The following is a 57,005-nucleotide window of genomic DNA, read 5'->3' as shown; positions in this document are numbered from 1 at the left end:
ACCGCTGATCCGCGCAATCGACAACCTTGTTGATGGCGTCTACGACGGGCTGACACTCGGCGCCGAGGCGACTTTCGCAGCGGACGGGCTTGACGGGCAGCTGCGTTACGACCCGATGTCGATGCGTCCGTTCTTCTCGTACTCCGAGGGTCGCTACGCCGAACACTGGCTTAAAGTGCTCGGGCAGCTGAAAGAGATGCCGATGTTTGCCCACGTCAACTGGTTCCAGCGCGAACCCGAAACCGGTCGTTACCTGTGGCCGGGCTTCCGCGAGAACCTGCGCGCGCTGAACTGGCTCACACAGTACCGCGACGGCAAAGTCAAGGGACGCAAAACCCCGATCGGCGTGCTCCCGCTTGTTGAAGAGCTCGACTTTACCGGTCTCGAAATCGACGCGGCGGATCTCGACAAACTGCTGCGGGTTGACGTTGAACGCTGGCTGCAGGAAACCGATCACCGCGCTGAGCACCTGCGCGAGCTGCCCGATATGCCGCGCGAAATCTGGGACGCACACGAGGCGCTTGTCGAGGCGTTGCGGGCCGAGGCGGCAACTGACGCAGGGGGCGCAGACAGCTAGCGCCTGCGCCACCGCGCGGCCGCGGCGACACAAAACTGCCACACAACAAACGAGGGGGAAACCGAAACGTGTTCGGTTTCCCCCTCGCCTTTGGGTTACGCGCCCGCGAAAACTAATCGCGGCTGGTTTTTTCGATCAGCTCAGCGAAGCGGTCAATGTATTTCTGCAGGAACTCAACGGTTGACTCGCGGGTGATCTTATCCCCGTCACCGAAAAGCTCAGGCGACTGCGACAGGAACACCTCGGGCTGGCCAAGCGTTGGCATGTCGAAGTAGGAAAGCGCAAGGCGCAGGTTCTTCTGCGACGAGTACCCGCCCATGCGTCCAACAGAGTGGCTCACAATTCCCGCCGGGAGTCCCTTCCACGCAACGTCGGCGTTGGGTTTCGACCCAATATCCACCGCGTTTTTCAGGCACGCCGGGATGGTGCGGTTGTTCTCCGGGGTCACAAACAGCACCCCGTCAGAGGCCTTAATCGTCTCGCGGAACTCCGTGTACTCCGCCGGCACCGGCTTGTCGGTGACCTCTGGGTCGTCGTAGTCGAAATCGTACAGCGGCAGGTCGCGGATCTCCACGATCTTCGCCTCGTACCCCTCAGGGAACATCGGAATCAGGTTGTGCGCAATCTTACGGGCAAAGGAGCCACGACGCAGGCTCCCAACAATCACACTCACGCGCTTCGTCATACGTTTCATTCTCTTTTCTCTATTTCAACTGTGGATCATGCACCGCGATCCGCGCCCTCATACGCCACAGACTCGCGCGGCGCGAGCTGCCGGTCGCTGCCCCAAGCCGAGCAGAACCGGCACTCGCTCACGAGGTCAAGCCTATGTTAACAATTCCGCCATTGCGAACCTCATGAGTAACCGAAGCTCCGAGCACCAAGCGCGGCCTGGTGCTCCCGGAACTTGCGGGGATCCAAGCCACTGGCTTTCAACTGTTCCATACGATCGCGCGAGCCGACGTCGCTGTCATCTTCGGGCCGCAAGTGTTCATCGCCGCCAGCGGCGCGTTCACCGTCATGGCCCTCTACCTGCTCATCGCATGCCTAGCCCTCAAACGAAAATCCGCTGAACTCACCGTCGGCGCGCTGTCAGCCTCCCAGGTGAACGCCGCTAACCTCGGCATCCCCATCGCGATCTTCGTGCTCGGCGACGCAACCTATTCAGTCCCCGTCCTGTTGTTCCAGCTCGCGATCCTTCAACCGCTGTCCCTCATATTCCTCGACGTTCAAACCCAACGGGTCAGCGCCGGAATCCTCGGTGTGCTCAAAGGCATCGCAACCAACCCGCTGATCCTCGCTTCACTCGCCGGTGTCATCGTAGCCACCACCGGAGTGAGCATCCCACAAACCGTGATGAACCCCATCGAAATCATCGGCGGAGCCGCCGTCCCGGCGATGCTCATGGCGTTCGGCATCTCACTCGTAGGCTCCAAGCCGCTACAGAAAGACTCGAGCCGCCGCACCGATGTGTTGCTCGCACTCACGTTCAAACTCATCGTGCACCCGCTCATCGCGTGGCTGCTGGCCGCCTTCGTTTTCCAGCTCGATTCCGCTGGCATCTTCATGGCCGTGATCCTCGGCGTGCTCCCCACCGCGCAGAACGTGTTCGTGACCGCAACCCACTACAACCAAGGCATGATCGCCGCGAAAGACACCGTGCTGCTCTCAACCCTGCTCGGGGTGCCGCTCATGTTCATTTGCGCGATGATCTTCGCATGACGGTGAGGTAGGGCTGACGCAGTCGGCGTACGATGCGGTAGCTGCCAAGCAGCGCCTGTAACGGTTGTCTACCGGCCCGTGAAGCGGACGCGGATGCGGCGCACACGGCGCCGCAACTCGCCCTGCGGCGCGTGCCTATTCCAGTACCACAAGCCCCACAGGCCAGCCACGAGCGAAATCAGACCCGCGATGCAGAGTGACATCCGCGCGCCCAGAACTTCGGCAAGCCACCCCATCAAAGGTGAACCGAGCGGCGTTCCGCCCATAACCAAAACCATGTACAACGCCATCACGCGGCCGCGATACCTCGGGTCCACCGTCATCTGTAGCGTCACGTTGCACGAATTCAAGAACGTCACCGCTGCCCAGCCGGTCGGGATCAGCATGATCGCATACAGCCACAGCCACGGGACCGCACACGCGGCGATCACCGTGATACCGAAACCGATCGTTCCACCCACCACGAACTTCAGCCGCGAACCCTGCCGCCTGGCCGCCATCAACGCACCCGCCAACGTGCCGCACGCCTGGATTGTGCCGAGCAGACCGAACACCTCGGCATCCGCATCGAACACCGTTGTAGCCATGACCGCGTTGAACACCGGGAAATTCAACCCGAACGTACCCACCACGAACGCAAGCACCATGATCATGATGAGCGTAGGCCTACGCGCAACATACTTGATGCCCTCAACAACCTGGCCACGCTTACGCGGAACCCGCGGCTGACTGTTAGCCGGAATGTTCCGGGAAATCACGAACAGCGAAACCAGTACGCCCGCGAAACTCGCTGCGTTGATCAAGAAAACCCAGCCCGTACCGACCGCGGCAATCAACAGGCCAGAAACACCCGGTCCGATCAGCCGCGCCGAGTTGAAGCTCGTCGAATTCAAGGACACCGCGTTCGGTACCAACTTGGACGGCACCAAATCATTCACCAAAGCCTGGCGTGCTGGCGCATCGAACGCCGCCCCGATACCTAACAAGGTCGCCAAGATGTACACATGCCACAGCTCAACCGTGCCCGTGAGCACCAAAACACCCAAGATCACCGCGAGCACACCCATGAACGCCTGCGCGATCTGCACGATCCGTAACCGCGGGTACCGGTCAGCGATCACGCCCGCATAGGCAGACAAAAACAGGATCGGCAGAAACTGAAGCCCCATCACGAGGCCCACCGCGGTCCCTGAATTATCGGTCAGCTCAGTCAGAACCAGCCAGTCCTGCGCGATGCGCTGCATCCACGTCCCGATGTTCGAAACCAAGCCGCCGAAAAACCACCACCGGTAATTCTTGATCTGCAGCGAGGCGAACATGCGGGACATGAATAGGCGGCCTCCTCAACGGCGCAGAAACCGGTGGGGTAATACAAAACGGGACCCCGGCGTAGATTGAACTGTAGATTCAACCCTACGCCTAGGGTCCCGCCTTGTTAAGAGTTGCCGCGCTGACGTGGCGCCGCTGGCACGGCGGCATGCCAGCCAAGCTGACGCTATGCCGACGTTAGTTTAGGCCGCGGCCGCACTAGTTCAGGCCGCGCAGGTCGAGTTCGAGGTGGTCCTCCCCCGCCTCATCCAGCTGCACTGGGATACCCCAGTCCTGCTGGTATAGATGGCAGGCGGCGTGGTCCGGGATCTCCTGGCCTTCCTCACCATCGCAGGCTGCAGCACGCGCGGTGATATGCAGAACGCCGTGCACAATCTCCGGGTTGAGGACGAGCTCACGCGTGAGCCCTTGGCTCGTGCCAGCGCCTTCTAGGATGAGTTCTTCAGGGGACGCAGAAACCTGTAGCTGGGTTGGGTCACCCCAACGGTAGTCGAGCTTCTGGCCCGCAGGAGCGGTGAAGCGTGCGGTCAGCTTGTGGGTGCCGGGCTTCACCAGGGTCTTTGGGCGCTGGGTCTGGGATGCGCCACGGTCAACCGTGGTCGCTTCCTTCGGCAGCGGGACCCTCACGAGCTGATGCCGGTTCGTTTCGACCACCAACAGGACCGGATCTCCACCAACGCTGTGGTCCACGAGCACTTCCGCCGGTTCCTGTAGGCCCTCGGCGAGGGTGCCGACCGTATGCGTTTCGGGGTCATAGCGGCGCACCGCACCGTTATAGGTATCAGCGATCGCAACCGAGCCATCCGGCAGAACCGAAACACCCAACGGGTGCTGCAGACGCGCCTCATCGGCCGGACCGTCGCGGAAGCCGAAATCGAACAGCCCCAGGCCGGTCGCAGTCTCAACCTTGGCGACCGTGCCGTCCTCACCCAGGCGCAGCACACGCACCGCGGAGGTCTCCGAATCCGCGATCCACACGTCCCCGTTCGCATCCACATCCACACCGGAAGGCTGCGCGAACATCGCGACATCCGCAGTACCGTCATCCAAGCCTTCGATGCCGGAGCCAGCCTCCAGCGTGACCTCGGCCTTGACGGGGTCGAAACCGAAGATCTGGTGGGTTCCCGCCATAGCGACGATGAACCGGCCAGCCTTCTCTGCCCACGCAAGGTCCCACGGGGATGAGAGCGAAAGCTCGGTAGCGTTCTCCCCCAGCTCACGCGACCAACCGGCGTCCTGCAGGCGGGCGCGTTCGGCATCGAGCAGGCGCTGCACACCGTTACCGGCAACAGTCGTGACCTCGCCCGTGGCCGTGTTAACGCCACGCAGGCGGTGGTTCACGGTGTCAGCAACCAGGACGTCGTAGCCCACCTTCTCCGCGATGTGGCCGGGAACGACCGCGGCACCCTGCGGCTCGTTGAAGCGAGCGGTGTCCGCGGAGCCGTCCGCGAAGCCGCGCTCCCCAGTGCCGATCTGACCGACCTTGGTCACGAGGTCCGTGTCCATGATCGTGAGCCGGTGGTGGCCCGAATCCACGACGAGGAACTGGCCGTTCGGCAGCTCGATCGCCGAACCTGGGAAGCGGAGGTCCCCTTCGCGTGCCGGCGGGGCGACGTACGGGCCGTCACCGCGGTGCAAGGTGCCCTTCGCATCGTGCTCTTCGATGAGCTCTTCAACCAAAGATTCAAGACCGGCCGCGTGACCCTCACCCGAGAGATGCGCAACGATGTAGCCCTCCGGGTCCAGGACCACGAGCGTGGGCCAGGCACGTGCCGTATAGGCCTGCCACGTCAGCAGCTCGGGGTCATCCAGGACCGGGTGTTCGATCTCGTAGCGTTCAACCGCGGCCTCGAGCGCTTCCTTCTTCGCCTCGTGCTCAAACTTGGGGCTGTGCACACCGATCGTGACCAGCACGTCGCTGTATTTCTCCTCGAGTGGGCGTAGCTCGTCGAGCACGTGCAGGCAGTTGATGCAGCAGAACGTCCAGAAATCCAGGATCACGATCTTGCCGCGAAGGCTCGCAAGGTCAAGGTCCTTACCGCCGGTGTTCATCCAGCCGCGGCCACGAAGCTCACTCGCGCGCAAACGGACGCCGGTACGAAGTGCATCAGACTCAGCAGACACCTTAACTCCTGGTTTCAGACGGGGCTTGACATGGGGTTTTCACTCGCCACGCCGAGGGCGGGGCGGATTGTGTCCATTCTAGAAGTTCGCCTCATGCCAACGCTTTTGGCGCGTAACATCACGCTTTATGCCCGCGGCGTATCGTCGCGGCCCTCCGCTTCGTCCTTGCCCTCCGGTGCCTCGGCCTCGTCCTCCGGTAAGCCTTCTGCCGGCAGGCCCGCGCGGATGCGGGCTGCGCGGCGGGCTTCTTCGAGGCCGTCGGCCTGGGCGCCCTGCAGCTGCTGCAGCATCTGGTTGTAGTCGCGCAGTTCGCGGTTTCCGGTACGTTCGGCAACGCGTTCGTCGCGGCGGGCTATCCGTTCATCGGAGCGGGACCATGCAACGGCCACGCCCACGGCGAGCATGAGCGTCGGTACTTCGCCGATGCCCCACATGACACCGGCGCCTATTCGTTGATCTTCGATCGCGCTCGGGCCCCAATCGCGGCCCTGGTTGCCGAACCAGTCCGGCTGGATCAAAACGTCGGTGCCCATGATGCTGGTCGCGTAGAACGCGTGGAAGATCATGGTGATCAGCAGGATCACGAGCCGCACAAAGTATGGGGCGCGGTTCGGCAGCGGGTCCAGCCCGATCATGTTGACGGCCAAGACGTAGCCGGTCAGCAGGAAGTGGAAGTTCATGAACTCGTGGCCTAAGTGGTATTTCATGGAGAACCACATGAGGTCAGTCGAGTAGAAGATCACGATCGAGGCCGTGAAGTTCACGGCCGCGACAATCGGGTGCGTGACGCCTTTAGCCCACTTGGAGTGCAGGAACACCAGGGTCCATTCGCGGGGGCCGCGGGTGCCGTCACGCCGGGCGGGGATCGCTTTGAGGGCCAGCGCGATCGGGGACCCGACCACCAGGAAGAACGGCGCGACCATGGTGAGCGCCATGTGAGCGACCATGTGCATCGAGAACAGGTTCTGCCCGTACACCGCGATGGGCCCGGATGTGATGTAGAACAGGAAGATCAAGCCCACATAGAAGCTGAGGGTGCGCCACCAGTCCCAGTGCCCGCCTTTAGCATGGACGCGGTAGGCCCAGCGGCCGTAGGCGATCGCGAGGAAGATAATGATCGCGACCCACAGCCAGTCGAAGCGCCACACACTCGCCCACGATGAGATGGTCAGCTCGGGTGGTAGCTCGTAGCCGGAGAGGCGGCGGGCCGGGGACATGACTTCCGGCGGCGCGGTGGATACCGGCGGTTGGGTGCGGGCGAGCACCACAGCGATCGCCGATACGGCGGACATGATCGCTACTTCAACACCGATGATGCGCCACGCGGCTTTGCGTGCGGTGAGGTCGCCGTTTTTCAGGCGCGGAATGATGTTGGAGCGGTGGATGATCCCGAGGAAGCCCAGGATCACCGAGAGGAAGGCTTTGAAGATGAGGAACAGACCGTATTGGGTTCCGAAGAGCTGCTGAAGGGTGTGGACGCGGATCGCACCTGCCGCTACGCCGGAGAGCACGACCAGGAAGAACGATGCGCCAGCTAGGTGCGAGAATCGTTGCAGGACTTCCGCTGCGGCGGGGTTGGTATCAGGGCCGGTGATGTTCTTTTGCGCTCCGCCAAGCAGCCCGGAAACAACGGCGAGTGCTACGAGCCCGCCGCCCCACGCGACGACGCCGAGTAGGTGCAGGCCCATCGAGTTCACGGCTCCCCAGTGGTCGTCACCGCCGGCGGCATGGCCGAGTAGCGCCAGCGGCACGAGGGCAACCCCTGCGAAGCCTGCGGCCCAGCCGAGCGCGTTGGCGCTGCGGGCGGCGATCATGGTGGTGCTCGTGATGATCGCGAGGGAAACGACCACGGCCCAGCTTCGGCCGAAATCGAAGTTCAGCATGTAGTCGAAGATGCCGTCAGTGAAGGATTTGTCTGCGGTGACGGGGAGCGCGGCGGCATCCGAATAACTGAGAACGAGCGTGGACATCGCAGCGAACGCCCACACGATCGCTGCGACGGAACCGACGGTAACGAGCCGGTTGAACGCTTTGGTGAATTCCCCACCATCAGTGGAACCTGCGGCCCGAGTGGTGCGCTGTGGCCGGGTGGTACGCGGGATGATCGCGCACACGAAGATGAGCGTGCCGAGCGTGATCGAGAAGCTGATGTCGTGAACCCAGCGCGCGATCGGCAGGCCGTAGCGGGTCACCACGCCCGGGTCACCGAGTAGAACGGAGAGCGCTGTACCGGAGTACGAGAGCGCGAGGAAGAGGGTTATGAGCCCGATGGGCGCGGAAATCCAGGTGAGCGCGTATGCGACTCGAGGGTTGTCTGCCGCGAGCCTCGCGTTCTTCGCGGAAGGGTCCTCGCTTCCGCGGGCGGGCTCGGCGGAGGCACGCTTGGACGTTGCAACCTGCGAGTGCGACATGGGCGCCTTTCCTGAGGGCATTTCTTCAGAGGAGGTTCACGTGAGCGGAGCTCATCAGATCCAGTTTAGGCGGTGCCGCTGTGGGAAGCGGTGCCCCGCTTGTGTTTAAAAAGTAAACCCACTCCAACCTGCGTGGTTGGGGCGGGTTTACTGCTCAGCTTGCGCTGTAAGACTTACTTATTGGAAACAGCAGCCTTCAGCTTGGAGCCAGCGGAGAGCTTAACGGAGTGACCAGCAGGGATCTGGATGGTCTCGCCGGTCTGTGGGTTGCGACCCTGGCGTGCGGCACGGTTGGTGCGCTCGAAGGACATCCAGCCTGGGATGGAGACCTTGTTGCCCTGGGAGATCTGCTCGGTCACGGTCTGGAAGAGGGCATCCAGTACGTCGTTAACCGTGGTCTGGGTCTGGCCGGTGTTGTTCGCGATAGCGCTCACAAGCTCACTGCGGTTCATTACTTGTCCTCCTGGACTCGGATACTCCCCAACCAGTGAGGGCTGAGGATTGCCCCAGGTTTCGGGGCCTGGATATGAAACTAACAGGTTTTCCCAGAATTTCGCGTGTTTCGGGGCGGATTTTCCGCGTTGAGTGAGAATTTACCCAGATTTTTGGCTGATTAGAGCTTCTTAGAGCGGTTTCTGGCGGCGAAAACACGAACGGAGCGGCCTAAACCTGCTTAAACGCGGACGTCCCGGCGCCTCGCTGATGTTCTTTTCAGCTGGAGCCGGGACGTCCGTGACAGCGTGCGATGCTTGTGTGTGCCGCTGTTGACGCTATGTGTTCCTCACAGTGGTGAGGAAGCGTGAGCGATTACCAGGACGACTTGGTGATGCCTGGCAGCTCGCCCTTGTGAGCCATTTCGCGGAAACGCACACGCGAGATACCGAACTTCTGGAAGGTACCGCGTGGGCGGCCGTCGATGGAGTCACGGTTGCGAACGCGAACTGGAGAAGCGTCACGTGGGAGCTTCTGCAGGCCGACGCGTGCTGCCTCGCGGGCTTCGTCGGTTGCGTTCGGGTCGATCAGGGTCTTCTTGAGCTCGGCGCGGCGCTCGGCGTAGCGAGCCACGATCACCTTGCGCTGCTCGTTCTTGGCGATCTTCGACTTCTTAGCCATGCTTACCGCTCCTCACGGAAATCGACGTGCTTGCGAACCACTGGATCGTACTTCTTGAGCACGATGCGGTCCGGGTTGTTGCGGCGGTTCTTGCGGGTCACGTAGGTGTAGCCGGTGCCTGCCGTGGACTTGAGCTTGATGATTGGGCGAACATCCTGTGCTTTTGCCATCAGAACTTCTCTCCCTTCGCCTTAAGCTCAGCGACTACGGCTTCGATGCCGCGCGCGTCGATCGTCTTGATGCCCTTGGTGGACAGATTCAGGGTGATCGTCCGGCCGAGGGATGGTACGTAGTACCGCTTCTTCTGAATGTTCAGGTCCCACCGACGCTTGGTGCGGCGGTGCGAGTGCGAGATGCTGTGTCCGAATCCGGGCACTGCACCGGTCACCTGGCAACGCTGTGCCATGTTCACTCCTCCAGTGTTGGTCAGTTGTGCTGCGGTCCCTTGCCGCCTGGCTGTGGTGTTGGCTCGCCTGGAGTCAGGTGAGCGCAGCCGATGACGATGCGAGGTCCCGCTACCCAGTTGGGGACACCGTGCTTACAACGCTGGAGGGCCTAAAGCAGCTGGGTGAGATCCAGCCAGTGGTTGACCATCAGACAGGTTTCAAACAACGGTGGTCCGGGTGAGTCGTGGGCATTTGCCTACCCACTGTTCACCTTCTCTTCCGTGTCACGGGCTGTTGGGCACGCAAAGATTAACGCGTGGCAACAGAACGCCTATCTATCTTAGGCAATCCCCTATCTTTGGGGCAAATCATGGTAGGCGAGTTTGGCCACACTCGCACCGGGCCCTCCACCCAGCCGGCCGGCGCCCGGCGCGCGCCATATGGCAAATTGTGTGCCGCATCGTTTTCTTGGCTAGTCTTGTACTGAATCGACAGGGGAGCGCTAACCGAGCGCTGAGAGTGCCGATGTGGCAGACCCTCGAACCTGATCCGGTTAGTACCGGTGTAGGGAGTTCGAATCTTCTCTCGTGGGCACACGTGGGCCACCCCCTTTTCATGAACTGGAAGGTTGTTGTGGCAGATATGCGTAGAAACCCTCTTATGGCGGCTACCGCGGTGCTCTCTGTTGCGGGCTTGGCGTTGAGCGGTTGTTCGATCGCGGCTCAGCAGGAGGATGCGGAGTCGAAAGAGAAGACGGTCACGATCATCACGCATGATTCTTTTGAGTTGACCAAGGAACAGGTCAAGAAGTTCGAGACCGAGACCGGCTATAAGCTCAAGACGACCTCCCCAGGTGACGCGTCTTCTGTGGTCAATCAGCTGATCCTGGCTGAAGGTAAGGCGTCCGCGGACGGTTTCTATGGCGTGGATAACCTCCAGGCCGGCGCGCTGACGGAGAAGGGCGTGGTCGAGGACTATGTGCCCGAGAAACTGCCGGAGGCTGCGAAGAAGCTGACCAACAGTGACGCGTTGACCCCGATCGATCAAGGCCAGGTGTGCATCAACGCTGACGCGGGCTGGTTCAAGAAGAACAAGGTTGATTTACCGAAGAGCATCAACGACCTCACCAAGCCTGAATACGCCAAGCTGCTGGTAGCCCAAGACCCGGCGCAGTCCTCCCCTGGTTTCGCGTTCATGGTCACCACGATGCACAAGACTGAGGATTGGAAGAAGGCGTGGGAGGACATGCTGGCTGGCGGCACCAAGGTCGTCTCTTCATGGTCTAACGCGTACAACACGGACTTTTCCGGTTCTGAAGGCAAAGGTAAGTACCCTCTGGTGGTCTCCTACTCCTCCTCCCCCGCTTTTGAGGGCGGTAAGACCGTGAACATCGATGACACCTGCATCGACCAGGTCGAATACGCCGGAGTCCTGAAGAACGCTAAGAACCCTGATGGTGCCAAGGCCTTCGTGGACTTCATGCTCAGCGAGGATATGCAGAACGCTATCCCTGAGCAGATGTACATGTACCCGGTGAACCCCGATGTGAAACTTCCGAAAGACTGGGCCGCTCACGCGCCGCTGTCGAAGACGTCGGTCACCCCGGACCCGAGCGAGATCGCCCAGAAACGCGAGGAGTGGATCAAACAGTTCCGCGAGCTCAGCAAGAACGCTAAATAGGTGCGTTCCTGAGACGAACACTGGGTAGAAGAACGCCGGGTAGAAGAAGCAGGTCGGGTACCTGATGCACGAGCAGAGCCGCTCTCACGGCAAGCTGAGGCGCCGGCGCCGTATCGTGACCATTTTGTGGTCCGTTGCGGCGCTGGCGTTGCCTGCCGTGTTCTTGGCTTTCTTCTTCGTGTGGCCGGTCGCGGCGATGATCGGCCGCGGCGTGACCCCGCCCGAAGGCAGTGAGGGTACGTGGTGGGGGCCGCTCATTGCCGTGTTGTTCGATGGGTGGACGTGGCGGCTCATCGCTCAGACACTCGGGCTTGCGTTGGGTGGCACGCTCGGTTCGATCGTGTTGGGGCTTTTCGGCGCCCACATCCTCTCGACCCGTTCTTTCCGTGGGCGCGGGATGATCCGCGCGGTCGCGACCATTCCGTTCGTTTTGCCGACCGTGGTGGTGGGTGTCGCGTTCCGCGCCTTGCTCGCCGAGACCGGTCCGTTAGGTTTCTTGGGCCTGGATCAGACCACGGCCGCGGTCATCCTCGCGATGATCTTCTTCAACTTCTCGGTTGTTGTGCGTCAGGTCGGGGCTGTGTGGGCCGACCTCGACCCGCGCCAAGCCGAGGCCGCCCGGACTCTTGGGGCGAGCCCCTTACGGGCCTTCCTAACGGTGACCCTCCCGGCGCTCAAGCCCTCGATCTGGTCTGCAGCATCTCTCATTTTCTTGTACTGCTCTACCGCGTACGGGTTGATGATGACACTCGGGAAACCAGGTTTCGGAACCTTGGAAACCGAGATCTATATCCAGACCGAGACGTTCCTGGACCTGCCCCAGGCGGCAGCGCTCTCGATCTTGCAGCTGGCGATTGTGCTCGCTTCGCTCGCGGTATCGCAACGCGCGCGTTCTAAAACTGAGACGGCTCTGCGGCTATCGCAACCCCGCTTACGGCCGCTGGCCCGGGCTGACTGGTTCTCCGCAATGATCGCTTTCGGCACCGTCACTGCACTTATTGTGGCCCCACTGCTGGCGTTGCTGTTGCGTTCGTTCTCGACCCCGCACGGCTGGAGCCTCAACAACTACCGGCTTCTAGCTACCAGCTCGGGCACCGGTTTCGGCGGCGGCTCGACCCCGTTAGAGACGCTCCGCAATTCGCTTTTGACCGCATCGGACGCCATGTGGATCACCCTCATCGCGGGCCTCCCGTTGGCGTGGTGGCTCTCCCGCCACGCACGCACCGCCGCGTTCGGGCGGGCGCAGAAGATTGTGGATGCCGCCGTGATGTTGCCGGTCGGGGTCTCAGGGGTCACGATCGGTTTCGGTTTCATCGTGTCCTTACAGATCGCGTTCCCGGAGCTTGCGCGTTCAGGCTCACTCGTGCCGTTCGCCCAAGCCGTGGTCGCGTTGCCCGTGGTGGTGCGCATGATCATCCCGATCCTGCGCTCGGTCGACCCGAAACTCAGGGAGGCCGCCGCGACCCTGGGAGCGAGCCCACTGCGGGTCGCGCTGACCGTGGACGGCCCGATGGTCGCCCGCGGCATCGGATTCGCCGCGGGGCTGTCCTTTGCGATCGCGCTCGGTGAGTTCGGCGCCACGAGCTTCCTGGCGTCTGCGGACTTCCAGACCCTGCCGGTCACGATCGTGCGGCTTATGAACCGACCCGGCGCCGATAACTACGGAATGGGTATGGCGGCCTCCGTGATCCTCGCTCTGGTTGCGGCAACCGCGATGGCGGTGTGCGAATGGCTCGCCGAACGCTCAACCCGTTCCGCGAAACTCTCCTCAACATCCGCCCGTCGCACCACAGTTCCCCAGGCTGCTGCTCCCCGCAGCGCAGATACAGACAGCGAAGTTTCCCGCAGCGCCGCCAGTACCGTTCCCGCCAGTGATTCTGCAGCTAAGGAAGACTAAATATGCCTACTGCTTCATATGCCCTTGAGGTGCGCGATGTGGACGTCACCTATCCCGACGGCACCGTTGCTGTCCGCGGGGTCAGCGTGGGCGTGGAACCGGGTTCGGTTTTGAGCCTGTTGGGCGCTTCTGGCTCCGGTAAGTCCACGCTCTTGCGCGGAATCGCGGGCCTTGAAGACGTCACGGCTGGCGAGGTCCTGCTCGACGGCGTCGATGTTGCCGGTGTTCCGGTCCACCGGCGCGGCATCGGGATGGTGTTCCAGGACGGGCAACTGTTCCCGCACCGCAATGTGGGCCGAAACATCAGTTATGGCCTCGAAATGGCAGGGGTCGCGAAAGATCAACGCAAGACGAGGGTCGAGGCGATGCTTTCGCTCGTGGACTTGGACGGTTACGCCGAGCGCCCCATCCGCTCGCTTTCAGGTGGTCAGGCCCAACGTGTCGCGCTCGCGCGCACGCTCGCACCGGAACCGAAGGTCGTGTTGCTTGACGAGCCTTTTTCGGCTCTGGACCGCGGCCTACGCGCAACACTCGCGCCGCATGTGCGGGAAATCCTCGCCCGCACCAACACGACCGCCGTACACGTGACCCACGACCACACCGAAGCTCGTGCGCTGGCAACTCATGTGGCGATTCTCGATCACGGCAAGCTCATCGCCCACGGAACCTGGGAAGAGATCGACCAAGCGGCGGCAACCGATCCGCGCATCGAACGCCTGCTGGGCTAGCACGCGCCGAGCCGTTCCAGCTCGACCCGCTACCCTGCTAGCCTGAGCCTCGGCCATGCTAGCGCGGGGCGTCAGCATTCGACGACGTTGACGGCGAGGCCGCCGCGGGCTGTCTCCTTGTATTTATCGAGCATGTCTTGGCCGGTGTCCCACATCGTCTTGATGACCTCATCGAGGCTGACTTTCTGTGTGCCGTCCCCCATCATCGCCATGCGGGCGGCGTTGACGGCTTTCGTTGCGGCGAGCGCGTTGCGTTCGATGCACGGGATCTGGACGAGGCCGCCTATGGGATCGCATGTGAGGCCGAGGTTGTGTTCCATCGCAATCTCGGCGGCTACTTCTACTTGCCACGGTTCGCCGCCGAGGACTTCGGCGAGTCCCGCTGCGGCCATCGATGAGGCGGAGCCGACTTCGCCTTGGCAGCCGACTTCGGCCCCTGAGATGGAGGCTTGTTTCTTATACAGGTTGCCGATCGCGGCCGCGGTGAGCAGGTAGCGGCGGACCTGTTCCGCGATGACCTCGGGGGCTTGGTCCCGGCATGCGCGGGCGTAGTGGGTCACGTAGAAGCCGACCGCTGGAATGATGCCGGCCGCGCCGTTGGTTGGGGCGGTCACGATGCGGCCGCCCGATGCGTTCTCTTCGTTCACGGCGAGCGCTGCGAGGTTGACCCACTCTTGCCAGTATTCGAAGGAGCGGTCTGTGTCGCGGGCGTAGAGTTCCTTGTGCCAGCGTGGTGCGCGGCGTGAAACGTTGAGCCCGCCGGGGAGGACGCCGGTGCGTTCGATCGCGGAGTTCTTGCAGTCCTCCATGACCTGCCATAGATGGTCGATGCCGTCCAGGACTTCTTGGCGGTCGCGGATCGCTTCCTCGTTAGCTAGCGCGACCTGCCATATGGCGAGGTCGTTGTCCTTGCACTGTTGCAGAAGCTCGGCACCCGTATCGAAGGGGTACGGGACGTCGATGTCCACGTGTGCCGCCGCGTCTTCATCGCCAGCTCGTTCGATGAATCCGCCGCCGATCGAGAAATAGGTCTCTTCGGCGATGACTCCCCCAGCGGATTCGAGGGCCGCGATCTTCAGTCCGTTCGTGTGCCGCGGCAAGATGGTGAGCGGGCGCTGCGTCATGTCCTCAACACCGAACGCGAGCTCAACGGTCTCCACGCCATCGAGCGCGGAGCCCACCGCGAGCTTCTCCCCGCGATCCCACGCGGCATAACGAGCCTCGGCCTGCTCGGGCAAAACCGTCTCCGGCGCATAGCCCTCAAGGCCCAACAAGAGTGCCGTGAACGTCCCATGCCCTTGTCCCGTGGCAGCCAGCGAGCCATACACATCAACACGTAAGCCAGCCAGCCGGCCATACGCTGACGGGTTAGCGGCAAGACGCTGCACAAAGTCCCGGCCGGCACGCAACGGGCCGACCGTGTGGGAGCTCGAAGGCCCCAAACCCACGGAGAAAAGATCAAAAATACTCAGGTACATGCGCACTCCTGAAAACTTTCGCCGGCACGCCCTCCCTCAAGGTGGGCGTGCCGGCGAAGGTCTCAATGTCACTGCGGCGAGGCGCCCTGCCTGGCCCCACCACTACGGTGAAACGCGTCAAGCGACGCTCTAGACGAGGTTGCCGCCATTCGCGGAAGCGTAATCCTCAGCGGAGAGCAGCTCACCTTCCGAGCTCACCTCGACAGTGAAAAGCCAACCGGCACCGTATGGGTCCGAATTCAACAGTGCAGGATCATCGATCACGGCCTGGTTGATCTCAACGATCGTGCCGCTGACCGGCGCGTACAGGTCAGAAACCGACTTGGTGGACTCGACCTCGCCGCACGTCTCACCAGCGGTGACCTCGCTACCGGCCTCTGGCAGGTCTACGTAGACAACATCACCCAGTGCGTCAGCCGCAACCTGGGAAATGCCAACCTTCACCGGGTTGGAGTCATCCACCCACTCGTGCTCAGCGGAATAACGGAGGTTCTTCTTCACATCGGACATGGTCTCTCCTTGATGATCAGGCCAGGAATCCGGCCGTACATGTGAATCTACAACTGTGAAGCTAGATGCGTGAATCTAGTTGTGTGTGACTTTAGTTGGAACGACGATAGAACGGGAGAGGCACCACCGTAAACCCGAGCATCTTGCCCCGGATATCCACGGCCAACTCGGTGCCTTCCTCAGCGTGGGCCACATCGACCATCGCCAATGCGACCGGATAACCCAGCGTCGGGGACGGCTGGCCGCTGGTCACCTGCCCCACCTCAGCGCCATCGAGCATCACGGTGTATCCGCCGCGGGCGGCGCGACGCTCAAGGCCCTTCAATCCCACCAAGCGGCGTCCATTCGTGGCACCCAGCCCGGATTCTTTGGCGGCCTCGAACGCGTCCCGGCCCACAAAACGCTCATTCTTCTTCAACGAAACCACCGGCCCCAAACCGGCCTCGAGCGGCGAGGTCTCAGCCGATAGTTCGTTGCCATACAGCGGCATGCCGGCCTCCAGACGCAGCGAATCACGCGCAGCCAGGCCGCACGGAAGCAAACCATCTGCAGCGCCAGCGTGAATCACCGCATCCCACACGGCCTTCGCATCGGCGTTAGCGATATAGATCTCGTAACCGTCCTCGCCCGTGTAACCGGTGCGAGCAACCAACGCATCCACACCAGCCACCGTGGCGCGCACCGCGGAATAGAAACGCAGATCAACCACGGCGTCGCGGTCAGCGCCCTCGGTCACGGCCGCGAGGACCTTCTCCGCATTCGGGCCCTGAACCGCGACCAGCGCGGTCTCATCAGACTCATCGGTAACCACAACATCGAAACCCAGAGCGCGTTCCCTGAGGGCCTCAAGCACCGCCGGGGTGTTGGAGGCGTTCGGGACCACCAGGAACTCGGTCTCATCTAAGCGGTAGACGATCAAGTCATCGATGATCCCGCCGTCGGCGTTCATAAGCAGCGAATACTTAGCCCGACCCACAGCGACCGCCGCGAGATTCCCCGCAAGAGCCGTGTTGAGGTAGCTCGCCGCATCAGGCCCGCTCACCCGAACCTCACCCATGTGGGAGAGGTCGAATACGCCCGCTGCCTCACGCACCGCCTTATGCTCGGCAAGCTCGGAACCGTAACGCAACGGCATATCCCAGCCGCCAAAATCGGTGAAGGATGCACCCAGCGCCTCATGAACCTCATGAAGCGGAGTGTGACGAGACGTTATATGCATGTTCGTTGGAACCCTTTCGTGCAGGGTCGGCGAAACGCCGGTGCTATCTGGATGGTGGGGTGAGTTATGAGCCACGGGCCAGTCCTCTTGATCGTGGAAGAAACTAGTCCTCGAAAGCCGAAAGTGGCGGGCATTCGCACATCAGGTTGCGGTCGCCGTAGGCCTGGTCGATGCGGCTGACCGGGGTGAAGTACTTGTCCGTAACCGAGGTCTGGCCCGGGAATACGCCCTGCTGGCGGGAGTAGGTGCGGTCCCAATCGGTGCGAGTCACGACTTCCGCGGTGTGCGGCGCGTTACGCAACGGCGAGCCTTCGAGGGAATGGATGCCGTCTGCGACCTCGTCGATCTCTTCGCGGATGGTCAGCATCGCGTCGATGAAGCGGTCCAGTTCCGCAAGGTCCTCGGATTCGGTTGGCTCAACCATAAGGGTGCCAGCAACCGGGAACGCGAGCGTTGGCGCGTGGAAACCGAAGTCCATGAGCCGCTTGGTCACATCCTCCGCGGTGACACCCGTCTTGTTGGTGAGTTCCCGCAAATCGAGGATGCATTCGTGCGCAACCAGCCCGGCGTTACCCGTATAAAGGATCGGGAAAGCCTGCTTCAAGCGGGCCGCGATGTAGTTGGCGCCCAACAACGCATGCTTGGTCGCTTCCGTGAGGCCAGCCGGGCCCATCATCGCGATGTAGGCCCACGAGATCGGCAGCACACCGGCGGAACCGAAGCTCGCCGCGGTGATCGGCGCGCCATCGCGGCCGCCCAGGCCCTCGTCGTCGCGGTCCTCAAGTGCCGGGCCTGGCAGGAACGGACGAAGATGCTCAGCGACAGCGACCGGGCCCACGCCCGGGCCGCCGCCACCGTGCGGGATGCAGAACGTCTTATGCAGGTTCAGGTGGGAAACGTCGCCGCCGAACTTGCCCGGCTGAGCCAGCCCGACCATCGCGTTCATGTTCGCGCCATCGATATAAACCTGGCCACCGGCCTCGTGGACCGCGTTGCACACCTCAACCACCTGCGCGTCGAACACGCCGTGGGTGGACGGGTAGGTGATCATGATCGCGGCGACCTTACCCTGATTCGCTTCGATCTTCGCGGCAAGATCGCCCTCGTCGATCGAACCGTCATCAGCGGTCTTGACAACCACCACGCGCAGGCCCGCCAAGACAGCCGAGGCCGCGTTCGTGCCGTGCGCGGAGGCGGGGATGAGGCACACATCGCGGTCAGCCTCGCCACGGGACTGATGGTATTGGCGGATAGCGAGCAAGCCCGCGTATTCACCCTGGGAACCGGCGTTCGGTTGGATCGAAACCCCGGCGTAACCGGTGATCGCTTCAAGCCGCTGTTCAAGATCAGCGATCAGCTCACGCCAACCGCGGGTCTGGGTTACCGGAGCGAACGGGTGGATGCCCGCGAATTCAGGCCACGTGATGGCCTCCATCTCCGCCGCCGAGTTCAGTTTCATGGTGCACGAACCCAGCGGGATCATCGTCCGATCCAACGCGAGGTCGCGGTTCGCCAGCCGGGTTAGGTACCGCATCATCTGCGTTTCAGAGCGCACCGAGTTGAAGATCGGGTGCGTCATGAACTCAGATTCACGCACCAGGCCCGCGCTCCGCCCGTACACGCCATCGCAGGATTCGCGTGCTTCGCGGGCCGCTGCGACCGCGTCGTCAGCGTTGGCGATGAGCGCCTTGCATACCGCGGCGATCACGGTCTCGACGTGTTCGTCGGTGGTGGTTTCGTCTGTGGAAACCGAAATCGTGTCCGCATCCACGCGGCGAACGTTGATGCCTGCGGAATCCGCGGCGTCCACGATCGAATCCGCCGCCCCGTCGGTTACGAAACGCACGGTGTCAAAGAACGATGCGGTGGCTAGCTTCGCACCGGCGGCTTCAACGCCTGCGGCGAGCGCGCACGCGTGGGCGTGGGTGCGGCGGGCGATGTTCTTGAGGCCTTCCGGGCCGTGATAAACCCCGTACATTGAGGCGACAACGGCGAGCAGAGCCTGGGCGGTACAGATGTTGGAGGTCGCCTTCTCGCGACGGATGTGCTGCTCGCGGGTCTGGAGCGAAAGCCGGTAGGCGGGGCGGCCATCGGTGTCATAGGAGACACCCACGAGGCGGCCTGGCAGGTTGCGTTCCAGGCCCTTGGTCACGGCCATGAAGGCGGCGTGCGGGCCGCCGAAGAACAGTGGGACACCGAAACGCTGGGAGCTACCGACCGCGATGTCAGCACCCTGTTCGCCCGGGGATCTCAGGTGGGTGAGCGCGAGCAGGTCGGTTGCGATCGTGACTTTCGCGCCGCGTTCCTTTGCTTCCGCGATGATCTCGGCGTGGTTGACGATCGCGCCCGAATCGCCTGGCTGTTGCAGCACGATGCCCGAAATCGGGCCCTCCGGAAGGCCTTCGGCGGCGAAGTCACGCACCTCAAGAGGGATCCCGAGCGCTTCAGCGCGGCCGCGAACCACGTTGAGGGTCTGCGGGAACATGTCCGCATCCACCACCGTGACCGCGTCATCCTTAGCGCGGGTTGCGCGGCGCATCAAAAGGATCGCCTCTGCCACGGCCGAGGCCTCATCAAGTAGCGATGCGTTGGCGATCGCGAGCCCGGTGAGGTCAGCGACCATCGTCTGGAAGTTCAACAGCGCCTCGAGGCGGCCTTGGGAAATCTCTGGCTGATACGGGGTGTAGGCGGTGTACCAGCCCGGGTTCTCAACGATGTTGCGGCGGATCACCGCCGGGGTGTGGGTGTCATAGAAACCCTGGCCGATCATCTGAACACGCAGCGTGTTCTTCTGCGCCAACGCCCGCAACGCAGCAAGCGCTTCCTCTTCTGAGAGCCCCTCCGGGATATCTAGTGGCTCTTCCATGCGGATCGTGGACGGGACCGCGACATCAACAAGAGCGTCCAGGGACGCATAGCCAACGGTTTCCAGCATGTGTTCGGTCTCGGCGCCGCGTGGACCGATGTGGCGGGAAACGAATGCGGACATATCGGAGCGTGTCATAACGTGCTCGGCTCTTCTCGGCTCGGGATTCGACTCAGGGTTCGATTCAAAGAGTTCGGATCGGGGTCGGATCGGGATTCGATTGTCCTCCCCGCCCTGTCTTGGAACCTGAGAGCTTCCGCGCCGTTGACGGTTCGTCCTGCGCTTGCACCATCGGTGGGAACCAGCCTGTTGTGGCGAGGTTCCGCTTTCCAGGGTCGCCTGTACCTAGCGGTGCGGTTGCCTGAGAGTTTCCCGGGGAGGGTTTGCTCCTACGGCGCCTCGCTGGGGAGGTCTCTCCCGCTAAGCGTGGTCGGCGGTGCCATCAACCCGCGTCCCGCTGAGTGCAGGCGCGTGGTCCACAGCATGTGTCAGTCTACCGGGGCTTGCGTGATCCTGTGAAGAGGTGCCGCCGCATCGGCAACCGTGGCGGCCACCGGGTAGGCGCCGCCTCAGGCGCGGCTTCAGGCCTGGCATCAGATAACGGCTCCAGACCCAGCCTTAGGCCTGGTTCTCTGGCGCTTCGAGGCGCACGTATTCGGGATACCGCGGGCTGAGGGTGTCACCGGAAGAGACGCGTTTGATGCGTCGGCGGACCCACGGGCCAGCGTGTTCGCGGACCCATTCGGCGTTGGTGCGGGCGCGTTGAAGTTTGGACAGTTCCGGTAGCTCGAGTGGTTCGACGTCGAATCCGCCGACGTCGTAGCCGAGTACATCCAGAGTTTTGCGGGCGGTGAATTCGTGGCCGCGGCTGTTCATGTGGAGGCGGTCCTCGGACCAGTAGCCGGGGTCTTGTAGCTCTCGCCAGCGCCAGTAATCGGCGATGATCGCGCCGGTGTCGTCTGCGATCTCGCGGAGGCGCTCGTTATAGAGTGCGGCGCGCCCGGCGAGCGCCCGGTAGAGCGGGCTCTTGGAAACATCGAGGCTTGTGAACAGCACAACCTTGGCCCCGACGCCGCGCAGCTCGGAGACCATGTGGTGCACTCCCCCTGCGATGTAGTCGATGTCTACACGTGGGCGCATGATGTCGTTGCCACCCATACACACGGTCGCGAGTGTCGGGTTGAGCTCTAGTGCTGGTTCGAGCTGTTCGGCCATGATCTGGGGTACTTTTTTGCCGCGGATCGCGAGGTTCGCATACCCGAAGTTCGGATGTTCACGGCACAGCCGTTCTGCTACACGGTCGGCCCAGCCGCGCACACCGTTGGGGCGGTTGAGCTCGACATCGCCCACGCCTTCCGTGAAGGAATCACCGATGGCCACGTAGCGCTGTTGATACGGCGGGTTGGTTTCGCTCATATTCGCTGACGATGTTGGCACGTTGTGTTCCTCGTTGCGTTGACTCACACATGCGATCCTACGAGGTTAGCCCGCAATCGCGAACCCCCGTGCCGCGTCGCGTCGCCTTACACGTTGATGTGCGCGGTTTCTTGCCGGAAGAAACACTGCCACCGTTGCGTGCCTGCTTGCCCTGCGTCCCCGGTGAGGCGCCACCATGACAGCACCACGGCATCGGCGGTTGAGGCCCGCTGCGCACGGTAGGCGACGTAGGCGATGTCCTGGCTGACGCGTTCGGTGGTGATGACCTCGAGGTTGGTGATCGGGTCTTGGCCGCGCAGGCCATCGATCCCGTGGAGGGCGCCGTGGGCGGAGACGCCGCGGAAGTCTTCGGTGAGCAGGTAGCGCAGGGTTGGTTCGTCGTCCTGGTCGATGCTGTCGAGCAGGTCCGCTTCAGCAGCGGCTAGGAGCTTGCGGATGTCAGTGCTCGCCTGCCCGGCGTCAACCGCAGCGGGCATCGCGCTGGGCTGGGTTACCGTGCTGGGCTGGGTTGCGGCGTTACCTTGCCCCGCATCGTTGTTCTGTCCATCGTTGCTTTGACTCGGGGTGCCGCTATAGCCAGGGCCTTCCTCGGGAGCCTCGCCGTCTTTATAGGCTTGCGCGCATGCGCGGGCGCGATCGTCGGCGGCTTCGTTGAGCTCGTGGCCTGTGTGGCCGCGCACCCACTCGAATTCGACCTTCCGGCCGGCCAGTGCGGCATCGAGCGCTTTCATGAGTTCGGCGTTTTGGACTGGTTTGCCGTCAGCTTTCTTCCAGCCGCGTTTCTTCCACCCAAAGCGCCATTTGGTGAGCGAGTTGATGACGTACTGGGAATCGCACAGAACCTTCAGCGGCGCGCCCGCGGCCTCGGTTGCTTGCAGCAGTTTGAGGACGGCCTGTAGTTCGCCCTGATTGTTGGTGCCTTTGGGCCAGCCGCCTGCGGCCCACTGGTTTTCGTCGATGTACCACGCCCACCCCGCGGGGCCGGGGTTGCCGAGGGCGGAACCGTCCGCTGCGGCAATGATCACCGGAGCGTCAGTGTTCTTGGGGGCGTCAGCGGTCTTCGGGGCGTCCGGATTCCCTGATGCGTGGGCTCCGGATGCCATCGCGGTGCGTTGTCGTGCAGAACTCATAGTCCTATCCCATCACGAACCTCTCCGATGCGGTGGTGACGGTGCATTACTTGATTCGGGGTTGGTTGGTTGCCGAGAACATGTGACGATTGATAGATCAAGTGCATGGAGTGTTTGAGATGAACCACCAACTGGACCCTGAAACGAACATTGAGCAGGGTGAGCCGCACAGTGACGTGCGGTGGCTGAACGCTGAGGAAGCTGATCTTTGGTACACGTTGCGTGAGTTCATTTGGGGTTTCCCATCCACGCTGGACCGTCAGTTGCTTCACGATTCCGCGCTGTCCTCGGGCGAGTATTCGGTGATGGCTACCATCTCAGATTCCCCGGAGCATCGGGTGCGCACCGGTGAGCTTGCCTCCGCACTTGGGTGGGAACGGTCGCGGCTCTCACACTTATTGCGGCGCATGGAGGATCGCGACCTTGTGGAACGTGCCCCTTCTGAGGGACGTGACCGCCGCGCCCAGGATGTGCTCCTGACCCCGCACGGGTGGGATGTCCTTCGTGCCGCGGCTCCGGACCATGTCACGTTTGTGCGCGAGACCGTGTTTGATCCTCTCACCGGCGAAGAGCAAGCACTTTTGGCGGACATACTGACCCGCATCAACAGGGCCTGTGATGAACAGAATGCGCGCCGCAAAAACTAGAGCTCTGTTCAAGGCAACTCTCAGGTAGTCACAACACCCCAGAAACAGCGATTTCTCAGGCATCGCATACCATCCCGAGGTTCTTTCGACAGCCGTTTCTTAGGCATTTCACACCTGTCCGGGGTCTCGGACGGAGGGTGCGTTGACGCTAGGACAACGTGGTGGTCTTCGCTATTGTCACTGTCGCTTCAGCATCCGTAGGCGGCAAGTTCACCTATAAAAGCTGTGAGCCTTCAATCTAAGACCAGGTGTAAACCGGGTGTTATTCGATGCGAGAAAACGTTGATTCCGAAGGGGTAAATCGCGCGTGTTCACCATAAAGAAACCTGCTAAGTATGCAGTGGTCCCGTTGGCGCTGGGACTCGTTCTCCCAACTTCTGTTGCAGTAGGAGCCCATGCTGCTCCCGCCCCTACCGCAGTGGAGACGAAGGCCGGCCCTCCAGAGATCTCCCATGACAGCGGACGGTTTGAGACTGACTACAAGTTCGACACGATCGAATTCTCTGGTCAGGACTGGGCTATTCGCGGCAAGAACGATGTGATGGGTTGGGGCGGTCCTCAGGCTCCGCACCCGAGCGATGGCGAAGGTAAGTGGGTCAGCGGCGCTCACGTCAACGACAAGGGTGAGCTTGTTGTTGAGAACCAGGGCATCAACGGTGGCGTTGAGCTCATTGCTACCAAGTCCACCGGTTACGGCACGTACGAGTTCAGCTACACCGCTGACTTCGACAAGATGGACCCGAACAACGTTCTTGGCATCTTCACCTATGACACCGCCGAGGTCGCTATTGACGGCACCCCTGGCATGAAGAAGCACGTCAACATGAAGGGCCTCACGGAGATCGACTTCATCGAGGTTTCCCGCTGGGGTAGCCAGGATCTCCCTAAGACCTTCGGCATGGTCACTGTCTACCCGGATGACCTGAAGAACTTCCGCGACCGCGTATCCCACAAGCGCTTCGACATCCCTAAGGGTGTTCAGACCCTCAAGACTAAAGCGATCTGGGATAAGGATTACCTGCGTGTGATCACCTCGCTGGAAAACGGCAAGGTCCTCTCGGACGACACCCAGACCAAGCGCGTCCCTAAGGACAACGGAACCCAGCAGCTGCGCATCAACCTGTGGACCACCAAGGCCAACCGCGCTAACTTCGAGAACGCTCAGGGCGACACGATCGTCTTTGATGACGCGACCTTCACCCCTGCAGGCGAGAAACGTCCAGCCGAGGACAAGCCTAAGGATAAGAAGGACAAGAAGAAGGACTCCAAGAAGAAGAAGGATTCCAAGAAATCCAAGGATAAGAAGGCTAAGGACAAGAAGAAGTCCAAGAAGTCTAAGGATTCGAAGAAGAAGGACTCTAAGAAGAAGAATTCGAAGAAGTCCAAGGACGCTAAGAAGAAAAAGAACTCGAAGAATACTCTGAGGACTCCGGACCACATCAGGAAAGCCATCCCGCGTGACTTCCACGGGGACCTCGACGAGTTCGAGAAGACCGTCAACGAGTTCGTGACCACGCTCGCTGGCAAGACCAAGTAAGCGAGCTAACCCTCGCGACACCGCGGTTGCCGCGTAAGAAGAGAAACACCCTGCGAGGAGAAAAACCCTGAGATAGGGAAACGCTCTAGAAGCGGCACAACACTAGTAGCGGTTACACCCCATAGAGTAGGCCCCCGTCGCCAAGCGACGGGGGCCTACTCGTGCACTGTCAGAGCTGAGGTCAGAGGCAGAGATCAGCGGCAGAGGTCAGCAGCAAAGGTCGCGGTGTTCGCGTTGAGTAGTGCCGCAAATAATTAGTGGCTGTGCCTTCCGGTCTTCTTGAGGGTCACCTGCAAGATGAGACCGATCACTACGAGCACTAGGAATGCGGCGCCCACAATCCACATGATGGTTGTGGTGTCAGCCGTGGATTCCGGCGTCACCGCCTTCGCCTGAGCAGACGCAGAACCTTCCGTATTTGCTGCCGCGGCATCGGAGCCCTTGGAACTCTGCCCGTCCTCGCTACCCTTGCCGGAGCCTGCTTCACCGTCATCGGAGTTGCCACCCTGGGACTTCTCCCACGCCTCGATCTCCTTCTTCGAGGCACCTTCGGTCACGGTGAAGGAATAGTTGCCGTCGCCCTGGATCCGGTGGCCGTCCGAGGAAAGCGCGGACCACTTGACGTCATACGTGCCTTCCGGAAGCGGCTGCATAGCCCGCGAAACCTTAGTCCCTTTAACTGTGACGTCGCCGTAAGTCAGCTCGTTGCCGTCGCGGTCTTGAACAATGATCTGGTTGGCTTCACCACCTGAAACCTGCCGGATCTCACCCGAGAACGTCAGCGTGATCTTCTCCGGCGCTTTCGCGATCGCGTTGCCCGAGGGCGGGTCGCCGGCAATGAGCTGATCATGCGCAAACGCCTTCTGGGCACCAAATCCCGCGAACAAACCAGCGAACAGCAGCATGGACGCCGCCAACACAGCGACCATGGGCTTCGACAAACGAGCACGTACCTGCACAGTTCAATCCTTACCGTTGATGATTCGCATTGAGGACACCGCTTGCAGATATTCGTTACGTCACGCTTCCAACGGGTCACTGCGATAAGTTTAGGCGCTCGCCTTCCCAACCGGGCGCCCAAACCCGGAAACTATCAGGCTCTGTCCAGAAACCGTCAGGGGGGTTCCTGCATACTGGGGTGCATGAACGCGAGCGAGAACAACCCTCACGCCCACGGCATGCACGATGCGGCTGCTGGCCCAGGCGGCGCTGTCCCGGTCTCTACAGGCGACGCCGCCCCGGACGCTGTAGACACGGCCCCGGCCGGCGCGGTTGCCACACCTGTCGAGGGCGTGTGGATGGTGCAGCAGGACAATCCGGGCCCTATGACGTTGGATGGCACGCAGAGCTACTGGATCCCCAGCCAGCGCGGTGCGATCGTTGTGGACCCAGGTGAGGACGATGCGCAGCACCAGGCCGCGCTCGCCTCGCACAAGGTCGCGCTGATCCTGGTTACGCATCGACACCCTGACCACGCGGGTGGATTAGAAGGCCTACGGGGCCTCACGGGCGCGCCGAGCCGCGCGCTCAGCAGCGACTACTGCAGCGAAGGACAAGAACCACTCACAGACGGAGAGATCATCGATGTGCCTGGCGCCGGGCTTCAGTTGAGGGTCCTTGCCACGCCGGGCCACACATCGGACTCCATCAGCATCGTCATCGAATCCACGCCCGAGGCCCGGCCGCTCGGGGTTCTGACCGCGGACACGATCCTGGGGCGTGGCACCACGATCATCGACCACCCGGACGGTCGGCTCACCAACTACCTGGACTCGCTCGAGAAACTTGAAACGCTCGGTAACATCCCGGCACTTCCCGCACATGCAGGTTTCCTCCCCTCGGTTGCGGAGACCGCGCGCAAATACCTCGCGCACCGCCGCGAACGTCTCGAACAGGTCCGCGCCGCCGTACATACCCTGCAGGAACGCGGCGAAGAAGCCACCGTCAGCAACGTGACCGATATCGTCTATGCCGACGTCGATGCCGGGGTCAGGCCCGCCGCCGAACACACCGTGAGCGCCCAACTAGCCGCACTCGAAGACGGCGCATGAGCGCAACATAAGACGCCAACCCCACCGAAGGACTAGTGTTTCAGTATGGACACCACCCCAGCCCCACTAAACGCACCTCACCGAACAGCGCTGATCACTGGGGCAACCGCAGGGATCGGCGAAGAATTCGCAGAACAACTCGCCGCACAAGGCAGGCACCTCGTGCTGTGTGCCCGCGACGCCGAAGCACTCGCGGAAGTAGCTCACCGGCTTGAGAGCCGTTACGCCGTCCACGTTGAAACCCTCATCGGCGATCTGCTGACCGAAAAAGGGGCCGCGGCAGTCGAGAAACGCCTCGCCTCCGACATCGATCCCGTGGAGCTGTTAGTCAACAACGCTGGTTACGGGCTCATCAAAGGGTTCACATCCAGCGAGTGGCAGGATGAGCAGGACCACTGGCGCATCCACACCGAAATCCCGCTGCGATTCATGCACACCGCGATCCCCGCGATGATCAAACGCGGCGGCGGGCGCATCATAAACATCGCCTCCATCGCCGCGTTCACGGGTGTCAGCACCTATTCCGCCGCTAAGCACGCGATGGTTGAATTCTCCGAATACGCTTCCCGCAGGTATCAAGACCGCGGTGTGTCCGTGACCGCGGTATGCCCCGGAATGACCCGCACCTCATTCCATGAACGCATGAACATGAACGTGAGCCGTGTCCCTAAGATCGCGTGGCTCAAGCCCGAGCAAGTGGTGCGGGAGTCCCTCCTGGCGTCCGCGACAGGCAAGGCCCTGTGCATTCCCTCCCGCCGCTACCGCCTAGTGCGATTCCTCCTGCGTTTCCTCCCTGCACGCACCGTGCAGAAAGTCACGACGAACGCGGCAAGTTCAACCAACGATTAGGGCAAGTTCGACCAACGATTAGCCCGCGCGCACCCCAGCCACACCCCAGCCACAACCCTGGCCGCCGCCTGCCTGGAACGCACCTCGTCTTGTAACCTGGCTCACAAGTAAGTAGCTACTCAAGCGCCGTTGGGCGCGGAACTTCAACGTTCCACGCCCAACGGCGCTTTCGTGTAAAGGAACACGTACTTGCATCTTGCAGATAGGATCGCCTAACCTCATAGGCAGATGATTACGAAACATAAATGTTTGCTAATCAATCGCCTTGTCAAACAGAGCGGTAGCTGGGGCATCCGAGCCACCCTCCACGGAACAGATAGAACGAGAGAAACCCATGAAGCGTACCCGCCTCGCAACCCGGCTCACCGCCGTCGTTGCCGCCGCAGCCCTCGCGCTGACCGGTTGCTCCGGCAACGGAGACAACAACAAGGGCTCGTCGGAGACCATCGAGATCAAACACGCGCAGGGCACCACCCAGGTCCCTAAGAAGCCGGAGAAGATTTTCAGCTACGACCTCGCCTCCACTGACACCCTCAAGGCGCTCGGCACCGACGTCGCAGGTGTTGCCGAATTCACCTACCCGGAGCAGATGAAGTACCTCGAGGACGACAAGTACACCAAGATCGGTGGGCCAAAAGAGCCAGACCTGGAGAAGGTTGCCGCTGAAAAGCCTGACCTCATCATCATCTCCGGCCGCACCGCAGACGCGTATAAGGACCTCAGCGATATCGCCCCGACCATCGATATGTCGGTTGACGCGACCAAGCCGCTGGAGTCCTTCGAGGAAAACACTCGTTCACTCGCCAAGATCGTCGATAACGAAAAAGAGGCTGACGAAAAGCTGGGCGAGCTCGAAAAGCGCATCGACGAGGTCAAGGCTCGCGCTGAAAAGTCCGACCTGACCACCATGACCCTCATGGTTTCTGGCGGCAAGCTCACCGCTTACGCTAAGGGCTCGCGATTCGGAATCATCAACGACATCCTTGGCTTCAAGCCAGCCGCTGACGTGAAGGCATCTGGCCCTCACGGCGAGTCGGTTTCCTTCGAATTCGTCAAGGACAAGAACCCTGGCGCAATCTTTGCTATCGACCGTGACCAGGCCATCGGCGAGTCCTCCGGCGAGTCCGCAAAGCAGGTTCTCGATAACAAGCTCGTCAACAAGACCGATGCAGCTAAGAACAACAAGATCATCTACCTCGATGCGGCTAACTGGTACCTGGTCGGCTACGGCCTGACCACGGTTCCGAAGATGATCGACGAAGTTGAAAAGGCACTCGACTAGCCTGTAAAGCTCGAAGGGTGGGGCGTCCCCGTGACGCCCCACCCTTACGCGCCTCACACATTGAGTTGCCGGCTCACCAGTTGGGTCGAAGACTCTACAGGTGAGCGTATCTGGGGCACCACTGCAGTGTTGAACCACGAATATCTCGGTGTTAAACCATGACTAAAACAACTACAAGCATCCCGCCCCGGGCGAAGCGTGAGTCTTCACCGGGGCCTCGCCGTGTCACTTTCGGTCCAGCTGATCAGTCTCTGGCGACCCGATGGTGGGTCTTATTGCTCGCTCTTTTCGCGGTTCTTGGCCTCGCGGCCCTCTCGCTCTTCGTTGGCGCGTCCTCACTGTCTCTATCTGACCTGCTTGCCGGGAAGCAGGAAGCCGAGGAGGTCTTCTGGATCTCGCGCGTCCCCCGCACCGTAGCGGCCCTGCTTGCTGGCGCTGCGGTAGCGATCTCCGGTCTCATCATGCAGCAGCTGGCACGCAACCGTTTTGTTGAACCGCACATGGTCGGCTCAACCGAATCCGCGATGCTAGGTATCCTCGCTGTCACGATCTTTGTTCCGGCCATGCCAGTGATCGGCAAAATGGGTGTCGCCACCATCTTCTCTCTGGTCGGCACCGCTCTGTTCCTCGCGATCATCAACAACCTCCCAACCCGCGCAACGCTGCTGATCCCGTTGGTTGGCATCATGCTCGGCGGCGTGATCTCCGCAGCCGCAACGTTTGTGGCTTACCGCAACGACCTCCTCCAGACCTTGAACGCCTGGATGATCGGAGACCTCTCCGGCATCATCCAAGGCCGTTATGAGCTGCTGTGGATCGTCGCGGTCGTCGGCCTCGTAGGCTATATCGCGGCAGACCGTTTCACCGCCGCGGGCCTCGGTAGCGACTTCTGCACCTCGATCGGCATGAACTACAAGGTCACGGTCCGCCTCGGTATGGCTGTCGTCGCGCTCATCTCCGCGGTGAGCGTCACCACCGTAGGAGCACTCCCCTTCCTGGGGCTTGTGGTCCCGAACATCGTCTCCGCCATCGTGGGCGACCACCTGCGCCGCGCGGTCCCCTGGACCGCACTCTTGGGCGCCGGCATGGTGCTGGCCTGCGACATCGCCGGCCGACTCATCCGCATCCCGTACGAAATCCCGGTGGGCATGATCATGTCCGTATTGGGTTCCATCGTGTTCCTCAGCATGATCATCCACCAGCGCTACCAGAACGTCCCGCCGTCCTCGAAGAAGCGCGCCCGCCAGGCCGCTAAGAAAGCCCTGGCGATGCGCAAGCGCGCCGAACAGGAGGCTGCAGGTGCCTAATCAACACACAGCAGCTCATGACAACGCAGCAGCTCATGACAAAACAGCGGCTACGCAACAGCTGGCCTCTGCTTCGAGCGCCACGACCCTGGATGAACTGATTGCCGAAGGTGTCAAAGCTGAACGGCGCGACGCGCGGCGCGGCTGGATCTGGATCGCCGCACTGAGCGCCGGACTGCTGATTGCGGTTGCGGTGTTCCTCACGTGGGATCTGATGGGTGCGCTCGAATTCGCACTGAAGCTGCGTGGCACCCGTGTGGGCGCGATGCTCGTGTGTGCCGTCGCTATCGCGGTTTCCACCGTCGCGTTCCAGACCGTCACCGCCAACAGGATCCTGACCCCATCCATCATGGGTATGGATGCGCTCTATATCCTGCTGCAGACCACCGCGGTATTCGTTCTGGGTGGTACCGCATGGATGACCGCTTCCCCACTGCTGCGTTTCGGCATCGAGTTGGGGCTCATGGTCCTGTTCGCTGTGTTGCTCTACCGGTGGATGTTCACTGGGCGTACCGCCAACCTGCACCTCATGCTGCTGGTGGGTATCGTGTTGGGGACCCTGTTCCGCGGCATCTCGGCTCTCCTGCAGAAACTGCTGGATCCAAGCGAGTTCACGCAGCTTCAGGACCTGTTTTTCGCGTCTTTCAACCGGGTTGACCCTAACCTTCTGACTGCCGCGGCGATCGTGGTGGGGGTCGCGGTGTTCTTCGCGTGGCGTATGCGCCACACACTGGATGCGATGGCGCTGGGCCGCGACATGGCAACCAGCTTAGGCATCAACCACCAACGGGTCACCACCATCGTGCTGATCTTGTCTGCCGTGATGGTTGCAACCTGTACCGCGCTGGTTGGGCCGATCACGTTCTTCGGCCTGCTCGTGGTCTCGCTCGCCTACCAAGCGCTACCGGGCGCGGGCCACGGGACCCTGTTCATTGTGTCCTCGCTGATCGGTGCGTTCGCTTTGGTTGTGGGTCAGTTCATTGTTGAGCGGCTCGCGGGTCATTCGACCACGCTGTCTGTTGTGATTGAGTTTGCCGGTGGCATTGTGTTCATCGCGCTGTTGCTGAAGGGATCGTTGAAGTCATGATTGAAATCAATAAGGTTTCCAAGCAGTATGGCGCCACCACAGTGGTCGATGAGGTCACCACAGTGATCCCGGCTGGCGGGCTCACGAGCATCATCGGCCCCAACGGCGCCGGCAAGTCCACGCTGCTTTCGATGGTGTCGCGCCTGATCCCGATGGAGGAGGGCAACGTCAAAGTCGATGGCTTGGATGTGTCCACGACGCCGTCGAAAACGTTGGCGAAGAAGCTCGCTATCTTGCGGCAGGACAACCATGTTTCGCTCCGGTTGCGTGTGCGCGACCTCGTGGGTTTCGGTCGCTTCCCGCATAACGGCGGCCAAGCCACGCGTGAGGACCGCGCGATCATCGCTCAAGCAATGCAGGAAATGGACATCACGCCGCTAGCGTTCAAATACCTCGACGAGCTATCAGGCGGGCAGCGTCAGCGCGCGTTCATCGCGATGGTTTTGGCGCAAGACACCGACTACATCCTGTTGGATGAGCCGCTCAACAACCTGGACATGCGCCACTCGGTCGAGATGATGAAGCTCATGCGCCGCCTTGTTGATGAGCAAGGTAAGACGGTGGTTGTGGTGATGCACGACATCAACTTCGCCTCCGTGTATTCGGACACGATCGTGGCGATGCGCGATGGCCGCTTGGTTCAGCAGAGCAGCCCGGAAGAACTCATGACCACCGAACGGCTCGCTGAGGTGTATCAGATGCAGATCCCGATCCACGAGATCGACGGTAAACGCATCGGCGTCTACTACGGCTAGGTTGCTTTTGGGCTAGCTCCGGTTCCGCCGGTGAGCTCCGGTTCCGCCGGTGAGCTTTGGCTACGCTGGCTCAGGCTGGCGGCTGGCTGCCGGGCACAACTTTCGGGAGGGCGTCCGGGTATTTCTGCATGACTTCGTCTACGAGGTGTTCGCGGATGTAGTTTTTCAGATCCCAGAGGTCGCCCGGGTTGCGGGCGCTCACCACGACGGTGAGTTGCATGTTGCCGCCGGCCGCGTTGGTCACAACGGTCTCACTGAAGCGGCCGTCCCACAGCTCAGTTGCGTCCAGTAGCTGTTCAACGCGTTTACGCAGTGCCGTAACGGGTGCATCCCACGAGAGGTCCAGGACCACCGAGCCCTTGATTTCTTCCCCGCCTCGCGACCAGTTTTCAAACGGCGTGGTGGTGAAGTAGGTAGACGGCAGAATCATTTTGCGGCCGTCCACGAGCTTGACCACAACGTATGTCAGCGTGATCTCTTTGACGTTGCCGCGTTGGCCTTCCACCACCACGATGTCTTCAACACGGATCGCGTCCGAGAACGCGAGCTGCAAGCCAGCGAACACGTTGGTCAGCACTCCCTGAACCGCGAGGCCTGCAACCACGGAGATCAAACCGGCGGACGCGAGAACGGTTGCACCCATCGCGCGCACGCTCGGGATCATGAGTAGCACCGCGCCCACGCCGAGCACGAGCACGATCGCGGTCACGAGCCGCCGCATCAACGTCATCTGGGTACGCAGCTTGGCTACCTGCCGCGGGTCCCCGGATTCCTCATAGTGCACAATCACGGAGATTTCGACCACCGAAAGCACCGTGACCGCAAGCCACGTGATCGAAGCGACGGCCGCGACTTTGAGGATCACAGCCAACGGGATCGATATTTCTTCATCCCGGAACACCCCCGGGGTCCCGAACATGAGTCCCACCGAAAGCAGGAGGCAGAACACAGGGATTTGGAGGCGGCCTAGCTGCTCCTTGACCCGCGGGCGCTTACGCAGGATCCGCGCGAAGATGAACCACACGAGCCATGTGATGACTAACGATGCGACGATCGGAATGCCGAACGCGAGCCACGGCCGCACCACATTCGGTGCGCTCTCGACGATCGGCTCGAGCCCGGGAAGCGTCGGCTTGTCCGGATCAGGCTCCAGGAAGCCGCTCGGGCTTGAGCTTGGATCCTTGCTGGGGTCTGTTGAGGACGGGTCGCTTGAGGGCTTCCCAGATTCCGATGCGCCAGGTTCCTCAGACGGTTTTGGAGATTCCGATTCACCGGGGCTCTGACCATCGCTGGGGCTCGCTTTTTCTGCAGGCAAGGCCGTCAACAAGGTTGCTAGGAATCTCATAACTGTCAGCGTTTCACAAGTTTCTGATGGATTCCTTGAAGTGTTGCGGTAAGGCGCGGTAAACGCGCACTGCGCTGTCGGCTGCATTGGCGCGTTCTCTACGCACCTTAGGCAGGCCTAGCCCTAGTCAGATGAACGCGCGAACGTTAGGCTGGTCACATTAGGTTACTTGGGGGTAACTGCCGGCCGTACCGCATAGTCGCTGCTGTTGCCGTTGCCCTCCGCTCACGTCTTCGTTTCAGGAGTTCTCATGACTGACGCTTCCACCTCCCCACCGCAGCCATCATCGTCGCAGCCAGCGCAGCAAGCATCCACATCGCGCCCTGCTTCGCTCACGGAGCCGGATTACGATCTGTACGCGGCCGGCCCTGACGCGCCGAACGCTGATCCGGCGGGGGTTTTCAAAGATTTACCTGAAGGCGCTCGTGCCGTGCGGGAGCGGGCGCGCGCTTTCGCGCTCGAGAAGGTCGCGCCGGTGATCGATGACTACTGGCACCGCGGCGAGTATCCGGCGCATCTGACCAAGGAACTCGGCGAGGCTGATCTGCTGCGCGACGGCATCGCGGTGGATGGCCGTGAAGGCTGGAGCCGGCTTGAGGCCGCGATGGTCGGCATGGAGCTGGGCCGCGTAGACCTCTCGGTGTCCACCATCGTGGGTGTCCAGGGTGGCTTGGCTCTGCGTTCGATCGACCTGTGCGGCTCCGAGGAACAGAAGCAGAAGTGGGGTCCGGCACTTGCCGAAGGCAGTGTTGCTGGCGCGTTCGCCCTGACGGAGCCAACCCACGGCTCGGATTCGATCGGCCTGGAGACCATGGCTACTAAGGTCGATGGCGGGTGGCGCATCACTGGCGCCAAGAAGTGGATCGGTAACGGGGCGATCGGTCCGGAGTTCGGTGCGCCGGCCATCTCGGTCGTGTGGGCTCGTGATACCGATGACGGCCAGGTCAAAGGCTTCATTGTCCCGCAGGATGCGGAGGGCTACAGCGCGTTCCATTTGAAGGAGAAAATCGCTCTGCGTTGCTTGTGGCAGGCCGAAATTGATCTGCAGGATGTGTTCGTTCCAGAGGAGAACGTGCTGCCGGGCGCGCAGTCCTTCAAGAACACGGCGCAGGTTTTGTTCGCTACCCGCCTCGGTGTTGCGTGGGCCGCCGTGGGTGCGGCGATGGGCGCGTACGAGGTCGCCGCGCAGTACGCGAGCAAGCGCATGCAGTTTGGCCGCCCGCTGGCTCATTCCCAGATTGTGAACGAGCGTTTGGCGCGCATGCAGTCCACGCTCGTTCAGGCGCAGCTTTTGGCTCTGCACTGCACCGAGTTGGAGGACCGCGGTGAGCTCTCCGGCGAGCTTGCATCGCTGGCTAAGTTCACGTCCACGCGTGCGGCCCGTTCGATTGCCGCCGATGCGCGTGACCTTCTGGGCGGCAACGGCATCCTGATCAAGAACCGGGTGGCACGCCACTTCGCCGACATCGAGGCGCTGCACACCTATGAAGGCACCGAAACTGTGCAGGCGTTGCTGATCGGGCGTGGCGTGACCGGCAAATCCACTTTCGCCGGTTAGCTGCTCCGGGACATCGTGGTGCGCCGGGCAACGTGGGGCGCCGGGCATCGCGGTGCGCCCGGCATCGCGCAGGCTAGCCCCGCCTGTATCAACCCGGGCTAACCCAGCCCAGGGTAGTTCTTATCGAGGAACGGTTTGATGACGGCGAGGTTGTCTTGCGCATAGAACAAGGTACCCGCGTGGTTGCGTCCAGGCAGTGGATGGAACGTGCAGTTCTGAGCGAGCTGTGCTTCATCTTGTGAGTCTGCGTAACGGCGCGGGTCCTTGTCTCCGGCCATCGTGAGCACGGGTGCGCTGACCTGGGCGATGAGCGTGTCCGGGATGGTTTTCTCTGCTGTTTCCATCTCGGTGAACATCGCGTAGAGCGCGAGCGGGTCGTTGGCTTTGAATGCGAGCGCGGTGGCGTGGTCTAGTCCTGGCCCGAAGCCCGCGACGAACGCGTCGATGTCTCCGGCACGCAAGGTTTCGAGGTAGCCGGGGAAGAAGATGTTTTGGACTTCACCGGTCTGCTTCCGGTGGCTTCCCCCGAGCGCAACGAAGGTCGTAAATCGGGTTGGCGCGGTGGTCATGAGCTGCCAGCCGGTGCGCGCCCCGAGCGAGTAACCGACCAGGCCCGCGGTAGCGATCTGTTCAGCATCCATCACGGCGAGCACGTCTTCAGCCATGCGCTCCATCGCATAGGCCTGCGGTTCGTGGGGTTTATCTGACTTGCCGTGGCCGCGCGCGTCGATGCGGATGTGGGTGTAGCCCGGCAGCCCCTTGAGGTAGCCCAGCCCACGCCAAATGACCCGCGACAGCGCCGATCCGTGCAGGAAAATCAGGACGGGCCCCTCCCCGGTTACCTCGTAGTAGATGCGGGTTCCGTCCGTGGGGTTGATTGCATAGCTCACGAGTTTGGATTCTAACTAACAGCCCGTGTCGGTGCGCATCGTGCCAAGATAGTAGACATGGATCAGCACGAAAGCACCGGTCAGCAAGAAGGCACAGGTCAACTAGACGGCACGCCTCAGCGCAAAACCCGCACTCACATTCCTGCCGCGGCGCAAAAGCCTGCGCCGGTGTCTGGCAGCACGGAGGCCAACACGTCGAACCATTTGCCGAGCGTGCGTCATCTGCCGAACCCCTGGAAGGACCGTTGGGGCCGCGCGGGTGCACGTAGCGCGCAGGTGCTGCTCATCATCGCGCTGGCCTCCGTCCTAATTTACGGGCTGATCCAGGTTTCGGTTCTCGTCATCCCTGTTTTGTTGGCGACCATCCTCGCGTGTGCGGCGTGGCCTGCGATCGAATGGTTGCGCCAACGCATGTCTGATACGTGGGCCGCCGTAGTGGTTGTGGTTGCCGCAGTGTTAGTTCTTGGTGGGATTGTTGGCGGGATCACCGCGACGGTCATCAGCCAGTGGAGCGGGCTGGTTGATAACGCGGTGCAGGGCTTCAACCAGACGCGTGAGATGGCGAACAAGATGGGCATCGAAATCAGCTCGAGCCAAGTGGATGAAGGGATCGAGCAGGTAAAGAAGTTCTTGACCAGCTCAACCTTCAGCACGGGCGCGGCGGCTGGATTGTCTTCGGCCAGCATGTTCTTCGCTGGCATGGGTACGTTCATTGTCACGATCGCGATCTTCTTGCGTGATGGCGACAAGATCTGGTCTTTCCTTCACTCATGGGTTCCTGAGTCTGCTCAGCCTACGTGGCATACGGCTGCGGTGCGTGCCCGTGACACATTCGGCGGTTATGTGCGTGGCACCGCGGTGATTGCAGCGGTCGATGCGGCAGGCATCGCCCTGGTCATGCTCGTGTTCGGTGTGCAGTTGTGGTTCCCGCTGGCGATCATCGTGTTCATCGGCGGCTTCATCCCGATCATGGGTGCGTTGGTCAGCTCGATCCTCGCCGCCCTCGTCGCTTTAGTGACCAACGGTTGGCTTCCAGCGCTGGCGATCATTATCGGTTCGATTGTTGTGAACCAGCTTGAAGGTAACCTCCTGCAGCCGCTCGTGATGGGTTCGGCTCTGCGGGTTCACGCGCTCGTCGTGCTGTTCGCCCTGACTGCGGGGACGGTTCTTGCCGGCATCATCGGTGCGCTGCTTGCCGTTCCGCTTACGGCTGCCGCGTGGGCCGCAATCAAGGTCTTCACCGGGAGGGAAACCAAGGTGGATGATCTCGAATACCGCAAGAGGAAGAAACGCGTCCGGAAGATCGCGAAGAAGCGCGCTAAGCGGGTCAAGCAGCTCGCCTAACGCGGGGCCTGCAGCAGGGCTACGCTGGTCTGCAGCAGGCCTGCGTTGGTCTGCAACAGGGCCGCATTAGTCTGCAACAAGCCCAGGCTGATCTGCTCCTCCCCTACCCAAACTCCGTACTGCATGTGAGGGTTCGTTTATGAAAGCTCGTATCGATGCGTGGTTGTGGTCCGTGCGCGTCTATAAGACGCGTTCAGAGGCCACCACCGCGTGCAGGGCGGGACATATTCGGGTCAATGGTGAGCCGGTCAAGGCGGCATATGCGATCAAGCCCGGCGATAACGTGCGCATCCGCCGGCATGGTTTCGATCGGCACCTGCAGGTTGTGAAGCCGCTCGCCAAGCGCGTCTCAGCGCAGGTCGCGGCCACCGCATACGTCGACCACACACCTGAACGGGTCAAGCCCGCGATCCCGCAGGTGCCGGTCCGTCCGCGCGGCTCTGGCCGGCCCACCAAGAAGGAGCGCCGGCAGATGGATCAGCTGCGCGCATCGTGGGTTCCAACGGTTGAGAACATCGAGGATCTGGACCTCAATGCCGGCCTTTAACAGCACCCTGAACCTAAGCCGTAGCTGAGCTTCTCATGTGAGCCGATATGAATGCGCTGTGAGTTTATCGCCCCGCTAGAGTAATTCACTCCGAGACGGTAGCGTGAAAGCTACGTCTGTGCATATGCAGGCAGATCTTGTTCGCCGAAAGCAGTCCGGCACCGGTCAGCACACCGCGAGTCAAGGTAGTAGAACCGCCCATGCGTGGGCATAGGCCCGGCTTAACCGCTGGGTGTAGAAAGGACAAGGGCTCGTATGGCTTCTGGAACCGTCAAATGGTTCAACCCGGACAAGGGTTTCGGTTTCATCGCTCCGGATGATTCTTCGGATGACCTCTTCGCTCACTTCAGCGCAATCCAGACTACTGGCTTCCGCACCCTCGAAGAGGGCCAGCGCGTTGAATTCGTTGTAGCTGAGGGCCCGAAGGGTCTGCAGGCAACCGAGATCACCCCGCTGTAAGCGCACGCTACAACAGCGCATAATTACATAACATTCTTAACCCCAACGTGGCAGCCCTAGCATGGCACCCCGATGCGGTAACCCTAGTCGGTAGCCCCGTTATGGCGTCCACGTTGCGGTAGCCCCCGATGCGGCGAAAGCGAGCAGTAATCTGTTCAGCTTTCGCCGCATCGTACATTGAGGCGATAATCTGGGAACACCTCACCTCGCCAACAAGGGGAAGACTGTGGCAAACAAGAAGCTTAAAAGCGTACGTGGGCTGCGATCGGTGCCGCTGCTGCCGTGAGTGGTGTGGCCGTTCGTGATCTACTCCAGAAGAAGAACGCGGTTCTGCGTAACTATCCGGTGCTGGGGCATGCGCGGTATCAGCTGGAGAAGATCCGCCCGATGATCCAGCAGTATTTCATTGAACGTGACTGGGATGGCCGCCCGTTCGACAAGACGACCCGAGACCTCATCAACGCACGCGCCGACGGCAAGAAGGCCGAGGAGGCTTTCGGTACGTTGGCGGAAGTCAACGAGGTCGGTTTCGAGTGGATGGTTCACTCGATGAACCCGCTCGAGCCGCCGCAGACCCCGCCTCGTGTTGAGATCGGTGGACCGGACTGTAAGCAGCCGTATTCGATGTCGTTGCTGAACATTTCCGCGATGAGCTTCGGTTCCCTCTCAGGTAACGCGATCACGGCCCTGAATAAGGGTGCGCGAATGGGTAATTTCGCGCACGATACCGGTGAGGGCGGGTTCACGCCGTACCACCAGCAGGGTGGCGACCTGATCCTCGAGGTCGGTACGGGTTATTTCGGTGTCCGCGATCAAAGCGGCAAGTTCGATCCGGAGCGTTTCCGTGATGTCTCCAGCAACGAGCAAATCAAGGCCGTTGAGATCAAGCTGTCCCAGGGCGCTAAGCCCGGCCTCGGTGGTGTCCTGCCTGGCCCGAAGGTGACGAAGGAGATCGCGGAGATCCGCGGCATCCCTGAGGGCGTGAAGTGTGTCTCCCCTCCGGGGCATTCAGCGTTCAAGACCCCGACCGAGCTGATCGAGTTCATCGCTAAGACCCGCGAACTCTCGGGCGGTAAGCCGACCGGATACAAGTTGTGCGTGACCTCCGTAGATGACGTCTTGGCGATGTGCAAAGCGATGATTGAGGTTGGCACGGCGCCGGACTTCATTGTGGTCGATGGCGCTGAGGGCGGTACCGGTGCCGCTCCGGTTGAGTTCGAAACCCACATGGGTATGCCGCTGACGCAGGGTCTCATGATTGTGCATAACGCTCTGGTGGGTGCCGGTTTGCGCGATAAGGTCAAGATCGGTGCTTCCGGCAAGATCGCTGAGGGTAACGCTATCGTCAAGCGCTTGATTCAGGGCGCTGACTTCACGAACTCGGCGCGCGGGATGATGCTCGCGCTGGGTTGCATCCAGTCTCTGCGTTGCGCTGAAGGTACCTGCCCTGTGGGTGTCGCGACCCAGAACCCGCGCCTTGAGCGCGGCCTGGACGTGGATGTGAAGGCTAATCGGGTCTATAACTTCCACCAGGCAACCGTTGCCCAGGCGATCAAGATCATGGCTTCGATGGGCGTGACCCGCCCTGAGGACCTCTCCCCTGCGATGTTGCGCCGCAACGTCTCCCCAGACAACAACGATTCCTTCGCTCGCCTGTTCACGTGGCTTGAACCAGGTGAACTGCTGAGCGATTCCCCACGCATGTGGAAGGAACACTGGGCGAACGCGAGCTCGAGCCGCTACGGGCTCGGCAACGCGACAACCGCCCGCGCTTAGCAGGGAGGCAGGCGCGGCGCGCGGGGCAAACGCGCCTTGCGTGAACGTGGGTTGCGCCCGGCCCGCGCCGGGCCCATACGTGGGCCAGGCCGGAATATTTCGTTTGAGGGCACCGTTGGAATAGCTAATATGGCTACTTCAACGGTGTCCCCTTCACCTTCAACTGACCACTCCACTGCCCCAGCGCTTTCGATGCTGGATTTGGTTCCTGCGCGCCGTAACGATGGTCCGCAGCAGCCCTTCGTCAACGCGGTTGAGCTCGCCCAAGCCGCGGAACGTACCGGCTACCAGAGCTTGTATTACGCCGAGCATCACAACATGCCTGAGATCGCATCGACGGCTACCGCGGTTTTGATGGGGCACGTCGCCGCCCGCACCGAGACGTTGGGTGTGGGTGCGGCCGGTGTGATGCTGACGAACCACGCCCCGCTCGTGGTGGCTGAGCAGTTCAAGATGCTCGAGGCCCTCTACCCTGGACGCATCCAGCTCGGCCTGGGCCGGGCTCCTGGTACGGATCAGGCGACGGTGCGCGCTCTGCGCCGCTCCCCTGAAGCCGCGGAGCATTTCCCTACTGACGTCATGGAGCTACTCGGGTATTTGGATGGCCCGTCGCGCATCCCTGGGGTCGAGGCGTTCCCGGCCACACCGGATGCCAGGATCCCAGTCACTATCCTGGGGTCCTCGCTCTACGGTGCGCAGCTGGCCGCCAAACTCGGACTCCCCTACTCTTTCGCCTCGCACTTCGCGCCAACCCACTTGCAGGAGGCGCTTGAGGTGTACCGGAGCGAGTTCAAACCGTCCGAGCGTCTGGAGAAGCCTCGCGTCACCGTGGCTGTTGGCGTTGTGGCCGCACCGACCGTGTCTGAGGCGAACCAGCAGTTCCAGCACGCGCTGCGCCGCCGCGTGCAGTCCATGCTGGGCAGGCATCGTCCGCAGCCTTTTACCGAGGCTGAGATCGACCAGATCCTGCAGATGCCGGCGGGTAACCAGGTGCGAAACATGATGAGCTATTCCGCGGTGGGCACGCCGGATCGTGTGGTTGAACAGCTCAAGAATATGGCCGAGGAGACGCAGGCTGATGAGCTGATTCTCGCCCACCAGGCCGTGGCGCATGAAGACCGGCTCGCCTCCGTCATCGCAACCGGCGAGGCCTGGCAGAAGTAACGGGAAGGATCCATGCAGATGCAAACTCACCTCGTGCACGCCAGCGTGCACCAAGGCTTGGGCCTCATCCGCCTCAACCGGCCTGAAAAGCTCAACGCTTTGACCCCTGAGATGGTCGATGCGGTCCACACTTCCCTCCGTACATGGCGGTATAACGGGGACGTCAAGGCCGTGGTTTTGCTGGGTGAGGGCGAACGTGGGTTCAGTGCGGGCGGTGACCTGCCGAATTTTCGCCGCATGCTCATGGCGGGCGAGGCCACGCAGATGCTGGGCATCTTGGCCGCCGAGTTCGAGCTGGCGGCCGCGATCCAGACCTACCCTAAGCCGGTGATCGCGTTCATGACCGGGGTCACGATGGGCGCGGGCTTCGGGCTGGCATCGGCGGCTTCGGTGCGGATTGTGACCCCGGATTCGCAGCTTGCGATGCCGGAGGTGCGCATCGGCTATGTTCCGGATGTGGGTGGTTCGCTGTGGCTGGGCCGGGCGCCGGGCCGGATCGGCGAACACATGGCACTGACTGGGGATGCGGTGGGTGCCGGGGACGCTGTCGAGTTCGGTCTGGCTGATTTCTGCATCGAGCAGGATGCCGTGGATGACGTGCTCACCTCGATCGCTGACCTGTGTGCTTTGCCTGGTCAGGATTTGGCGGTGGGCGTGCACATCATGCATGGTGCGCCGCAGCGTTCTGAGTTGAATGTTCAGCGGGCCTGGATCGATGAGGCGTATTCCGGCAGTGATGTCGCTCAGATCCTGAAGAATCTGGGTGCCTCCCCGTGGCCGGCGGCCGCGAAGGCTGCTGAGCGGATTCGCGCTAACGCGCCGATCGCGTGTGAGATTGCGTTGCAGCTCGTGCGTGAGTCCCGCGCCGAAGACGAGCTGCGGGGCGCGCTCGAACGTGAGCACCGCGCGGCGTCCTACGTCATGGACACCCCCGATGTTGTTGAGGGGATCCGTGCGCTGCTGATCGATAAAGACAAATCACCGCGGTGGTCGGTGACCCGCGCCGAGGATGTCGATACAGACCGGGTTGCCCGCATGCTCGAACCCCAGGACGATGAGCTCGGCCTGTGGGACGACGGCGAAGACGGCGACTGGTAGCGCCGGCACTGACACACGCCCGGCGCTGTCCCGCCCCCCGTTGCCTAGCCACCAGTATTGACACCTGTGGCCCGCTCGAAAGATTCGAGCGGGCCACAGTACTTCATCCCCTTGGCGCTATTCTGAGGCGCTACTTGCGGGTGACGTCGCCGAGTGCTTCGCTGGCGAGCTTGTTGACGGTGCCGTAGCGGTGCGCGGTCATGGTCACGGATTGTTCGCGCACGAATGGCAGCATTTCGATGCGGCCCGAACGTGTGACCGGGTGCGCGTTGACGGCGAGGTCTGGGGCTTGGGTCGTGGCCTCGCGGGTCGCCTGAACCAGCGCGTCCATCTCTTCTGTTCCTTCGCGTCCGATGAGGCGCACGCGGCTTCCGTCCGGGTTCGCGGACAGCTGTCGGCAGGTTTCGAGCCAGGCTTCTTCGTCTTCTATGACGACCGCGGCACCCAGCTGACGGTAGGCATCGGCGATACCGATGGGTGCCTCGTCTGGCAGTGAGACTTCCATGCGCTGTTTAGCGCCGGTTCCTACGCGGTCGGTCACGGAGCGCAGTACGCGCCAGCCTGCGGCAACCACGCGTGCTAGCAGCACGAGGTCGGCTTCTTCGATGGTTGCCACGCGGATGCGTACCTTGACGGGACGGTAGCGCAGACCGTTGACCTCAACGTCGAGGCCTGTGGCGTCTTGGAGGCCTTCGAAGAACTCGCTGTCCTTGGCGTCCTGCGCGAGTGCTTTTTCGAGCCAGGCCCGTGGTTCTTCGTTGAAGGTGTGGACCAGCATCGAGTAGTGCGGCGTGGACACGATGACCTCGCGGTCTGCTGGGCCGAGGCCGTGTTCGGAGTCTTCCCAGCGCAGCATCGACGGGACGTAGTTTGGGCCGCCGGCCTTGGTTCCGGTGCCGACCGCGGATTTCTTCCAGCCGCCGAACGGTTGACGCTGAACGATCGCGCCGGTGATACCGCGGTTGATGTAGAGGTTACCGGCCTCGATGTGCTGTTGCCAGTACCGGATTTCCTCGGCATCGAGTGAGTGGATGCCGCTGGTGAGGCCGTAGTCGATCTGGTTGACCCACTGGACGGCTTCTTCGAGGCTTTCGGCGTGCATGATGCCGGTGACGGGCCCGAAGTATTCGGTCAGGTGGAACTCGGAGCCAGGCTTCACACCGGCGCGGATGCCTGGCGAGAACAGCTTGCCGGAGTCATCGAGCGGTTCAGGTTTGAGGACCCAGTTCTGCCCTGGCTCAAGCTGGGTGAGGCCGCGGCGTAGCTTCTCCCCTGGTTCTTCGATGACTGGTCCCATGATCGATTCGGGGTTCTCCGGATAGCCGACCACGAGCGAGTTCGCGGCGTCGACGATCTGGCGGTAGAGGCGCTCGGAGCGGGCTGCCTGGCCAACCAGGATCACCAGCGAGGCGGCCGAGCACTTCTGCCCGGCGTGGCCGAATGCGGAGTCGACGATGTCTTTCGCTGCGAGGTCGTAGTCCGCGGATGGGGTCACGATGATCGCGTTCTTGCCCGAGGTTTCCGCGAACAGCGGCAGGCCTGGGCGCATCTCGTGGAAGGCCTGAGCGGTTTCGTACGCGCCGGTGAGGATCACGCGGCCCACGCGTTCGTCGGTGATCATCGCGTCGCCGAGGTCGCGGGAGGAGGCGTCGATGAGTTGCAGGATCTCGCGTGGGAGCCCGGCTTCATCGAGCGCTTCCCAAATGCATTCGGTGAGCACTGCACCGCAACGGATGGATGCGCGGGCTGGCTTGATCACTACCGCGCTGCCCGCGGCGAGCGCGGAGATGGTTGAGCCGGTTGGGATGGCTACGGGGAAGTTCCATGGCGGGGTCACGAGCGTGACTTTGTCCATGACGGGTTCCGCGCCGGCGATTGCGCCGAGGTTGCGTGCTTGTTCGGCGTAGTAGTTGCAGAAGTCGATGGCTTCGGAGACTTCCGGGTCGCCTTGGGCCAGTGTCTTGCCGGCTTCGGAGCCCATGACTTCGAGCAGGTCGGCGCGGCGGGCTTTCATTTTGTCTCCGGCGCGGTGGAGCACGTCGGCGCGTTGGTCTGGGGTGAGGCCTTGCCACACGTCGGCGGCTTTTTGGGCGGCGTCGTAGACCTCGTTGAGGCGTGTGGTGTCTTTGACTTTCGCTGCGGCTACGGTATCTGTGCCGAGGGTGCTGGTTGGGATGTTCTTGAGGATGTCTCCTCCCCAGAGGCGGTTCCATGCCAGGTCCGGGTCGGTGTCCGGTTCGTTGGTGAAGGTGCCGCCCCAGGTTGGTTGGGTGAAGTCTTCTTTGTTGCGGTCCTGGAAGCGGCGCGGTACGGGCGCCTCCGTCCATTCTGACAGGATGCTGACAGATTCGCGGAAGCGTTCCTCTTCCTGCTTGAACGCGGCAGGGTCTTCGTCGAGGTTGAAGACCTCGGACATGAAGTTGTCTTCAGTCGCGCCCTCTTCGAGGCGACGCACGAGGTAGGAGATCGCAACATCGAACTCATCCGGCTTGACCACCGGCGTGTAGAGCAGAAGCCGGCCCACATCCTGCCGCACCGCTTGGGCTTGCTGGCTTGCCATGCCCAGCAGCATCTCGAATTCGACGTCCTTGCCACCCGGTTCGATGCCGCGGGCACGCATCAGATGCAGGTGCAGCGCGATGTCGAAGAGGTTGTGGCCTGCGATGCCGAGGCGCACGTTCTTGACGTGGTCCTGGGTCAGTGCGTAGTCAAGGATCGCTTTATAGTTCGCGTCAGTGAGCTGCTTGGTGGACCACACGGTCTGGGTCCAGCCGCGCATCTGCGCTTCGACCTGTTCCATCGGCAGGTTCGCGCCCTTGACCAGGCGCACCTTGATAGGGGCCCCACCGTTGGCCACGCGCTCTGCGGCGAAGCGCTGGAGGCGCTTCATCGCAGCGTAGGAATCCGGCAGGTAGGCCTGCAGCACGATCCCGGCCTCGGTGTTTGTGAACTCGTCCTCGCTCAGCAGCTCGGTGAAGACCGCGAGCGTGAGGTCGAGGTCCTTGTATTCCTCCATGTCCAGGTTGATGAAGGTGCGTGGACTGGAATTGTTGGCCGCGCGATACAGCGGGCGCAGGTGCTCCACGATGTCGGTCACGGCTTCGTCGAAGGCCCACGGGCTGTGCGGCGCCACGGTTGCGGAGACCTTGATGGATACGTAGTCCACGTCGGAGCGTTCGATGAGCTCCTTGGTGCCCTTGACGCGGTGCGCGGCCTGGTCTTCGCCGAGGATCGCTTCGCCCAGCAGGTTGATGTTGAGGTCGATACCCTCGGTGCGTAGCTCCTTGATCGCTTTGGTGAGCTTGTCTGGGCGGGCATCCACGATGAGGTGGGAGACCATGTTACGAAGTGCGGCGCGGGCGGCCGGGATCACGACGCGTGGGGCGAGCTTACCCAGGGTTCCACCGGCTTTGACTGCGCTTTGCAGGTACCACGGCAGGAACGCTGGGACCTTCGCTGCGATCTCGTTGAGGGCCTTCGCGGCTGCCGCTGGGTCCTCGGTGCGGATCACGCGGTCCACGAACCCGACCGTGAAGTCGAGGCCGTCTGGGTCAGAGAGCACGCCGGCGAGCTGTTGGGCCGCCTTATCGACGGGGTAATCGCGGGCTGCGGTGAGCCAGTCACGAACCTGCTGTACGGCTTCGTCTGTGAGGTCCCATGGGCGGACCAGTCCTTCCATGTCTGGCCCGTGCCAAGCGATGGGCCGGCGGGTGATCGATTCAGCCGTGTGGCGTCCCGTCATGCGTACGTGCTCCTATCTTTCGTGTCAATAACTAACGTGTTTCCGTGGAAAATCTAGCTGGCGTTCAGGATGCTCTCAGCGTAATTTGAGCTTCTCCCTGGCTATATCTCTATTTTGCCGTAGGGTTGTAAGCAGAAGGCATCCTCAAGGTGTGGGTGCTGTTTTATTCTGAAAGGCGGTGTTGGCTTTGGGTATTCTAGGTTGGATTCTAGTAGGTCTGATTGCTGGCGCTATTGGTAAGGCGATCATGGGCGACTCGATGGGAATCATCCCAACGCTCGTCGTCGGTATCATTGGTGGTCTTCTTGGTGGTTGGCTCGGTTCCGTTATCTTCGGTAAGGGAACCGGCGGCTTCTTCGAGCTGAGCACGTGGATCTGCGCGATCGCAGGTACCTGCATCCTGCTGGGTATCTTGGGAATCTTCTCCCGCGGCTCCGCACGCGCTAAGTAATAGACCTAGCTCTATACAACGGTTTCTATACAGCGGTTTCTAGACAGCGGTGCCCCACCAGGTTTGGCCTGGTGGGGCACCGTTCTTTAAGCCCGCTGACTTCTAGATGGCTGCTTGCACTGCGCTGTTGCGGCGCTGCGTTGGATACCTGGCGCCGGGCTATTGACTGGGCGCCGCGTGCTTATTCGGCGTCGCGCGGTGTGCGCAGGCCGAAGTACACGGCGATCGTTACCGCGAGGGCCAGCACCCCTGCGACCGTGGCGGTCACGGTGACGCCCGAGTCGAAGGCCTGCGATGCTGCCTGCAAGAGTTCTGCGGCACGTTCGTGCGGGAGGCCGGCAGCCACATCGTGCGCTGCAGCGAGCGAAGAGGCTGCTTGTTCACCCTGGGCCTGGCTCAGGGCCGCAGGCGGCACGAGGTGCGCGGTGTAGAGGGCGTTGAGTAGCCCACCCAGAACGGCGGCCCCCATGACGGTGCCGAATTCGTACGCGGTTTCAGACATCGCGGACGCGGCACCGGCTTTTTCGGAGGGCACGGCGGTGAGCACAAAGTCGTTCGAGAGGGTCTCCGCCATGCCAGCGCCAGCACCAATGAGGAGGAACGCGACCATCGGAACCCAGTCGCCTCGTCCCACGAACACCGCGAGGATCCCGTACGCGAGCGCACTGCACAGAAGACCTGCGACCATCGCGGCGACCGGGCCCGTTTTCCGGGCCACCGGAACAACGCCGAGACCAGCGACCACCGTCATGACCATGCCGGGCAGCATGAACAGCGCGGCCTCCGCTGGGCTGCGGCCCTCGATGAGCTGTAGGTGCTGGGAGAGGTAGTAGAGGAAGCCCACGAGCGAGAACATCGCGAGCAGGTTGATGATCAGTGGAAGCGCGAACGCCTTGCGAGAGAGCAATCGGACGTCCAGGAACGGAATGTCCGCACCCAGTTGGCGGCGCACGAAAACGAAGCCGACAGCCAGCGCGAACGCGATAGCGGCCAGGCCGACCCACAGCTGTTGTGGCAGGGTCTTGATCCCGTACGTGAGAGGAAGCAGGGTTGCCATAGCGAGCGCGATGCTCACAACATCGAGCGGGCCCGGGTTCGGGTCCTTCGACTCCGGTAGCAACAGAGGCGCGCCGATCAGGAACGGGAGCAGGATCGGGACCGCCATGAGCAGGACGGAACCCCACCAGAAGAAGTTCAGCAGCAGTCCGCCGATGATCGGTCCGAGTGCCGCGCCCGCCGAGAACGTGGCCGCCCACACCGCAACCGCGGTGGTGCGTTCGCGAGGGTCCGGGAAGATGTTGCGGATCAAGGACAGCGTGGCGGGCATGAGCGCGGCCCCGAACACGGCCTGCAGGGCACGGAACACGATGAGCATTATCGGGCTCACCGAGAACGCGGCGATACCGGAGACCACCGCGAAGCCGACCGCGCCGATCATCATGATGCGGCGGCGACCAATCCGGTCACCCAGGTTCCCCATCGGGACCAAGAGCCCCGCCAAAACCAGCGGGTAGATGTCCAGGACCCAGAGTTGCTCGGTTGCGTTCGCGTGCAGTTCAACAGCGATTTCCGGTAGGGCGAGCACCATCACGGAGTTATCGACAGAAACCAGCAGGACAACAATCATGAGCAACGCCAACGCGGCCCAACGCCTGCGGGCGCTCGGGATCAGCTGCTCGTATTTACCGTATTGGGGGGACATAAACTTTCTCGAAAAACAACAAATAACAGGAGCGCAAGCGTGCTCTGGTTAGCCGCGGAGGATCGCTTTGCGTTCCCTCCAAGCGCGGGCTTTGCGTTCCGATAGCGGCATCGGCTGCTCATCCTCAGGGAGCGCGGAGTCCGCGGGGACCGCGATGAAGGTGTTGAGCCATCGCGCGTTCGGGTCGGAATCGATGAGGAAGGATTTTAGCAGCAGCGTTGCCGGCAGTGCCAGGAGGGCTCCGAGTGGGCCGAGGACCCAGACCCAGAACAGCAGGGACAGGAAGGACACGGTTGGGGTGACGCCCACGGATTCGCCGGCGAACTTCGGTTGGATGATCGATTGGATCACGAAGTTCAGTACCGAGTACGCGACGATCACCGCAACGGCCGAACCCCAGCCTTTCTCGAGGAAAGCCAGCAGTGCGGGTGGGATGAGGCCGATGAAGAACCCGACGTTGGGGATGTAGTTGGTGATGAAGGAGAGGATGCCCCACACCCATACCAGCGGGATGCCGAGCAGCCAGAGCGCGCCGACGTCGGCGATCGCGACGATGAGGCCGAACACGGTGGTGACGAGCCAGTAGCGGCGCACGCCGTAGGCGAAGTCGTTGGTAACGATGAGGGCGCGCGGCTTGGTGATGCGCAGCAGCTGCTGACGTGCGTGCAGGCCAGCGGAGTCCATTGCGAGGAACAGGGTCGCGATCACCAGGGTGGTCAGTAGAGCGAGGATTGAGGAGACGTTGGAGAACAGTGGCGCCAGCAGCGACATGACGTCGTTCGGCTGGATGGATTGCAGTGACTTGGTGATTTCGCTGAAGTCCAGGTTGAGTTCGAGCGCGGTCTTCTGTATCCACTGCCACGCTTCAACGAACTGTTCGTTATAGGACGGCATGAGTTGGATCAACGCGAGTAGCGACCACACGATGAGCCACACGAACAGCACCAGGATCACGAGCACCAGCAAGAGCGAGACCATCGCACCCACGAACGGTGGGACCCAGCGTTGCAGGAACTTCTGGACCGGGTACACCACGATCATGAGGTTCAAGCCCAGGAAGACCGGCGCGATGATGTCTTGTAGATCGCGCACGAACATGAGGATGATGCAGGTGGCGGCGAGCCCGAGCGTCACCTTGATGAACCGAGGCATACCGGCTTGTTGGTCTTCACCCCACTTGCGGGCCTTACCCGCGGAGGCAGAGAACTCCTCCTTGGGTTTGCCGGCGTCATCCAGCGGGATCACTCCGATGCTGCGGGCTGGCTTGAACTCGTCCGCGTCGGTGGCGGTGTCACGTGGCTCTTCCTGCAAGGCGGAGGTGGAGGCGCCTGCCGCATCGTCCGTTGCGTCTTCGGGTTTCGGGGCTTTGGATTGCGGGGCTTCAGTTTGGGTGTCCACGGGTTCGGCGTCTTCTGTTTTGGCGCCGTCTGGGTTTTCGGGGGTGGGCACGATGGGGATTTCGCCGGTCACAGCATCGTTCGAGTCTGCTGTGTATTCATCTGACGATTCTTGACGTCCAGACATACTTCTCCCCTAGCTTCAACGGATACTTCGGCCCATTCGCACACCATTCTATGGCGCGATGACGGCTGCGCGGCGACTGTTGCGCTCCGGCGTCAAACGGGTGTGTTTTCGGGTTGAGTTTGGGTTAGAGGCGGGTGGGGCGCGAGCTCGTTTCGGGCCCGGTTTGGGTTCGGTTTGGGTTCGCCTATCGGGCGTGGTATGGTTTCATCTGTTCGCCGCGGCGCGGTCCAGTGAGGACCTGCAGGCAGAGCGGACAGCGCAGGAATTATAAGTGAATTATTGTGGCTTCTGCTTTGCGGGGGTATGGCGCAGTTGGTAGCGCGTCTCCATGGCATGGAGAAGGTCAGGGGTTCGAATCCCCTTACCTCCACGTTTGTAATGTGTCGGGACATCGTTCACACGATGTCCCGACATTTTTTATGCCCAGGGGTTTTGATGTGTCGCGACTGAACTGTTGTGAGGGACCTGCGTTCCGCTTCTTCGGTGGATGTGTCAAGACATCGTTCCGCTTTATGTGGTTAGCAAAGACGACTGGGCAAAGTGTCTATAGTCTGGCGGTTGCCGGTGTTCCCGGGGCTATTCTGCTGCCGCTGCGGCTGCTGTACACCGGTGTAGCTACGGTTCGCGGCTGGCTGGACAGCTAGTTTCTGCGTCACCCCGTGCCTCGACGTGGGGGCGTCGGTGGACCGGTCAGGCCTTGCAGTGGTGGGAACGATGTCGTGACAGATGGGTGAAGGATGTCGTGCGACATGGTGGAAGGGTGTCGTGAGAGATCTGTGGGTGGGTTGGGGTGGTGAGGGGTGAACGATGTCGTGAAACCAGACAGTTCCCGTCGCCAGCGATGCACTGGGCTACGCGACACCGACCAACACCGAAGTTCTTGGCGAAGCGTGGCCTGAGCTGTATCGAGCGTACGTCGACGACCTCGCAGCGATCGAGTGGTTCGACCTGCATGACCCGATGAACTCCCGCTTTGCCCATGCGATCGATCCGGCAGCACGCGGTGAGCACCCTGCACCCCGATAGAACCGTTCGGCTGGTCAGGTGATGCGTCCTAACATGGAGACATGCCAGCAATCGGACGCTTCACGCAACTCGTCTTTGAGTGCAAGGACCCCACAGCGGAAGCACTCTTCTGGCAGAAAGTCCTGGATCTTGCACCGGCCACCGGTGATGACCAGTGGTTGACGCTGGACTGGGAGCCTGTCGGACGCCTCTCTTTCCATCGCGTCTCCGATTACGAACCCCCGCAGTGGCCGGGCCACAGAGGCGAGCTGCAGGTTCACCTTGACCTGCTAGTCGATGACCTCTCGGAGGCATGTGCCGCCGTCGAAGCAGCAGGCGGCCACCCACTCACTGAGGTCTTGGACCCAGGCCCGAAAGCCTGGCGCATCTACGCTGACCCCGCAGGCCATCCCTTTTGCCTCGTCACAGTGCCCGAATGACCCCTTCCTAGTCATCGTCAGACCTGGCGGCAGAGTGGGAGGGCTGCGGCGGTGAAGGCTTTGGCTTGTTGTCCTGCGAGGAGTCGGGTTTCGCAGTTGGCTTGGATGGCGGCTTGTTCGAGGGCGGCGAAGTGGGCGTCGAGGTCTTCGATCGTGGGGGCGGTGACGGCGATGAGGCCGGTGTAGCGCAGCACCCCGTGCCCGGCGGTCAGGTCGGCTTCTTGCTGGAGAACATCGTGGTACTCAGCCGTCTGGGAGGCGTCCTCGATCTGTCCGATTCTGGCGCGTTGGGCTTGAGAGCGCGCCGGTAATGGAATAGTTCCTCGCGCTGTCCTGCGGGCGTGGTCCCGACGGCTCGCTCGACCTCATGGAACCCTGCGTTCGTCAAGCACCGCTGGGAGGCCTTGTTCTCCAGGAGCGTGCGTGCTGTCAAGGTTCGCAGTCCACTGTTGCGTGCGAGACGCGACGCCAACTCCAGGCCTCGACGGGCATGCCCTTCTCCGCGTGCATCGGGATGAATCCAGAACCCGACCTCGGCCGCCTCGGAGCTGACGTCGAAGAGCACCATGGAGCCCACGAACCTGTCAGTCTCGGTGTCAGCAAGTGCGAGGACTGCCAGCGTGCCGGTCGACAGGCCCACAGCGGCCTCTTCACGGATCATCCGTCGCACGGAGTCGGGAGTGTAGTCGGGCTCAGGCAGGTGGCCGAAGCGCCGCACAGCTTCGTCCTTGGTTCCGGCTGCATACGCGTCTGCGTCCAGCTCAGAGAGGGGGCGTAGGCGAGTGTTCTCAAAGGTGATCGGGAGGGTGGTGGCATCCAGCATGCGCTAAACCTAACATAGAATGGATAGCTAACTGAAGCGTGTTTGGTTAGGCTGGTGGGGTGAGCTACTGGGAACACCGCAAACCTGTGCAACGTCTCCGCGCAGTGGACATCGGGGAGGTTGCGAGGGCATCGGTAGGGTTACTGGACGAAGGCGGGTTGAGGGCTCTCACCCTGCGATCTGTGGCGCAACAGGTGGGTGTCGCTCCAGCCAGCCTGTACTCCCGCGTCGAATCCGTCGACGATCTGTTCGACCTCGCCCTCGACACAGCGCTTGCAGACGATCCGGTCATGTCCGACTCGATCCGTAACGCTGACCTGCCTGCCCTGATGCAGGCCTTCTTCGCGCACCTCACAGCCCACCGGTGGGCCGGTCGGGTCATCGGTATGCGCGCTCCCAGGGGCCCGGCGTACCTGGCCCTTTCTGAGCGAATGTGCGTCCTACTCGAACAAACAGGCACCCCGGACCCGCTCGGCACTGCCTACCGACTATCCAATTTGGTGATCGGTTCCGCTCTAACTGCTCCGATGGCGCCTGACGAGAAGCATGTCACCATCGACCCTGAGCAAGCTCCGGCCTACGCGCGACTCCACGCGCAGCACCACATCAGCCCGCAGGAGATCCTTGCCGACGGAATCAGCGCTCTCCTCGCCTCGCCCTCCAAGCCGGGTGCGCTTTGAGGGCGAGGCGAGGGAATGCCCGCAAGACCCCTAAAGATTAGTGGGGTCGGTGGCGCAGACGCGGAGGCGGTGCCCGTCGGGGTCAGTGGCGACGAACGTATAGCCGAACTCCAGGGTGGTGGGTTCCAGCGCGATCGGAAAGCCGAGGGTTGTCCAATCGTGGTAAAGCTGGTCGACATCATCGTGGGTGGCGTAGCTCATGGATAGTTCGACGCTGCCTGGTGTGCCGGTGGCGGCGGGGTCGATCTGGTCGCGGGTCTGCAGACCGATGATGACATTGTCGGTGAGGGCGAACACTGCGAAGTCTTTGAAGGTCTCGATGGGCTCCTTATTCAGGGCTTGACGGTAGAAGATGGTGCTGGCCTCGACGTCGGTGACGTAGAGAATCACGCTAGTGGGTGCGAAGGCGGTCATAGCTTCTCTCTCTGTGAGCGCCCCTTTTGGGGACGATTTTGTCGTTACGCTTTTACGAAGCTACGGGTGATAGGTGACATCTTCTGTCATGTATCTGTGCGAGTATTGGGGCATGCGAGCGGATCGGTTGTTGTCGATGATCTGGCTGCTGCGTACCCATGGCGGGCTTTCGACGGCAGAGTTGGCGCAGCGCCTGGAGGTGTCGCGTCGTACCGTGCTGCGGGATGTGGAGGCACTTTCGGCTGCCGGGGTGCCGGTGTACTGCGAGCGCGGCCCCCACGGCGGTGTCCGCCTGATGCCGGGCTACCGCACCGATGTCACAGCGCTATCTGAGGACGAGAGCCGCGCGTTGTTCTCCGCGATCTCATCGTGGGGCCCTGATTCGATTGGCTTGGGTGACGCGTTCGCCTCGGGGCTGCGTAAGCTGCTGGCTGCGGTTCCCGACGCCCATCGTAACCAGAGCCTGGAGGTTGCGTCGCGGATCGTGATTGATCCTCAGGGCTGGTTGCCGCAACCTGATGCGTTGCAACCTGGGGAGGCATTCGCAATCCTCGAAGCCTGCGTGTTCGCCCGTCAGCGGTTGCAGCTGACCTATCGCTCACGCCAAGCCACACGTGCACATGAGCTGATCGTGGAGCCACATGGTCTGGTGTCGGCCGGCAGCGACTGGTATCTATGCGCCAGCACCGAGGGAACGGTGCGGTTCTTCAAGGCAGTCCGTATCGAGCACGCCGCCCCGTTGGCTGAACCGTGCTCCGGACCTGACCTGGATGTGGCCCAAGCATGGCGAGAGCACCGCGGCCGGTTTCTCGACCAGTTCACTCCTGTGAGTGTTGATGCCTGGCTCCTGGCCGCACGGTGGGACGACGCGCGCGAGTGGAGTATCCGCACCAAGCCGATGGATGCGTCCGGGAGCCCACCGGGTGAGGGGTGGCGGCCCGTGCGCCTGGAGTTCACGGACGACCTGCACGCGGTCACCGTCCTGCTACGCCTCGGCTCGGACGTGCGCATCGAAGCCCCCGACGACATCAAAGCCAAGCTCCTGGACCACATCGATCAGGTCGCCACGCTCTACCGCTCGTGATCCTGCTCCGTACAGGCGCCTCTGAGCACCCTGATCTCAGCCGGCTGTAGCCACCATCTGGAGCTGCCAGGCCTCTTGCAGATCGAGGTTAGGAGGCTCCGGCTCACCTGTGTGACGGCCAGGTGAGGGGTGGTTTGGCTGACGATGTCGATGCGGGTGATGTCGGCTGGTGATGGCTACAAGTACTTGCTGCGGACTGTAATGTGTCGGGACATCGTTCCACTGAACTGCTTCCCATTAGTTGGACTGAGAAATCAGTTACCGACTAGTGGGGAGCAGTTCATGTTCGCGAGGGCCTTCGATCATGAGCTTAGCTCCGCCGGCGCACCACAGGACGCCTTTGAGGTAGTGGTCGTACTTCTGGGGTGGTCGTTCGCCGCGGGCGTTGTTGGCGTCGAGGTTGGTTTGGACTCGCAGCCTGGTCTCGGCGTCGACGAAGGGCCGGCGGTCAGGCCGTGTCTTCCTCACGATGGTTGGTGCGTCTGGTCGCGAGGCCGACGCCACCCAGGACGACCGCAAGCCCAATCCACTGCAGGAGCGAGGGCTGCTGTCCGAAGAAGGACCACGCCCACAGCATTGTGACCGGTGCAGTCAGGTAGAGCAGAGTGCTGGTCCTGGTGGCTCCCACCTGGCGTAGGCACCAGATGAACGTGGCGTAGCCGCCGAGGCCAGACAGGAGAACCAGCCAGCTGATTGCCAGCACCAGTACCCCCGTGACCTGCACTGCGAGCCCGTCGGTCAGGAGGGCTATGCCGCTGAAGATCACGGCCGCAACGCTCACTTGCACGGTCAGGCTGGTCACCACGGGCACCTGGGGCTTCCACGAGCGTTCCAGCAATGAGGCCATGGACAGTCCCAGCAGGCTCACTACCACCAGGCCCACGCCTCCCACCCCCGCTGCGCTGATGCCTCTCACGCTCAAGGCGACGCCAACCAGAGCGATGAGCAGGCCAACCCACTGGAGGATGCTGACTCGGTCACCGAAGAAGATGCGCCCCGCCGCGGTGAACTGCCCGCGTGGTAGTCACCCAGAGGCACCGCGACTCAACCGGGACTGCTGAACGCCATTAGATCGAGGGAGGAACAACGCAACTGCTGGGGTGTGCTTCCCGTCTAGCGACGAGGGATGCCTATGGCGCTGGGTGGGGCATCGTCTTTATCCTCCCAGCAGGGCGAGACTGGCTGTGTACGGCTCGGACTTGCTCGCGTTCAGTGTCAGATCAGTGCGTTGCTGTCGTCTGGGTGTAGAGCGCGAGACGAGGGCCGTCGGCCGATCTGACGTACACGCTTGTCATGGTCGCCTCGAAGGGCTCTTCGCCCGCGCGCTGAGCTGTGGCCCGGTACACCAGCGCTGCCGCTTCCGCTCCTACGCGGACGATCCGCTCGTCGCTGATCGTGTAGCTGTCCCATGCCGGCGCCTGGTCGAGGGACGCGACCACGGTGTCCCTGTCCATCGTGAAGCCATTCACGAGGACCATGACGGCGTCTTTGGTCATCAGAGATCCGTAGAAAGACGATCCGGTCTGATTGCACAGCGCATCCCATCCCTGACGCTCGAGCGCACACAGGGCGGGCAGAGTCAACGTGTCCATGTGCTCGACGCTATCACGCGCCGCACCGGCATTTCCTGGCACGACCGGGCGCACGCGACTCGAATGGCGCCGACGCCGGGCGATACCTGGCCGTATCGAACAGCCCAAAGTCCCGTTAGGATAGACCCATCCCTTGGGGTGTGCTTTCTATCTGGCGACGAGGTTCACGAGATGCAACCACGCGCTCACCTGGGCGGTGAGGTTGAAACTGGCAAAGCGTCACGTGTCTCGGGATTGGCGATGGTCCTGCTGCCTTCTGGACTGCTTAACGGCCGTGCGTGTCGCAAATCATGACGCCGGCGATGAGTAAGTGTTTGCGGACTGTCCCGACCGTGTATCCGAACTTACCACCCACACGCTCCAAGGAAGCCCCTTGGTCATACATGGCACGCATCAGCCGAATCTCGCTGCTGGACGGGGAGTGGTTCCGGAGGACGACACCGCGTTCCCGAAGGAAACGAGAGAGTCGCTCATGTCCAAGACCAACTTGCCGGGCCACGGCTTTCAGAGACCCGCCCGCTGCATAGGCGGCTTCCGCTCGTTGAAGAACGTCTTCGGATGCTCGCGACGCCCGCTGCGGATGGCGCCTCCGACTGTGCGTCCTGCGCCGTTCAGCGCGGATCGACTGGTGTGCTCGCACCATCTGAGTCACCGGCGGGGCAAGTTTCGACAATCCTCCCGCTAGGTCCGCGTTTGTAATGTGTCGGGACTGCATTGATGTGGTGGGTCCGCGTTCCGCTTTCCGGTGGATGCGCCAGGACGTCGGGACAAGCCATTGATGCCTAACCTAACTTGACATTCTGAAGCCTTCACGGGTCGCCGAGGTCGCGGCGAACATGCACTAACCCGAGGGCGGGGTTGCAGGCGGTCGAGTCGTTACGGGTGCTGCTGACACGTTGGAGTTGCGGCAGATCGAGCTGGACCGGGCGCACGCGGTGGCGGCACCTGGTCGGTGTCCCGCTGCCTCCACGTAGTGCCTCATGTCAAGTTGATCGCGTAGCCTTAATCGTGCCTCACAGAGATTGATCGCGTAGCCCTGCTTAGGCAGTATGGAGTTTCACCCCACCGGTTTGTCGTTTCCGTCGGTTCTGTTTCGCGTCTTCGACCTCAGCTGTGAGGACCTCAGTCTTCCAACTGGCTTTGGTGATGAGCATGTCCTGATACCGGACAATGTCACGCGTGAGTTCGACCGGGTTGAGCTTCGCGTACTGCGCCCGTAGCGCTCGTTCTTGAGCTACAGAGAGC

51 protein-coding genes, 1 tRNA gene, 2 pseudogenes and 3 riboswitches (1 of these 57 running past the window's edge) are annotated in these 57,005 nt (G+C 61.9%); of the genes and pseudogenes, 25 read left to right on the top strand and 29 right to left on the bottom strand.

The window, feature by feature from the left end; genetic code table 11:
• On the top strand, positions 1–577 hold the final stretch of the coding sequence (locus MHJ63_RS01610; protein WP_052048584.1) for a phosphoenolpyruvate carboxykinase (GTP). The gene continues 1,289 nt to the left of window position 1, outside the view; only the last 577 of its 1,866 coding nucleotides appear in the window; its start codon lies off the left edge, out of view; its stop codon occupies positions 575–577.
• A 112-nt stretch (positions 578–689) separates the two neighbouring features.
• On the opposite strand, the gene MHJ63_RS01605 is transcribed toward MHJ63_RS01610, so the two are convergent.
• Complete coding sequence (locus MHJ63_RS01605) at positions 690–1,262, bottom strand: NADPH-dependent FMN reductase (protein ID WP_019174205.1); 573 nt, start codon at positions 1,260–1,262, stop codon at positions 690–692.
• Positions 1,263–1,471: 209 nt separating this feature from the next.
• Between MHJ63_RS01605 and MHJ63_RS01600 the strand changes: the two genes are divergently transcribed.
• Positions 1,472–2,299: an AEC family transporter gene (locus MHJ63_RS01600; RefSeq protein ID WP_239445973.1), complete on the top strand. Its 828-nt coding sequence runs from the start codon at positions 1,472–1,474 to the stop codon at positions 2,297–2,299.
• A 68-nt stretch (positions 2,300–2,367) separates the two neighbouring features.
• Here MHJ63_RS01600 and MHJ63_RS01595 read toward each other — a convergent pair whose 3' ends face one another.
• The 7 genes from MHJ63_RS01595 to rpmB form a co-directional block, all read right to left on the bottom strand.
• Positions 2,368–3,627, bottom strand: a complete 1,260-nt coding sequence (locus tag MHJ63_RS01595) for an MFS transporter (RefSeq protein WP_239445972.1) — start codon at positions 3,625–3,627, stop codon at positions 2,368–2,370.
• A gap of 199 nt (positions 3,628–3,826) precedes the next feature.
• A complete protein-coding gene (locus MHJ63_RS01590) occupies positions 3,827–5,752 on the bottom strand; it encodes an NHL domain-containing thioredoxin family protein (protein ID WP_239445971.1) in 1,926 nt (641 codons plus the stop codon).
• Positions 5,753–5,877: 125 nt separating this feature from the next.
• A complete protein-coding gene (locus MHJ63_RS01585; RefSeq protein ID WP_052048472.1) occupies positions 5,878–8,163 on the bottom strand; it encodes a bifunctional copper resistance protein CopD/cytochrome c oxidase assembly protein in 2,286 nt (761 codons plus the stop codon).
• A gap of 173 nt (positions 8,164–8,336) precedes the next feature.
• Positions 8,337–8,615 (bottom strand): HU family DNA-binding protein, encoded by a 279-nt coding sequence (locus MHJ63_RS01580; protein WP_035756287.1) that lies wholly within the window; start codon positions 8,613–8,615, stop codon positions 8,337–8,339.
• Between the two features lie 355 nt (positions 8,616–8,970).
• Positions 8,971–9,276, bottom strand: a complete 306-nt coding sequence (gene rpsN / locus MHJ63_RS01575) for a 30S ribosomal protein S14 (RefSeq protein ID WP_035756285.1) — start codon at positions 9,274–9,276, stop codon at positions 8,971–8,973.
• A 2-nt stretch (positions 9,277–9,278) separates the two neighbouring features.
• Positions 9,279–9,446, bottom strand: coding sequence for a 50S ribosomal protein L33 (gene rpmG / locus MHJ63_RS01570; protein ID WP_035756283.1), 168 nt, complete (start codon positions 9,444–9,446; stop codon positions 9,279–9,281).
• The gene (gene rpmB / locus MHJ63_RS01565; RefSeq protein ID WP_035756281.1) at positions 9,446–9,682 is read right to left on the bottom strand and encodes a 50S ribosomal protein L28; all 237 of its coding nucleotides are present in this window, start codon (positions 9,680–9,682) and stop codon (positions 9,446–9,448) included. The genes rpmG and rpmB overlap by 1 nt, the downstream gene beginning before the upstream one ends.
• Positions 9,683–10,145: 463 nt before the next feature.
• A riboswitch (TPP riboswitch) is annotated at positions 10,146–10,251 on the top strand.
• A 53-nt stretch (positions 10,252–10,304) separates the two neighbouring features.
• Here rpmB and MHJ63_RS01560 point away from each other — a divergent pair.
• The 3 genes from MHJ63_RS01560 to MHJ63_RS01550 all read left to right on the top strand — a co-directional run bounded on the left by MHJ63_RS01560 (position 10,305) and on the right by MHJ63_RS01550 (position 13,967).
• Positions 10,305–11,342 (top strand): thiamine ABC transporter substrate-binding protein, encoded by a 1,038-nt coding sequence (locus tag MHJ63_RS01560; protein ID WP_239445970.1) that lies wholly within the window; start codon positions 10,305–10,307, stop codon positions 11,340–11,342.
• Positions 11,343–11,406: 64 nt separating this feature from the next.
• A complete protein-coding gene (locus tag MHJ63_RS01555) occupies positions 11,407–13,239 on the top strand; it encodes an ABC transporter permease (protein WP_239445968.1) in 1,833 nt (610 codons plus the stop codon).
• 2 nt (positions 13,240–13,241) lie between these two features.
• Positions 13,242–13,967 carry an ABC transporter ATP-binding protein gene (locus tag MHJ63_RS01550; protein WP_070507299.1) on the top strand — a complete coding sequence of 242 codons (726 nt, stop codon included), beginning with the start codon at positions 13,242–13,244 and terminating at the stop codon, positions 13,965–13,967.
• Positions 13,968–14,038: 71 nt separating this feature from the next.
• Here the strand turns inward: MHJ63_RS01550 and MHJ63_RS01545 are convergent, their stop codons facing one another.
• The 6 genes from MHJ63_RS01545 to MHJ63_RS01520 all read right to left on the bottom strand — a co-directional run bounded on the left by MHJ63_RS01545 (position 14,039) and on the right by MHJ63_RS01520 (position 22,607).
• A complete protein-coding gene (locus tag MHJ63_RS01545; protein ID WP_239445967.1) occupies positions 14,039–15,445 on the bottom strand; it encodes an L-serine ammonia-lyase in 1,407 nt (468 codons plus the stop codon).
• A 129-nt stretch (positions 15,446–15,574) separates the two neighbouring features.
• Positions 15,575–15,955 (bottom strand): glycine cleavage system protein GcvH, encoded by a 381-nt coding sequence (gcvH, locus tag MHJ63_RS01540; RefSeq protein ID WP_035756276.1) that lies wholly within the window; start codon positions 15,953–15,955, stop codon positions 15,575–15,577.
• A 91-nt stretch (positions 15,956–16,046) separates the two neighbouring features.
• Positions 16,047–17,174 (bottom strand): glycine cleavage system aminomethyltransferase GcvT, encoded by a 1,128-nt coding sequence (gcvT, locus tag MHJ63_RS01535; protein WP_239445966.1) that lies wholly within the window; start codon positions 17,172–17,174, stop codon positions 16,047–16,049.
• A gap of 103 nt (positions 17,175–17,277) precedes the next feature.
• Complete coding sequence (gene gcvP / locus MHJ63_RS01530) at positions 17,278–20,178, bottom strand: aminomethyl-transferring glycine dehydrogenase (protein WP_035756274.1); 2,901 nt, start codon at positions 20,176–20,178, stop codon at positions 17,278–17,280.
• Positions 20,179–20,264: 86 nt separating this feature from the next.
• Positions 20,265–20,379: riboswitch (glycine riboswitch) on the bottom strand.
• A riboswitch (glycine riboswitch) is annotated at positions 20,380–20,470 on the bottom strand. It lies immediately after the preceding riboswitch.
• A 188-nt stretch (positions 20,471–20,658) separates the two neighbouring features.
• Positions 20,659–21,477, bottom strand: a complete 819-nt coding sequence (locus MHJ63_RS01525; protein ID WP_338110361.1) for an SGNH/GDSL hydrolase family protein — start codon at positions 21,475–21,477, stop codon at positions 20,659–20,661.
• Positions 21,478–21,563: 86 nt separating this feature from the next.
• A complete protein-coding gene (locus MHJ63_RS01520) occupies positions 21,564–22,607 on the bottom strand; it encodes a ribonuclease H family protein (RefSeq protein WP_239445965.1) in 1,044 nt (347 codons plus the stop codon).
• Between the two features lie 119 nt (positions 22,608–22,726).
• Between MHJ63_RS01520 and MHJ63_RS01515 the strand changes: the two genes are divergently transcribed.
• Entirely contained in the window at positions 22,727–23,254 is a 528-nt protein-coding gene (locus MHJ63_RS01515) for a MarR family winged helix-turn-helix transcriptional regulator (protein WP_052048471.1), read from the top strand.
• 307 nt (positions 23,255–23,561) lie between these two features.
• Complete coding sequence (locus MHJ63_RS01510) at positions 23,562–24,791, top strand: hypothetical protein (RefSeq protein WP_141742504.1); 1,230 nt, start codon at positions 23,562–23,564, stop codon at positions 24,789–24,791.
• A 254-nt stretch (positions 24,792–25,045) separates the two neighbouring features.
• On the opposite strand, the gene MHJ63_RS01505 is transcribed toward MHJ63_RS01510, so the two are convergent.
• Positions 25,046–25,750, bottom strand: a complete 705-nt coding sequence (locus MHJ63_RS01505; protein ID WP_070507313.1) for a copper resistance CopC family protein — start codon at positions 25,748–25,750, stop codon at positions 25,046–25,048.
• Positions 25,751–25,933: 183 nt separating this feature from the next.
• On the opposite strand from MHJ63_RS01505, the gene MHJ63_RS01500 reads away from it, so the two are divergent.
• From MHJ63_RS01500 to MHJ63_RS01475, 6 genes are all read left to right on the top strand, one after another.
• Positions 25,934–26,842, top strand: coding sequence for an MBL fold metallo-hydrolase (locus tag MHJ63_RS01500; RefSeq protein ID WP_239445964.1), 909 nt, complete (start codon positions 25,934–25,936; stop codon positions 26,840–26,842).
• A 45-nt stretch (positions 26,843–26,887) separates the two neighbouring features.
• Positions 26,888–27,691, top strand: a complete 804-nt coding sequence (locus MHJ63_RS01495) for an SDR family NAD(P)-dependent oxidoreductase (RefSeq protein ID WP_052048468.1) — start codon at positions 26,888–26,890, stop codon at positions 27,689–27,691.
• A 334-nt stretch (positions 27,692–28,025) separates the two neighbouring features.
• Positions 28,026–28,973 carry a siderophore ABC transporter substrate-binding protein gene (locus tag MHJ63_RS01490; protein WP_035756270.1) on the top strand — a complete coding sequence of 316 codons (948 nt, stop codon included), beginning with the start codon at positions 28,026–28,028 and terminating at the stop codon, positions 28,971–28,973.
• Positions 28,974–29,131: 158 nt separating this feature from the next.
• Positions 29,132–30,280: an ABC transporter permease gene (locus MHJ63_RS01485; protein WP_083285427.1), complete on the top strand. Its 1,149-nt coding sequence runs from the start codon at positions 29,132–29,134 to the stop codon at positions 30,278–30,280.
• Complete coding sequence (locus MHJ63_RS01480; protein ID WP_239445963.1) at positions 30,273–31,367, top strand: iron chelate uptake ABC transporter family permease subunit; 1,095 nt, start codon at positions 30,273–30,275, stop codon at positions 31,365–31,367. Before MHJ63_RS01485 ends, MHJ63_RS01480 begins: the two co-directional genes overlap by 8 nt.
• Positions 31,364–32,122, top strand: a complete 759-nt coding sequence (locus tag MHJ63_RS01475) for an iron ABC transporter ATP-binding protein (protein ID WP_035756268.1) — start codon at positions 31,364–31,366, stop codon at positions 32,120–32,122. The genes MHJ63_RS01480 and MHJ63_RS01475 overlap by 4 nt, the downstream gene beginning before the upstream one ends.
• 70 nt (positions 32,123–32,192) lie before the next feature.
• Here MHJ63_RS01475 and MHJ63_RS01470 read toward each other — a convergent pair whose 3' ends face one another.
• Complete coding sequence (locus MHJ63_RS01470; RefSeq protein ID WP_083285428.1) at positions 32,193–33,467, bottom strand: mechanosensitive ion channel family protein; 1,275 nt, start codon at positions 33,465–33,467, stop codon at positions 32,193–32,195.
• A gap of 250 nt (positions 33,468–33,717) precedes the next feature.
• Between MHJ63_RS01470 and MHJ63_RS01465 the strand changes: the two genes are divergently transcribed.
• Positions 33,718–35,025, top strand: a complete 1,308-nt coding sequence (locus MHJ63_RS01465) for an acyl-CoA dehydrogenase family protein (RefSeq protein ID WP_239445962.1) — start codon at positions 33,718–33,720, stop codon at positions 35,023–35,025.
• Positions 35,026–35,123: 98 nt separating this feature from the next.
• Here the strand turns inward: MHJ63_RS01465 and MHJ63_RS01460 are convergent, their stop codons facing one another.
• The gene (locus MHJ63_RS01460; protein WP_070491688.1) at positions 35,124–35,915 is read right to left on the bottom strand and encodes an alpha/beta fold hydrolase; all 792 of its coding nucleotides are present in this window, start codon (positions 35,913–35,915) and stop codon (positions 35,124–35,126) included.
• 57 nt (positions 35,916–35,972) lie between these two features.
• Between MHJ63_RS01460 and MHJ63_RS01455 the strand changes: the two genes are divergently transcribed.
• Positions 35,973–37,259: an AI-2E family transporter gene (locus tag MHJ63_RS01455; RefSeq protein WP_083289501.1), complete on the top strand. Its 1,287-nt coding sequence runs from the start codon at positions 35,973–35,975 to the stop codon at positions 37,257–37,259.
• On the opposite strand, the gene MHJ63_RS09895 is transcribed toward MHJ63_RS01455, so the two are convergent.
• Positions 37,256–37,384: a hypothetical protein gene (locus tag MHJ63_RS09895; RefSeq protein ID WP_256276334.1), complete on the bottom strand. Its 129-nt coding sequence runs from the start codon at positions 37,382–37,384 to the stop codon at positions 37,256–37,258. The genes MHJ63_RS01455 and MHJ63_RS09895 overlap by 4 nt on opposite strands.
• A 14-nt stretch (positions 37,385–37,398) precedes the next feature.
• Between MHJ63_RS09895 and MHJ63_RS01450 the strand changes: the two genes are divergently transcribed.
• The 5 genes from MHJ63_RS01450 to MHJ63_RS01430 all read left to right on the top strand — a co-directional run bounded on the left by MHJ63_RS01450 (position 37,399) and on the right by MHJ63_RS01430 (position 42,303).
• Positions 37,399–37,806 carry an RNA-binding S4 domain-containing protein gene (locus MHJ63_RS01450; protein WP_070491686.1) on the top strand — a complete coding sequence of 136 codons (408 nt, stop codon included), beginning with the start codon at positions 37,399–37,401 and terminating at the stop codon, positions 37,804–37,806.
• Positions 37,807–38,061: 255 nt separating this feature from the next.
• The gene (locus MHJ63_RS01445; RefSeq protein ID WP_035756264.1) at positions 38,062–38,265 is read left to right on the top strand and encodes a cold-shock protein; all 204 of its coding nucleotides are present in this window, start codon (positions 38,062–38,064) and stop codon (positions 38,263–38,265) included.
• Between the two features lie 291 nt (positions 38,266–38,556).
• Positions 38,557–40,041: an FMN-binding glutamate synthase family protein gene (locus tag MHJ63_RS01440; protein ID WP_338110360.1), complete on the top strand. Its 1,485-nt coding sequence runs from the start codon at positions 38,557–38,559 to the stop codon at positions 40,039–40,041.
• A gap of 129 nt (positions 40,042–40,170) precedes the next feature.
• Positions 40,171–41,205 (top strand): LLM class flavin-dependent oxidoreductase, encoded by a 1,035-nt coding sequence (locus tag MHJ63_RS01435; RefSeq protein WP_070491682.1) that lies wholly within the window; start codon positions 40,171–40,173, stop codon positions 41,203–41,205.
• Positions 41,206–41,217: 12 nt separating this feature from the next.
• Complete coding sequence (locus tag MHJ63_RS01430; protein WP_239445961.1) at positions 41,218–42,303, top strand: enoyl-CoA hydratase/isomerase family protein; 1,086 nt, start codon at positions 41,218–41,220, stop codon at positions 42,301–42,303.
• A 130-nt stretch (positions 42,304–42,433) separates the two neighbouring features.
• On the opposite strand, the gene MHJ63_RS01425 is transcribed toward MHJ63_RS01430, so the two are convergent.
• Positions 42,434–46,045 carry a bifunctional proline dehydrogenase/L-glutamate gamma-semialdehyde dehydrogenase gene (locus tag MHJ63_RS01425; protein WP_239445960.1) on the bottom strand — a complete coding sequence of 1,204 codons (3,612 nt, stop codon included), beginning with the start codon at positions 46,043–46,045 and terminating at the stop codon, positions 42,434–42,436.
• A 181-nt stretch (positions 46,046–46,226) separates the two neighbouring features.
• Between MHJ63_RS01425 and MHJ63_RS01420 the strand changes: the two genes are divergently transcribed.
• Positions 46,227–46,496, top strand: a complete 270-nt coding sequence (locus tag MHJ63_RS01420) for a GlsB/YeaQ/YmgE family stress response membrane protein (RefSeq protein ID WP_338110359.1) — start codon at positions 46,227–46,229, stop codon at positions 46,494–46,496.
• Between the two features lie 181 nt (positions 46,497–46,677).
• Here the strand turns inward: MHJ63_RS01420 and MHJ63_RS01415 are convergent, their stop codons facing one another.
• Together MHJ63_RS01415 and MHJ63_RS01410 are read right to left on the bottom strand one after the other, a co-directional pair.
• Positions 46,678–48,198, bottom strand: a complete 1,521-nt coding sequence (locus MHJ63_RS01415) for an MFS transporter (protein ID WP_239445959.1) — start codon at positions 48,196–48,198, stop codon at positions 46,678–46,680.
• A gap of 48 nt (positions 48,199–48,246) precedes the next feature.
• Positions 48,247–49,722, bottom strand: coding sequence for an AI-2E family transporter (locus MHJ63_RS01410; RefSeq protein WP_239445958.1), 1,476 nt, complete (start codon positions 49,720–49,722; stop codon positions 48,247–48,249).
• 297 nt (positions 49,723–50,019) lie between these two features.
• On the opposite strand from MHJ63_RS01410, the gene MHJ63_RS01405 reads away from it, so the two are divergent.
• Positions 50,020–50,092 (top strand) — tRNA-Ala (locus tag MHJ63_RS01405).
• 697 nt (positions 50,093–50,789) lie between these two features.
• On the top strand, positions 50,790–51,167 hold the full coding sequence (locus MHJ63_RS01400; RefSeq protein WP_239445957.1) for a VOC family protein: 378 nt from the start codon (positions 50,790–50,792) through the stop codon (positions 51,165–51,167).
• A gap of 17 nt (positions 51,168–51,184) precedes the next feature.
• Here MHJ63_RS01400 and MHJ63_RS01395 read toward each other — a convergent pair.
• Positions 51,185–51,520, bottom strand: a pseudogene (locus tag MHJ63_RS01395) (SCO6880 family protein); the annotation flags it as partial.
• 26 nt (positions 51,521–51,546) lie between these two features.
• A pseudogene (locus MHJ63_RS01390) lies at positions 51,547–51,990 on the bottom strand (GNAT family N-acetyltransferase); the annotation flags it as partial.
• A 59-nt stretch (positions 51,991–52,049) separates the two neighbouring features.
• On the opposite strand from MHJ63_RS01390, the gene MHJ63_RS01385 reads away from it, so the two are divergent.
• Entirely contained in the window at positions 52,050–52,670 is a 621-nt protein-coding gene (locus MHJ63_RS01385) for a TetR/AcrR family transcriptional regulator (RefSeq protein ID WP_239445955.1), read from the top strand.
• 30 nt (positions 52,671–52,700) lie between these two features.
• On the opposite strand, the gene MHJ63_RS01380 is transcribed toward MHJ63_RS01385, so the two are convergent.
• Complete coding sequence (locus MHJ63_RS01380; RefSeq protein WP_035756255.1) at positions 52,701–53,084, bottom strand: VOC family protein; 384 nt, start codon at positions 53,082–53,084, stop codon at positions 52,701–52,703.
• 112 nt (positions 53,085–53,196) lie between these two features.
• Here MHJ63_RS01380 and MHJ63_RS01375 point away from each other — a divergent pair, with 112 nt between their 5' ends.
• Positions 53,197–54,168, top strand: coding sequence for a helix-turn-helix transcriptional regulator (locus MHJ63_RS01375; RefSeq protein WP_239445954.1), 972 nt, complete (start codon positions 53,197–53,199; stop codon positions 54,166–54,168).
• A 258-nt stretch (positions 54,169–54,426) separates the two neighbouring features.
• Here MHJ63_RS01375 and MHJ63_RS01370 read toward each other — a convergent pair whose 3' ends face one another.
• The 5 genes from MHJ63_RS01370 to MHJ63_RS01355 form a co-directional block, all read right to left on the bottom strand.
• Complete coding sequence (locus tag MHJ63_RS01370) at positions 54,427–54,636, bottom strand: hypothetical protein (protein ID WP_239445953.1); 210 nt, start codon at positions 54,634–54,636, stop codon at positions 54,427–54,429.
• Positions 54,617–55,042 carry a DMT family transporter gene (locus MHJ63_RS01365; RefSeq protein ID WP_477742912.1) on the bottom strand — a complete coding sequence of 142 codons (426 nt, stop codon included), beginning with the start codon at positions 55,040–55,042 and terminating at the stop codon, positions 54,617–54,619. The genes MHJ63_RS01370 and MHJ63_RS01365 overlap by 20 nt, the downstream gene beginning before the upstream one ends.
• A 346-nt stretch (positions 55,043–55,388) precedes the next feature.
• The gene (locus MHJ63_RS01360) at positions 55,389–55,802 is read right to left on the bottom strand and encodes a nuclear transport factor 2 family protein (protein ID WP_239445951.1); all 414 of its coding nucleotides are present in this window, start codon (positions 55,800–55,802) and stop codon (positions 55,389–55,391) included.
• 223 nt (positions 55,803–56,025) lie between these two features.
• A complete protein-coding gene (locus tag MHJ63_RS09890; RefSeq protein WP_275435734.1) occupies positions 56,026–56,154 on the bottom strand; it encodes a hypothetical protein in 129 nt (42 codons plus the stop codon).
• A gap of 646 nt (positions 56,155–56,800) precedes the next feature.
• Positions 56,801–57,005: hypothetical protein (locus MHJ63_RS01355; protein ID WP_239445950.1), on the bottom strand; the 205-nt coding region annotated here is incomplete at its 5' end.

The sequence above is a fragment of the Pseudoglutamicibacter albus genome (genome assembly GCF_022346425.1).
GTDB lineage: Bacteria > Actinomycetota > Actinomycetes > Actinomycetales > Micrococcaceae > Pseudoglutamicibacter > Pseudoglutamicibacter albus.
This window is presented reverse-complemented; position numbering and strand designations above follow the sequence as displayed.

Excerpts from the sequence above, each read along its gene's own strand:
- MHJ63_RS01605 (WP_019174205.1), bottom strand. The coding sequence starts at position 1,262 with ATGACGAAGCGCGTGAGTGTGATTGTTGGGAGCCTGCGTCGTGGCTCC.
- MHJ63_RS01595 (WP_239445972.1), bottom strand. The coding sequence starts at position 3,627 with ATGTCCCGCATGTTCGCCTCGCTGCAGATCAAGAATTACCGGTGGTGG.
- MHJ63_RS01585 (WP_052048472.1), bottom strand. The coding sequence starts at position 8,163 with ATGTCGCACTCGCAGGTTGCAACGTCCAAGCGTGCCTCCGCCGAGCCC.
- MHJ63_RS01580 (WP_035756287.1), bottom strand. The coding sequence starts at position 8,615 with ATGAACCGCAGTGAGCTTGTGAGCGCTATCGCGAACAACACCGGCCAG.
- rpsN (WP_035756285.1), bottom strand. The coding sequence starts at position 9,276 with ATGGCTAAGAAGTCGAAGATCGCCAAGAACGAGCAGCGCAAGGTGATC.
- rpmG (WP_035756283.1), bottom strand. The coding sequence starts at position 9,446 with ATGGCAAAAGCACAGGATGTTCGCCCAATCATCAAGCTCAAGTCCACG.
- rpmB (WP_035756281.1), bottom strand. The coding sequence starts at position 9,682 with ATGGCACAGCGTTGCCAGGTGACCGGTGCAGTGCCCGGATTCGGACAC.
- MHJ63_RS01560 (WP_239445970.1), top strand. The coding sequence starts at position 10,305 with ATGCGTAGAAACCCTCTTATGGCGGCTACCGCGGTGCTCTCTGTTGCG.
- MHJ63_RS01555 (WP_239445968.1), top strand. The coding sequence starts at position 11,407 with ATGCACGAGCAGAGCCGCTCTCACGGCAAGCTGAGGCGCCGGCGCCGT.
- MHJ63_RS01550 (WP_070507299.1), top strand. The coding sequence starts at position 13,242 with ATGCCTACTGCTTCATATGCCCTTGAGGTGCGCGATGTGGACGTCACC.
- MHJ63_RS01545 (WP_239445967.1), bottom strand. The coding sequence starts at position 15,445 with ATGTACCTGAGTATTTTTGATCTTTTCTCCGTGGGTTTGGGGCCTTCG.
- gcvH (WP_035756276.1), bottom strand. The coding sequence starts at position 15,955 with ATGTCCGATGTGAAGAAGAACCTCCGTTATTCCGCTGAGCACGAGTGG.
- gcvT (WP_239445966.1), bottom strand. The coding sequence starts at position 17,174 with ATGCATATAACGTCTCGTCACACTCCGCTTCATGAGGTTCATGAGGCG.
- gcvP (WP_035756274.1), bottom strand. The coding sequence starts at position 20,178 with ATGACACGCTCCGATATGTCCGCATTCGTTTCCCGCCACATCGGTCCA.
- MHJ63_RS01520 (WP_239445965.1), bottom strand. The coding sequence starts at position 22,607 with ATGAGTTCTGCACGACAACGCACCGCGATGGCATCCGGAGCCCACGCA.
- MHJ63_RS01515 (WP_052048471.1), top strand. The coding sequence starts at position 22,727 with ATGAACCACCAACTGGACCCTGAAACGAACATTGAGCAGGGTGAGCCG.
- MHJ63_RS01500 (WP_239445964.1), top strand. The coding sequence starts at position 25,934 with ATGAACGCGAGCGAGAACAACCCTCACGCCCACGGCATGCACGATGCG.
- MHJ63_RS01495 (WP_052048468.1), top strand. The coding sequence starts at position 26,888 with ATGGACACCACCCCAGCCCCACTAAACGCACCTCACCGAACAGCGCTG.
- MHJ63_RS01490 (WP_035756270.1), top strand. The coding sequence starts at position 28,026 with ATGAAGCGTACCCGCCTCGCAACCCGGCTCACCGCCGTCGTTGCCGCC.
- MHJ63_RS01485 (WP_083285427.1), top strand. The coding sequence starts at position 29,132 with ATGACTAAAACAACTACAAGCATCCCGCCCCGGGCGAAGCGTGAGTCT.
- MHJ63_RS01475 (WP_035756268.1), top strand. The coding sequence starts at position 31,364 with ATGATTGAAATCAATAAGGTTTCCAAGCAGTATGGCGCCACCACAGTG.
- MHJ63_RS01470 (WP_083285428.1), bottom strand. The coding sequence starts at position 33,467 with ATGAGATTCCTAGCAACCTTGTTGACGGCCTTGCCTGCAGAAAAAGCG.
- MHJ63_RS01465 (WP_239445962.1), top strand. The coding sequence starts at position 33,718 with ATGACTGACGCTTCCACCTCCCCACCGCAGCCATCATCGTCGCAGCCA.
- MHJ63_RS01455 (WP_083289501.1), top strand. The coding sequence starts at position 35,973 with ATGGATCAGCACGAAAGCACCGGTCAGCAAGAAGGCACAGGTCAACTA.
- MHJ63_RS09895 (WP_256276334.1), bottom strand. The coding sequence starts at position 37,384 with ATGCAGTACGGAGTTTGGGTAGGGGAGGAGCAGATCAGCCTGGGCTTG.
- MHJ63_RS01450 (WP_070491686.1), top strand. The coding sequence starts at position 37,399 with ATGAAAGCTCGTATCGATGCGTGGTTGTGGTCCGTGCGCGTCTATAAG.
- MHJ63_RS01445 (WP_035756264.1), top strand. The coding sequence starts at position 38,062 with ATGGCTTCTGGAACCGTCAAATGGTTCAACCCGGACAAGGGTTTCGGT.
- MHJ63_RS01435 (WP_070491682.1), top strand. The coding sequence starts at position 40,171 with ATGGCTACTTCAACGGTGTCCCCTTCACCTTCAACTGACCACTCCACT.
- MHJ63_RS01430 (WP_239445961.1), top strand. The coding sequence starts at position 41,218 with ATGCAGATGCAAACTCACCTCGTGCACGCCAGCGTGCACCAAGGCTTG.
- MHJ63_RS01425 (WP_239445960.1), bottom strand. The coding sequence starts at position 46,045 with ATGACGGGACGCCACACGGCTGAATCGATCACCCGCCGGCCCATCGCT.
- MHJ63_RS01415 (WP_239445959.1), bottom strand. The coding sequence starts at position 48,198 with ATGTCCCCCCAATACGGTAAATACGAGCAGCTGATCCCGAGCGCCCGC.
- MHJ63_RS01410 (WP_239445958.1), bottom strand. The coding sequence starts at position 49,722 with ATGTCTGGACGTCAAGAATCGTCAGATGAATACACAGCAGACTCGAAC.
- MHJ63_RS01400 (WP_239445957.1), top strand. The coding sequence starts at position 50,790 with ATGCCAGCAATCGGACGCTTCACGCAACTCGTCTTTGAGTGCAAGGAC.
- MHJ63_RS01380 (WP_035756255.1), bottom strand. The coding sequence starts at position 53,084 with ATGACCGCCTTCGCACCCACTAGCGTGATTCTCTACGTCACCGACGTC.
- MHJ63_RS01375 (WP_239445954.1), top strand. The coding sequence starts at position 53,197 with ATGCGAGCGGATCGGTTGTTGTCGATGATCTGGCTGCTGCGTACCCAT.
- MHJ63_RS09890 (WP_275435734.1), bottom strand. The coding sequence starts at position 56,154 with ATGCGTGCCATGTATGACCAAGGGGCTTCCTTGGAGCGTGTGGGTGGT.